The organism is Streptomyces sp. NPDC088197 (genome assembly GCF_044741185.1).
Classification (GTDB): Bacteria; Actinomycetota; Actinomycetes; order Streptomycetales; family Streptomycetaceae; genus Actinacidiphila.
This window is the reverse complement of record NZ_JBIUSD010000012.1, coordinates 1-57,485: the sequence shown is the minus strand read 5'-3', so window position 1 is coordinate 57,485 and position 57,485 is coordinate 1. Positions and strand designations below refer to the sequence as shown.

At 72.0% G+C, this 57,485-nt stretch carries 49 protein-coding genes (1 of these 49 running past the window's edge); 30 read left to right on the top strand and 19 right to left on the bottom strand.

Annotated features, from left to right (window positions below):
* A protein-coding gene (locus tag ACIOC1_RS25890; protein WP_401308232.1) for a hypothetical protein crosses the window boundary here: on the top strand, positions 1-479 show its 3' portion. It extends 22 nt beyond the left edge of the window; the window shows 479 of its 501 coding nt (coding positions 23-501); its start codon lies off the left edge, out of view; its stop codon occupies positions 477-479.
* Entirely contained in the window at positions 476-757 is a 282-nt protein-coding gene (locus tag ACIOC1_RS25885; protein ID WP_401856500.1) for a hypothetical protein, read from the top strand. Before ACIOC1_RS25890 ends, ACIOC1_RS25885 begins: the two co-directional genes overlap by 4 nt.
* Before the next feature lie 13 nt (positions 758-770).
* Here ACIOC1_RS25885 and ACIOC1_RS25880 read toward each other — a convergent pair whose 3' ends face one another.
* The gene (locus ACIOC1_RS25880) at positions 771-2,468 is read right to left on the bottom strand and encodes a bifunctional 3'-5' exonuclease/DNA polymerase (RefSeq protein WP_401856499.1); all 1,698 of its coding nucleotides are present in this window, start codon (positions 2,466-2,468) and stop codon (positions 771-773) included.
* 206 nt (positions 2,469-2,674) lie between these two features.
* Positions 2,675-3,043 (bottom strand): thioredoxin, encoded by a 369-nt coding sequence (gene trxA, locus ACIOC1_RS25875; protein ID WP_355346728.1) that lies wholly within the window; start codon positions 3,041-3,043, stop codon positions 2,675-2,677.
* Positions 3,044-3,180: 137 nt separating this feature from the next.
* On the opposite strand from trxA, the gene ACIOC1_RS25870 reads away from it, so the two are divergent.
* Positions 3,181-3,408, top strand: a complete 228-nt coding sequence (locus tag ACIOC1_RS25870) for a hypothetical protein (protein ID WP_355346725.1) — start codon at positions 3,181-3,183, stop codon at positions 3,406-3,408.
* Between the two features lie 135 nt (positions 3,409-3,543).
* On the opposite strand, the gene ACIOC1_RS25865 is transcribed toward ACIOC1_RS25870, so the two are convergent.
* Entirely contained in the window at positions 3,544-4,809 is a 1,266-nt protein-coding gene (locus ACIOC1_RS25865) for a citrate/2-methylcitrate synthase (protein ID WP_391045739.1), read from the bottom strand.
* A gap of 106 nt (positions 4,810-4,915) precedes the next feature.
* Here ACIOC1_RS25865 and ACIOC1_RS25860 point away from each other — a divergent pair, with 106 nt between their 5' ends.
* The 5 genes from ACIOC1_RS25860 (at position 4,916) to ACIOC1_RS25840 (ending at position 9,318) form a co-directional block, all read left to right on the top strand.
* Positions 4,916-6,076, top strand: coding sequence for a citrate synthase/methylcitrate synthase (locus tag ACIOC1_RS25860; RefSeq protein WP_401856498.1), 1,161 nt, complete (start codon positions 4,916-4,918; stop codon positions 6,074-6,076).
* Positions 6,077-6,281: 205 nt separating this feature from the next.
* Positions 6,282-7,235 carry a zinc-binding alcohol dehydrogenase family protein gene (locus tag ACIOC1_RS25855; RefSeq protein ID WP_401856497.1) on the top strand — a complete coding sequence of 318 codons (954 nt, stop codon included), beginning with the start codon at positions 6,282-6,284 and terminating at the stop codon, positions 7,233-7,235.
* Between the two features lie 106 nt (positions 7,236-7,341).
* Entirely contained in the window at positions 7,342-8,250 is a 909-nt protein-coding gene (htpX, locus tag ACIOC1_RS25850; RefSeq protein WP_355346713.1) for a zinc metalloprotease HtpX, read from the top strand.
* Positions 8,250-8,801, top strand: a complete 552-nt coding sequence (locus tag ACIOC1_RS25845) for a hypothetical protein (RefSeq protein WP_355346710.1) — start codon at positions 8,250-8,252, stop codon at positions 8,799-8,801. Before htpX ends, ACIOC1_RS25845 begins: the two co-directional genes overlap by 1 nt.
* Before the next feature lie 76 nt (positions 8,802-8,877).
* Complete coding sequence (locus ACIOC1_RS25840; RefSeq protein ID WP_355346707.1) at positions 8,878-9,318, top strand: nitroreductase family deazaflavin-dependent oxidoreductase; 441 nt, start codon at positions 8,878-8,880, stop codon at positions 9,316-9,318.
* An 86-nt stretch (positions 9,319-9,404) separates the two neighbouring features.
* Here ACIOC1_RS25840 and ACIOC1_RS25835 read toward each other — a convergent pair whose 3' ends face one another.
* The 3 genes from ACIOC1_RS25835 to ACIOC1_RS25825 all read right to left on the bottom strand — a co-directional run bounded on the left by ACIOC1_RS25835 (position 9,405) and on the right by ACIOC1_RS25825 (position 13,248).
* Complete coding sequence (locus tag ACIOC1_RS25835) at positions 9,405-10,856, bottom strand: MFS transporter (protein WP_391045728.1); 1,452 nt, start codon at positions 10,854-10,856, stop codon at positions 9,405-9,407.
* 131 nt (positions 10,857-10,987) lie between these two features.
* A complete protein-coding gene (locus tag ACIOC1_RS25830) occupies positions 10,988-11,353 on the bottom strand; it encodes a nuclear transport factor 2 family protein (protein ID WP_355346701.1) in 366 nt (121 codons plus the stop codon).
* A 350-nt stretch (positions 11,354-11,703) separates the two neighbouring features.
* The gene (locus ACIOC1_RS25825) at positions 11,704-13,248 is read right to left on the bottom strand and encodes a hypothetical protein (RefSeq protein ID WP_401856496.1); all 1,545 of its coding nucleotides are present in this window, start codon (positions 13,246-13,248) and stop codon (positions 11,704-11,706) included.
* Positions 13,249-13,498: 250 nt separating this feature from the next.
* Here ACIOC1_RS25825 and ACIOC1_RS25820 point away from each other — a divergent pair, with 250 nt between their 5' ends.
* From ACIOC1_RS25820 to ACIOC1_RS25795, 6 genes are all read left to right on the top strand, one after another.
* The gene (locus ACIOC1_RS25820; protein ID WP_355346695.1) at positions 13,499-14,455 is read left to right on the top strand and encodes a hypothetical protein; all 957 of its coding nucleotides are present in this window, start codon (positions 13,499-13,501) and stop codon (positions 14,453-14,455) included.
* Between the two features lie 117 nt (positions 14,456-14,572).
* A complete protein-coding gene (locus tag ACIOC1_RS25815; protein ID WP_355346692.1) occupies positions 14,573-16,111 on the top strand; it encodes an APC family permease in 1,539 nt (512 codons plus the stop codon).
* A 130-nt stretch (positions 16,112-16,241) separates the two neighbouring features.
* Positions 16,242-18,182: a primary-amine oxidase gene (locus ACIOC1_RS25810; RefSeq protein ID WP_401856495.1), complete on the top strand. Its 1,941-nt coding sequence runs from the start codon at positions 16,242-16,244 to the stop codon at positions 18,180-18,182.
* 171 nt (positions 18,183-18,353) lie between these two features.
* Positions 18,354-19,484 (top strand): CaiB/BaiF CoA transferase family protein, encoded by a 1,131-nt coding sequence (locus tag ACIOC1_RS25805; protein ID WP_401856569.1) that lies wholly within the window; start codon positions 18,354-18,356, stop codon positions 19,482-19,484.
* Between the two features lie 75 nt (positions 19,485-19,559).
* A complete protein-coding gene (locus tag ACIOC1_RS25800; protein ID WP_355346683.1) occupies positions 19,560-20,774 on the top strand; it encodes an acetyl-CoA C-acetyltransferase in 1,215 nt (404 codons plus the stop codon).
* A gap of 50 nt (positions 20,775-20,824) precedes the next feature.
* Complete coding sequence (locus tag ACIOC1_RS25795) at positions 20,825-22,999, top strand: 3-hydroxyacyl-CoA dehydrogenase NAD-binding domain-containing protein (protein WP_401856494.1); 2,175 nt, start codon at positions 20,825-20,827, stop codon at positions 22,997-22,999.
* 18 nt (positions 23,000-23,017) lie between these two features.
* On the opposite strand, the gene ACIOC1_RS25790 is transcribed toward ACIOC1_RS25795, so the two are convergent.
* Entirely contained in the window at positions 23,018-23,749 is a 732-nt protein-coding gene (locus ACIOC1_RS25790; RefSeq protein ID WP_401856493.1) for a MerR family transcriptional regulator, read from the bottom strand.
* Positions 23,750-23,845: 96 nt separating this feature from the next.
* On the opposite strand from ACIOC1_RS25790, the gene ACIOC1_RS25785 reads away from it, so the two are divergent.
* Complete coding sequence (locus ACIOC1_RS25785) at positions 23,846-25,312, top strand: M1 family metallopeptidase (protein WP_401856492.1); 1,467 nt, start codon at positions 23,846-23,848, stop codon at positions 25,310-25,312.
* 40 nt (positions 25,313-25,352) lie between these two features.
* Entirely contained in the window at positions 25,353-25,832 is a 480-nt protein-coding gene (locus tag ACIOC1_RS25780; protein ID WP_391045717.1) for a macro domain-containing protein, read from the top strand.
* A 38-nt stretch (positions 25,833-25,870) separates the two neighbouring features.
* Here the strand turns inward: ACIOC1_RS25780 and ACIOC1_RS25775 are convergent, their stop codons facing one another.
* The gene (locus tag ACIOC1_RS25775; RefSeq protein WP_401856491.1) at positions 25,871-27,025 is read right to left on the bottom strand and encodes a fatty acid desaturase family protein; all 1,155 of its coding nucleotides are present in this window, start codon (positions 27,023-27,025) and stop codon (positions 25,871-25,873) included.
* A gap of 183 nt (positions 27,026-27,208) precedes the next feature.
* On the opposite strand from ACIOC1_RS25775, the gene ACIOC1_RS25770 reads away from it, so the two are divergent.
* The 5 genes from ACIOC1_RS25770 (at position 27,209) to ACIOC1_RS25750 (ending at position 33,425) form a co-directional block, all read left to right on the top strand.
* Positions 27,209-27,730 (top strand): GNAT family N-acetyltransferase, encoded by a 522-nt coding sequence (locus tag ACIOC1_RS25770; protein WP_391045712.1) that lies wholly within the window; start codon positions 27,209-27,211, stop codon positions 27,728-27,730.
* Positions 27,731-27,894: 164 nt separating this feature from the next.
* The gene (locus ACIOC1_RS25765) at positions 27,895-30,321 is read left to right on the top strand and encodes a Tex family protein (RefSeq protein ID WP_401856568.1); all 2,427 of its coding nucleotides are present in this window, start codon (positions 27,895-27,897) and stop codon (positions 30,319-30,321) included.
* Positions 30,322-30,447: 126 nt separating this feature from the next.
* Positions 30,448-32,430 (top strand): Xaa-Pro dipeptidyl-peptidase, encoded by a 1,983-nt coding sequence (locus tag ACIOC1_RS25760; protein WP_401856490.1) that lies wholly within the window; start codon positions 30,448-30,450, stop codon positions 32,428-32,430.
* Between the two features lie 150 nt (positions 32,431-32,580).
* Complete coding sequence (locus ACIOC1_RS25755; RefSeq protein WP_188284361.1) at positions 32,581-32,763, top strand: hypothetical protein; 183 nt, start codon at positions 32,581-32,583, stop codon at positions 32,761-32,763.
* 104 nt (positions 32,764-32,867) lie between these two features.
* Entirely contained in the window at positions 32,868-33,425 is a 558-nt protein-coding gene (locus ACIOC1_RS25750) for an NADAR family protein (protein WP_401856489.1), read from the top strand.
* Between the two features lie 57 nt (positions 33,426-33,482).
* On the opposite strand, the gene ACIOC1_RS25745 is transcribed toward ACIOC1_RS25750, so the two are convergent.
* A complete protein-coding gene (locus ACIOC1_RS25745) occupies positions 33,483-36,473 on the bottom strand; it encodes a carbohydrate binding domain-containing protein (protein WP_391163276.1) in 2,991 nt (996 codons plus the stop codon).
* A gap of 359 nt (positions 36,474-36,832) precedes the next feature.
* On the opposite strand from ACIOC1_RS25745, the gene ACIOC1_RS25740 reads away from it, so the two are divergent.
* Complete coding sequence (locus ACIOC1_RS25740) at positions 36,833-38,212, top strand: FAD-dependent oxidoreductase (RefSeq protein ID WP_391045704.1); 1,380 nt, start codon at positions 36,833-36,835, stop codon at positions 38,210-38,212.
* Between the two features lie 141 nt (positions 38,213-38,353).
* Here the strand turns inward: ACIOC1_RS25740 and ACIOC1_RS25735 are convergent, their stop codons facing one another.
* From ACIOC1_RS25735 to ACIOC1_RS25725, 3 genes are all read right to left on the bottom strand, one after another.
* Positions 38,354-39,259: a hypothetical protein gene (locus ACIOC1_RS25735; protein WP_401856488.1), complete on the bottom strand. Its 906-nt coding sequence runs from the start codon at positions 39,257-39,259 to the stop codon at positions 38,354-38,356.
* A gap of 182 nt (positions 39,260-39,441) precedes the next feature.
* Positions 39,442-39,609 carry a hypothetical protein gene (locus tag ACIOC1_RS25730; RefSeq protein ID WP_401856487.1) on the bottom strand — a complete coding sequence of 56 codons (168 nt, stop codon included), beginning with the start codon at positions 39,607-39,609 and terminating at the stop codon, positions 39,442-39,444.
* 241 nt (positions 39,610-39,850) lie between these two features.
* The gene (locus ACIOC1_RS25725; RefSeq protein WP_401718602.1) at positions 39,851-40,459 is read right to left on the bottom strand and encodes a class I SAM-dependent methyltransferase; all 609 of its coding nucleotides are present in this window, start codon (positions 40,457-40,459) and stop codon (positions 39,851-39,853) included.
* 13 nt (positions 40,460-40,472) lie between these two features.
* Here ACIOC1_RS25725 and ACIOC1_RS25720 point away from each other — a divergent pair, with 13 nt between their 5' ends.
* The 3 genes from ACIOC1_RS25720 (at position 40,473) to ACIOC1_RS25710 (ending at position 42,864) form a co-directional block, all read left to right on the top strand.
* Positions 40,473-40,808: a YnfA family protein gene (locus tag ACIOC1_RS25720; RefSeq protein ID WP_355346642.1), complete on the top strand. Its 336-nt coding sequence runs from the start codon at positions 40,473-40,475 to the stop codon at positions 40,806-40,808.
* A gap of 117 nt (positions 40,809-40,925) precedes the next feature.
* Positions 40,926-41,330 carry a roadblock/LC7 domain-containing protein gene (locus ACIOC1_RS25715; RefSeq protein ID WP_401856486.1) on the top strand — a complete coding sequence of 135 codons (405 nt, stop codon included), beginning with the start codon at positions 40,926-40,928 and terminating at the stop codon, positions 41,328-41,330.
* 103 nt (positions 41,331-41,433) lie between these two features.
* A complete protein-coding gene (locus ACIOC1_RS25710) occupies positions 41,434-42,864 on the top strand; it encodes a DUF6397 family protein (RefSeq protein ID WP_401856485.1) in 1,431 nt (476 codons plus the stop codon).
* Here the strand turns inward: ACIOC1_RS25710 and ACIOC1_RS25705 are convergent.
* The gene (locus tag ACIOC1_RS25705; RefSeq protein ID WP_355346636.1) at positions 42,751-43,617 is read right to left on the bottom strand and encodes an acyl-CoA thioesterase II; all 867 of its coding nucleotides are present in this window, start codon (positions 43,615-43,617) and stop codon (positions 42,751-42,753) included. The genes ACIOC1_RS25710 and ACIOC1_RS25705 overlap by 114 nt on opposite strands.
* A 25-nt stretch (positions 43,618-43,642) precedes the next feature.
* Positions 43,643-46,156 (bottom strand): DUF3516 domain-containing protein, encoded by a 2,514-nt coding sequence (locus ACIOC1_RS25700; RefSeq protein ID WP_391045692.1) that lies wholly within the window; start codon positions 46,154-46,156, stop codon positions 43,643-43,645.
* 133 nt (positions 46,157-46,289) lie between these two features.
* On the opposite strand from ACIOC1_RS25700, the gene ACIOC1_RS25695 reads away from it, so the two are divergent.
* On the top strand, positions 46,290-47,084 hold the full coding sequence (locus tag ACIOC1_RS25695; protein ID WP_355346630.1) for a metal-dependent hydrolase: 795 nt from the start codon (positions 46,290-46,292) through the stop codon (positions 47,082-47,084).
* Positions 47,085-47,153: 69 nt separating this feature from the next.
* On the opposite strand, the gene ACIOC1_RS25690 is transcribed toward ACIOC1_RS25695, so the two are convergent.
* Positions 47,154-48,935, bottom strand: coding sequence for an ABC transporter ATP-binding protein (locus ACIOC1_RS25690; RefSeq protein WP_401856484.1), 1,782 nt, complete (start codon positions 48,933-48,935; stop codon positions 47,154-47,156).
* Positions 48,932-50,806 (bottom strand): ABC transporter transmembrane domain-containing protein, encoded by a 1,875-nt coding sequence (locus ACIOC1_RS25685; RefSeq protein WP_391045687.1) that lies wholly within the window; start codon positions 50,804-50,806, stop codon positions 48,932-48,934. Before ACIOC1_RS25685 ends, ACIOC1_RS25690 begins: the two co-directional genes overlap by 4 nt.
* A 440-nt stretch (positions 50,807-51,246) precedes the next feature.
* Here ACIOC1_RS25685 and ACIOC1_RS25680 point away from each other — a divergent pair, with 440 nt between their 5' ends.
* Positions 51,247-53,016, top strand: a complete 1,770-nt coding sequence (locus tag ACIOC1_RS25680; RefSeq protein WP_355346622.1) for a carbohydrate-binding module family 20 domain-containing protein — start codon at positions 51,247-51,249, stop codon at positions 53,014-53,016.
* An 87-nt stretch (positions 53,017-53,103) separates the two neighbouring features.
* Complete coding sequence (gene mscL, locus ACIOC1_RS25675; RefSeq protein WP_355346619.1) at positions 53,104-53,544, top strand: large conductance mechanosensitive channel protein MscL; 441 nt, start codon at positions 53,104-53,106, stop codon at positions 53,542-53,544.
* Between the two features lie 15 nt (positions 53,545-53,559).
* Here mscL and ACIOC1_RS25670 read toward each other — a convergent pair whose 3' ends face one another.
* Positions 53,560-54,075 carry a MarR family winged helix-turn-helix transcriptional regulator gene (locus ACIOC1_RS25670; RefSeq protein ID WP_401314608.1) on the bottom strand — a complete coding sequence of 172 codons (516 nt, stop codon included), beginning with the start codon at positions 54,073-54,075 and terminating at the stop codon, positions 53,560-53,562.
* A gap of 95 nt (positions 54,076-54,170) precedes the next feature.
* Here ACIOC1_RS25670 and ACIOC1_RS25665 point away from each other — a divergent pair, with 95 nt between their 5' ends.
* Both ACIOC1_RS25665 and ACIOC1_RS25660 read left to right on the top strand, forming a co-directional pair.
* Entirely contained in the window at positions 54,171-55,991 is a 1,821-nt protein-coding gene (locus tag ACIOC1_RS25665; RefSeq protein ID WP_391045677.1) for an ABC transporter transmembrane domain-containing protein, read from the top strand.
* 84 nt (positions 55,992-56,075) lie between these two features.
* Positions 56,076-56,453 carry a hypothetical protein gene (locus ACIOC1_RS25660; RefSeq protein WP_355346613.1) on the top strand — a complete coding sequence of 126 codons (378 nt, stop codon included), beginning with the start codon at positions 56,076-56,078 and terminating at the stop codon, positions 56,451-56,453.
* Here the strand turns inward: ACIOC1_RS25660 and ACIOC1_RS25655 are convergent.
* Both ACIOC1_RS25655 and ACIOC1_RS25650 read right to left on the bottom strand, forming a co-directional pair.
* Positions 56,422-57,081, bottom strand: a complete 660-nt coding sequence (locus ACIOC1_RS25655; protein ID WP_401856483.1) for a lactate utilization protein C — start codon at positions 57,079-57,081, stop codon at positions 56,422-56,424. The two genes, ACIOC1_RS25660 and ACIOC1_RS25655, sit on opposite strands and share 32 nt — an antisense overlap.
* Positions 57,078-57,485, bottom strand: a 408-nt coding sequence (locus ACIOC1_RS25650; protein ID WP_401856482.1) for a lactate utilisation protein LutB domain-containing protein, incomplete at its 5' end; no start/stop codon positions are given. The genes ACIOC1_RS25655 and ACIOC1_RS25650, both read right to left, overlap by 4 nt.

The window sequence follows — 57,485 nt, the reverse complement described above, 5'->3', positions numbered from 1 at the left end:
TGGCGACAGCCGCCGCGCTCGCCGCCCTGCTCGCCGCGGCCGGCACCGCCGTCGCGGACGCCACGAGCCCGTCGGCCGCACCGTCTGCCGACCCGTCCTCGGCACCCGCGGCCGACCCGTCCGCCGCACCGTCGACGGACCCGTCCGCCGGGTCCAGGACACCGAAGGTCCACAAGGCCCCGACCGGGGACGGCGCCCGCGCCCTGTGCAAGCGGGTGCCGAAGATCGACGCCCGTATCGACCGCGCGCTCGCCCGGCTCAACGGCCCTGCCACGGAACGCGGTTCCGTCGCCCGGCTCCAGAAGCGGGTCGACAACGCGAACACGGCCGGTGACACGGCGGTGGCCACGTATCTCAAGGACAAGCTGACCTTCCGCAAGTCGCTGGTGCCGACCCTCAACCGGCGCAGCACGGACCTGGACGCCGTCCGCACCTGGTGCGGGACACAGGACTTCACGGCGAAGGGCGCCACGAAGTGAGCGGCGCCGCTTCGCGAAAGGGCGGCCGTACGCGGGCCGGTGCCGTGCTGGCCGCCTGCGCGATCGCCGGGGCACTGGTGACCGGCTGCGGACACTCCGGCCGTACGTCCGCACCGGCGTCGTCGGCGGACACCTCGGCCGCCGTGTCGGCGGGCGCATCCGCGGGCAGCCACTCCTCCGCGCCCTCGGACTCCGAAATCACCCGTATGCGCAAGCTGGTGGACGACGCGGATTCCGCCGCCGCGATGGCGGAATCCGACGCGGCGGCCGACAAGTGACCCTGCCGCCGGGCTACTTGGCGTCCGCGTAGCACGCCACCGCGTGCGTCTCCAGCGGGAACGGCACCGGGGCGGAGCCGAAGACCAGGAGGCGGGCCTCGTCACCGGCCGCCGTCACCGCCGCCTCGACGGCGGGCGCGAGCTCGGTCGGGGCGTGCACGATCACCTCGTCGTGCTGGAAGAAGACCAGTTGGGGCTCCGGCCCGATCGCGGTCAGCCGGCGGCGCAGCGAGGCCAGCATGGCCAAGGCCCAGTCGGAGGCGCTGGCCTGGATGAGGAAATTGCGCGTGAAGCGGCCCCAGGACCGGGCCGCGCGGCGGTCGGGGGACGCGCCGTCGCCGGGGTCGGCGCTCTCGTCGAGGAACCGGTCGGCGGACGGCGCGGGCGACGTACGGCCCAGCCGCGACCGTACGATCCCGCCCGCCTCGCCCGTTCTGGCCGCGGCCTCCACCAGGGCGAGGGCGGCGGGGAAGCGACGGCGCATCACCGCGAGAAGCTGACCCGCCTCGCCGCTGGTCTGCCCGTACATCGCCGCGAGCAGCGCAATCTTGGCGCGCGGCCGGTCGCCGCCGAAGGCGTTCCGCGCCAGCGCCGCGTACAGATCGCCCTCCGCGGCAGCCGCCGCGAGCCCGGCGTCACCGGACATCGCGGCCAGCACCCGCGGCTCCAGCTGCCCGGCGTCGGCGACCACCAGTCGGTGCCCGGGGTCGGCGACGACGGCGGAGCGCAGCAGCCGCGGGATCTGAAGGGCGCCGCCGCCACGCGTCGCCCACCGGCCCGACACCACGCCGCCCACCACGTATTCGGCGCGGAAGCGGCCGTCGCGCACCCAGCTCTCGCGCCAGGCCCAGCCGTGCGCGGCGTGGATCCGGGACAGTTCCTTGTAGCGCAGCAGCAGCCCGGCCGCCGGATGCCCGACCTCGCGCAGCTCGTGCGAGCGGGTCGACGTCAGATGCACGCCGACGCGGGCGAAGGCGGGCAGCATCTGGGCAGGGGAGTCGGGGTTGACCGGACGTCCGAGCGCGTCCTGGATACGGGCGGCCAACTCGCCCAGCAGCGCGGGCCGTGCGCCACCCGCGGGGCGCGGGCCGAGCAGTCCGGTCAGCAGCTCGTCGTGCACCTCGGCGCTCCACGGCAGCCCGTCCCGGCCCATCTCGACCGCGGCGAGCGCGCCCGCGGACTCCGCCGCGCACAACAGCCGGATCCGGTCGGGGTGCTCGCTCGCGGCGATCCGCCGCTGCTGCGCCGCGTGCACCTCGACCAGCGCGGCCAACGGATCGAGATCCCGCGGGAGATGACGCCGGTCGGCGGCGAACAGCACCGGCTGGTCGTCCGCGCCGGGCTCCGGGGCGTCCTCGGGCTCGGGCAGCCCGTGCAGCCGCGCCCACGCCGCCCCCAGAGACCGGGGCCTGCGGTGCCTGCCCTCCTGCCCGAGCAGCAGCGACTCGACGAGCTTCACGTCATGGCAGCGCGCGGTGCGCACCGACCCCCGGTCGAGCAGCCACGGATACACCTCGTCGGTCGCCGCCCAGACCCAGCGCGGTGCCTGCTCGGCCTCCCGCCGCGCGACCTCAGCGGCCAGGTCCCGTACGACATCGACCTTCCCGACCGCCGTCCCGTCCTCCCCGAGCGCGCACAGCCGCCCGCCCGACCCCACCGGGTCGGGCACGGCGGCGATCCGCGCGACGGCGGCGATGGCTGTACCCACCATCGGAGCCTAGACGCGACCACTGACAATGCCCTGGAGGGCGGGCCCGCGGACGGTGTCGCGCACGGGCCCGGCCGCGTTACCCCGGCGGGCCGACGACACGGCAGCGCAAGGGCCGCGCTCCGGCCCGGCGGCGAATCCTGCTCGCCGCGGGCCGGGGGCGCGGCCCCGGATGTCCCTCGCTGTCGCGTCGGTGGCGGGCGGGCCCGTCAGGAGCTCTGCTGGGCCTCCTCGACCGACTTGCGCACCTCGTCCATGTCGAGGGCGCGGGCCTGCGCGATGACGTCCTCCAGGGCGGGCTCGGGCAGCGCTCCCGGCTGCGCGAAGACCGCGACCTTGTCACGGACGATCATCAGGGTCGGGATCGACTGGATCTGGAAGGCCGCGGCCAGCTCGGGCTGCGCCTCCGTGTCGACCTTCGCGAAGACCAGGTCCTGGTGCTTCTCGGACGACTTGTCGTAGACCGGTGCGAACATCCGGCACGGCCCGCACCAGGCGGCCCAGAAGTCGATGAGGACGAAATCGTGCGACGACACGACCTCGTCGAAATTCTCCTTGGTCAGCTCCACAGTGCTCATGCCCCCACAACGGGCGGCGCCCGCCGGAAATTCCTGCCGTCGCCGCGGGTGCCGCGGACCCCGGAGAGTTCACTCATACGAGTGGTGCGGGCGGGGTGTGCAGTGGCGTCCGACCCGTCGGAGTCGTTGGTCGGGCTATGGCAGCAACGCAGTGGATTCCGCAGGACGACGGCGCCGACGGCGCGGGCGACGGTCACCAGCCATGGCGCTATTCCCGTGCCGGAACGGTTCTGCAGAGCACGGAGGCACCGGTCTTCGCGGAACTCGCCGACCAGTGGCGGTCCGCGGGCCGCATGGTGCCGGGCCAGAAGGACACGGAGTGGGCCGAACTGGTCGGCCGCATCCCCCGTCTGACCGGCGTCTGACGACGGTTCCCGGCCCCGGCCCGGACTCCGGCTCCGGCCCGGACTCCGGCTCCGGCCCAGGCTCCGGCCGAGGCCCGGGTCTCCGCTGAGGGCGGCGTCGGCGGTCATCCGCCCGTGGGAGGCGACCGCGCGCCGTCACGGCAGCGGCTGGGGCGGCGGTGGTCCCTGGTAGGTGCCGCTGGGGCGCATCCGCAGCGGGCGCTCCTGGTACTCCTCCAGGGCGTGCGCGATCCAGCCCGCCGTGCGCGCCACGGAGAAGACCGTCTCGCCCGCCTCCGCGGGCATCGCGGCGGAGACCGAGAGCACCGCGAGGGCCAGGTCGACGTTGGGGTGCAGCGGGGTGTGGCGAGCGGCCGTCGCCGCCAGGTCGCGGGCCGCGGCCAGGGCGTCGGAGGCGGCGGGCACCTGCCCGAGCAGGTGGAAGAGCAGCCGGGCGCGCGGGTCCTCGCCCTGGTAGAGGCGGTGCCCGAGGCCGGGGATCCGCTGACCGGCGCGCAGTTGCTCGGCGACGACGGGACCCGCGCCGCCGCGCTCCAGCACCTCGGCGAGCGTCCGGTGGGCCAGGGCGCTGGCCTGTCCGTGCAGCGGCCCGTCCAGCGCGCCGAGTCCGGCGGACACCACCGCGTAGGGGTGCGCGCGGGCCGAGGCGGCGACCCGCGCGGCCAGCGTCGAGGCGGCAAGGTCGTGGTCGACGAGCAGCGCGAGCGCCGCGTCCAGCACCCGCAGCGACGCCTCGTCGGCGGGCCGCTCGGTCAGCCGCGACCACAGGCGCCAGGCCAGCCCGCCCTCTCCCGAATGCGGCCGGCCGAGCGGCGGCAGCGCGCCGACCAGGGTCGGGATCAGGCTGCGCGCCGTGCCCAGCACGGCCTCCTCCGACAGGTCGAAGCGCAGCGGATCCGCGGTGGCCGCCGCGATGACCGCGACCCGCAGCCGGTCCATCGGACCGCAGCCCGCGGGCAGCGCGTCGCCCGCGCTGCGGGCGGCCTTCAACAGCGGCTCGGGCGCGGTGAAGCGGACCCCGCGCCGCAGCACCCCGGTCCACAGCCACTCGGCGACCTCCTCGAAGCCGTACGCCGTGGCCAGCCCGGTCGCGTCGACCCCGCGGAAGTAGAGGCCGTCGTCCTCGATCAAGGTGACGCCGGTACGGATACGGACCCAGGCGCCGTTTCCGCCCCCGCCGCCCCCGCTGTCCGAGGGCCCGTCGGCACCGGCCGCCGCGGGCCGTGCGCGCCGGGCCAGGGCCTCGACCTCGTCCGGGTCGAAGGTGCTGCCCCTACCGCCCTCGGCCCGTCGGCTGGCGAGCAGGCCGCGGCTGACATACGCGTACAGCGTCTCCGGCTTCACGCCGAGCCGCCGGGCGGCCTCCCGGGTGCTGATCCGGTCCGCCGGTTGATCCGTCATGGGCTCACCGTATCCATAGTGCTCAGCTCATTTACATTGATTCAATCAACATTGACAGAGTTTAAATCAATCATGGAGAGTCGAGTCAATACCCAAGGAGGACACGATGCCGACCACCGAGCAGAACGCCCCGATCGACGTACCCCGCGGTCTCAAGGGCGTGATCGTCACCGACACATCCGTCGGCGACGTCCGCGGGCTCGAAGGCTTCTACCACTACCGCGAGTACTCCGCCGTGGACCTGGCCGAGAGCCGCGGCTTCGAGGACGTCTGGCACCTGATGTTCCACGGCGCGCTGCCCGACGCGGCCGAGCGCGCCGCGTTCACCGCGCGGACCGCCGCCCTGCGGCACCTGCCCGCCGACGTGGCGGACGCGCTCCCGGCCATCGCCCGCGCCAGCGCGCTGTCGGGACCGCTGGCGGGGCTGCGCACCGCGCTGTCGCTGACCGGCGCCTCGGCCGGATTCCGCCCGCTGTACGACCTCACGCCCGACCGCCGCCGCGCCGACGCGCTGGCCGCCTGCGCGGTGGTGCCCACCCTGCTCACCGCGCTGCACCGGCTCGCCCAGGGCCTGGAGCCGGTCGAGCCGCGCGACGACCTGCCGTACGCGGCGAATTACCTCTACATGCTGACCGGCGAGGAGCCGGAGCCCGTACGAGCCCGCGCCGTCGAGCGCTATCTGATCTCGACCGTCGACCACGGCTTCAACGCCTCGACGTTCACCGCCCGCGTGATCGCCTCGACGGGGGCGGACCTGGCCGCTTGTCTGGTGGGCGCGATCGGCGCGCTGTCCGGGCCGCTGCACGGCGGCGCGCCCAGCCGCGCGCTCGACACACTCGACGCGATCGGCACGCCCGACCGGATCGACGGCTGGCTGCGGGAGCACATCGGTGCGGGCGAGCGGATCATGGGCTTCGGCCACCCCGTGTACCGCACCGAGGACCCGCGCTCGCGGATGCTCAAGGGCATCGCGCAGAGCTTCGGCGGCGACCTGGTGGACTTCGCGGTGCAGGTGGAGGCCCGCGCGGAGGCGCTGCTCGCCGAGCTGAAGCCCGGCCGCGAGCTGCACATCAACGTCGAGTTCTTCGCGGGCGTCGTGATGGAGCTCTGCGGGCTGCCGCGCGAGATGTTCACACCCACCTTCGCCGCCGCCCGCGTCGTCGGCTGGAGCACCAACATCCTGGAGCAGGCCGAGGACAGCAAGATCATCCGGCCGTCCGCGCGGTACGTCGGCCCGCCGCCGCCCGTGCCGGTGCCCGCCGCCTGAGTGGACCGGCGGGGGCGGCGGTGCCGTGGTGGAGTGCGCGACGGAACGCGTTGCGGCGTGCCCAAGCGGCGTGCTCAAGCGGTGTGCCCAAGCGGTGTGCGACATACCAACCAGTCGGTAATATCGGCGGAGCGGACACCGGGACACACCGGCGGACGCCAGGAAAGCACCCGCAGGGTGCGCCCCACCACGCTGAGGAGCCGACGTGCGCGCGATCCAGATCACCGAATTCGGCGGTCCCGAGGTGCTGCGGGAGACCGAGCTGCCCGACCCCGTGGCAGGCCCGGGCCAGCTCCTCGTGGACGTCGACTCCGCCGGGATCAACTACGCCGACACGCACACCGTCGAGGACTCCTACCTCTCGCGCTCCACGCTCCCGATGGTCCCCGGCGCCGAGGTGGTCGGCCGCACCGCGGAGGGCCGCCGGGTCGTCGCCCTCACCGACAACGGCGGCTACGCCCAGAAGGCCGTCGTCCAGGAGTACCTGGCCCACGACGTGCCCGACGAGGTCACCGACGGGCAGGCGCTCGCCCTGGTCGTCCAGGGCCTCACCGCCTGGCACCTGCTGCGCACCTCCGGACGCCTGGCCGAGGGCGAGAGCGTCGTGGTGCACGCGGCGGCCGGCGGTACGGGCTCGCTCGCCGTCCAGCTCGCCAAGACCTTCGGCGCGGGCCGGGTGATCGCCACCGCCTCGTCCGAGGACAAGCGGGACCTCGCCCTTGAACTCGGCGCCGACGTCGCCGTCGACTCCGGCCCCGAGGACCTGAAGGACCGTCTCGTCGAGGCGAACGGCGGCAAGAAGGTCGACATCGTGCTGGAGATGACCGGGGGCCCGGTCTTCGACGCCTCGCTCGCCGCGCTCGCGCCGTTCGGCCGCCTCGTCACGTACGGTCTGGCCTCCAGGACGCCCCCGACACCGGTCCAGGCCGCACAGCTCATGGCCCGCTCCCGCGCGGTCGTCGGCTTCTGGCTGACGCACTGCCTCGGACGTCCGGGGATGTACCGCGAGCCGATGGCCGAGCTGCTGGAGATGACCGCGGCGGGCCGCCTCGTGCCCCGGCTCGGCGGGGTCTATCCGCTGTCCGAGGCGGTCAGGGCCCATGAGGAGCTGCGGGCCCGGCAAACCTTCGGCAAATTGGTGCTCGATGTGAGGGCCTGAGCGGAACCGACGGGCTCGTCGTAGTCGTTGAACAGGTGCACACTCGACAACGAGGTACGACGGACCGCCGCCAGTGGTCCGCGCCCCGCATGTCTCGGGAGGGGCTATGGACCGCAACCGCTTCGCGCCCGACCGGGGGCTGACCACGCGCATGGTGGTCACGATGTTCCTGATCGGTCTGCTCTATGTCGTCTTCGTCGGCGCGCTGCTGGCGCTGCTGCGCGGATCCTGGCCGCTGATCCTCGTGATCGCCGGAGTTCTCTTCATCGCGCAGTTCTGGTTCAGCGACCGCATCGCCGCCTTCAGCATGGGCGCCAAGGAGGTCACGCCCGAACAGGCGCCGGAGCTGCACGGCGTCGTGGACCGCATCTGCGCGCTCGCCGACATGCCCAAGCCCAAGGTCGCCATCGCCGATTCCGACGTGCCGAACGCGTTCGCCACCGGTCGCAACAAGAAGAACACCACGGTGTGCGCCACGACCGGGCTGCTGCGCCGCCTGGAGCCGGACGAGCTGGAGGGCGTCATCGCCCACGAGTTGTCCCACGTCGCCCACAAGGACGTCGCGGTCATGACGATCGCCTCCTTCCTCGGCATCCTCGCCGGTGTCATCACCCGGATCGGCCTCTACGGCGGCTTCCGCCGGGCGCGCGACCCCGGGACCGCCGTGCTCGCCGTGGCGATCCCGCTGGTCAGCGCGGTCGTCTACGCCATCAGCTTCCTGCTCACCCGGATGCTGTCGCGCTACCGCGAGCTGTCCGCCGACCGCAGCGCCGCGCTGCTCACCGGCCGCCCCTCCTCGCTGGCCTCCGCACTGACCAAGGTCACCGGGCAGATCGGCGCGATCCCCACCAAGGACCTCCGCAAGGCGGAGCCCTTCAACGCCTTCTACTTCGCGCCCGCGCTGAGCGCGAAGGGCGGAGGCTCCGCCTTCTCGAAGCTGCTGTCCACCCACCCCTCCCTTGAGCAGCGGCTGGAGCAGCTCAGCCGCATCACTCTCGAACTGGACCGCCACTGATGGGTCTGCTGGACGTCATCCTCGGCCGCAGCAAGCCGGTCAAGCCCGACCTCGATCAGCTCTTCGGCCTCACCTCGGCCGCCATCACCCTCGAAGCGGCGAGCGAGCTGCGGCCCACCGGCCTCGGCTCGGTCTGCTTCGCGGCCGTCGAGGGCGGCGCCTTCGCCGAGATCCAGCAGGACCTGCGGGCCCTGGTCGGCGCGGAGGCCAGCCAGGACTCGTACGGCTACACCTGGCTGCTGGCCCGTAAGGACCCCGCCGAGATGACCGACCTCGTCACCGATCTGCACGCGATCAACTCCGCCCTGGAGGAACGCGGCTTCGGCCCGCAACTGCTCTGCTCGCTGCTCGGTTTCAAGGACCCCGCGGGCCGCTCGGTGGCGCTGGTCTACCTCTACAAGCGCGGCTCCTTCTACCCCTTCGCCCCGCTGCCCGGCGAGAAGCGGGACAACGCGCTGGAACTCCAGGTCAGAGCCCTGGTCACCAATGACCTCCGGCTGGAGGACGACCTGTCGCGCTGGTTCCCCGTCTGGGGCGCGCCGGGCCTGTGACCGCTCCGTACGCCCTGTTTGCGGCGCGCCCGCCCTACGCTGGGTGCTACTCGAACCCTCTGGAAGGCACACACGCATGACGTCTTACGACCCCGCCGCGGTGAAGGTCAGCCCCGAGAAGTGGGTGGCCGACCAGGCCCGCCGCTACGAGGAGTCCAACGGCACCGAGGGCACCGACCTCAACGGCTCGCCCTGCCTGCTCCTCGACTACCAGGGCCGTCGCAGCGGCGCGTGGCTGCGTACCGTACTGATCTACGGCCGGGACGGCGACGACTACCTGATCGTCGCCTCCAAGGGCGGCGCCCCCGAGCACCCCCTGTGGTACCTGAGCGTCCGCGACAACCCCGAGGTCCACCTGCGGGTGCTCGGCGAGCGCTTCGCCGCCCGCGCCGAGACGCTGTCGCCGCAGGACAAGGCCCGGGTGTGGCCGCACCTGCTCGATGTGTACGCGCCGTACGCCGACTACCAGGAGAAGACCGACCGGGACATTCCCGTGGTGCGGCTCCGCCGGATCTGACGACATGTCGATCTGACGATCTGACGACGGGTAAGGGGCGACCACCCAGGTGGTCGCCCCTTACCCGTGCCGCCCGAGGGCTCGGCTCACCGAGCCGCCTCGCGCCGCCGGACGGCGAAGCTCAGGACCGCCAGCGCCAGTTCGAGGCCGAGCAGGAACACCAGCCCCATCCGGAAGGCGTGCGGGTAACCGCCGGGCGCGCCGTCGCCGACCGCGCCGTAGAAGATGATGCCGATCAGGGCGATGCCGAGCGCGCCGCCGATCTGCTGCGTGGTGGCCACCACGCCGGAGGCCGAGCCGACGAGCCGGGGCGGGACGGTGGCCAGCGCGTCGTGGGTGAGCGGGGCGATCACCATGCCCATCCCGACGCCGTCCATGATGAGCCCCGGCACCAGCTCCCACAGGCTGCCGGTGGTCCCGGAGCGGTGCGCCGCCTCCCACAGCAGACCGAGCCCCGCGGCCATCGCCAGCGCTCCGGCCGGGACCGTACGGCCGCCGAGCCTGGCCGCGATGCGGTGCGCGTTCGTCGAGGTCAGCAGGTAGCCGCCGCCGATCGCCAGGAAGACCGTGCCCGAGTGCAGGGCGTTCAGGCCGCGGCCCGCCTGGAGGTACAGGGCGAGGATCAGGAAGAACGAGCCCTGCCCGCTCCAGAAGACGAACTGCGCGAGGGAGCCGGGACCGAAACCGCGCTGCCGGAACAGGTCCGTGTTCAGCACCGGGTCGCCGCCGCGGCGGCCGAGCCGGTCCTGGTGGCGGACGAAGACGGTGACGAGCACGGCGGACGCGGCCAGGCACAGCCAGGTCCACAGCGGCCAGCCCGCCGCACGCCCCTGGATCAGCGGCAGCACGAGCGCGACGACAGCGGCGGTGGACAGCGCCACGCCGGTGAGGTCCAGCCGGGGCCGTTGCGGCGCCCTCGACTCGGCCAGGGCGCGCGGCACCAGCGCCAGGGCGAGCAGCCCGACCGGGAGGTTGATCAGGAAGCAGGCCCGCCAGCCGAGGCCGAGCACGTCGGCCTTGATCAGCAGACCGCCGATGAGCTGCCCGAAGACCGCGCCGACGCCCATCGTCAGCCCGTACATGCTGAAGGCGCGGGCCTGCGCCTTGCCAGTGTAGGCGGTCTGGAGAATCGACAGCACCTGCGGGCTCATCAGCGCGGCCGACAGGCCCTGGAGGACCCGCGCCGCCACCAGCGTCCCTGCGGTGGGGGCGAATCCGCACGCCGCCGAGGTGGCGGTGAACAGCGCGAGCCCGACGGTGAACATCCGTCTGCGGCCGAAGACGTCACCGAGCCGGCCCGCCGTGATCAGCCCGGTGGCCACGGCCAGGCCGAAGCCCGCCACCACCCACTGGATCGACGCGGTGCCCGCGTGCAGGTCGTTCTGGACGGAGGGGATCGCCACATTCACGATGAAGATGTCGAGCGCGATCATGAAGGTCGCGGCCAGCAGGAGCAGCAGGCCGAGGTCTGGCCGCTTGCTGACCGGCGAGCCGTCGCGGCTCGCGGGCGGGGACGCGGCGGTGGTGGCCGAGGCCATGACGGAACTCCTGTCGCAGGGGGGACGGATGTCCGGGGCGATGACGGGGTACGGGTGCGGCTCGGTGGTGACGGGGTACGGGGTACGGGCGGGGCCCTGCGCGGGCCGCACCCGTACCCGTGGAGCGGTGCTCAGGCGCCGGCCGGGACCTTGTCGAGGAAGCCCTGGACGCTGTGCACCAGGCCGTCCTCGCCGATCGCGGCCACGTCGAAGCCGACCACCAGCGACTCGCCGCCCGCCGGGCCCAGCTCCCACGTGAAGCGGGCGATGTGGTGGTGCGCGTCGACCGGGCCCAGGGTGAACACGAAGCCGGGGAACTGCGCCTGCACGGCGCCGACCACCGCGTCGAAGGCGTCCCGCCCGGTGACGTCGGCCAGCGGGTCGGTGTAGCGGCCGTCGGCGGCGAATACCTCGTCGATCAGGCGGCGCCGGGCGGCCGGGTCGGTCTCGTTCCAGGCGGCGATGTAGCGCTGGACCAGGTACAGGGTGTCGCTCATGGCTGGTGTCTCCCTACGTTGTCCGGCGCCGGGTGGCGCCGTGTTCTCGCAGGTCAAGACGGTACGGACGGGACCGCGTCCGCGAATCGGTCATCGTTGGGTACTTGTGCGGCCGGTTGTACGTCACGACCGGTCGCCATGACGTACACGCCCCGCGGGCCGGGGTCCGAACCGGCGTCTCGCACCGCCTCCCGTAGGCGTCTCGGCCAATCCGTGGTGGCGTTGCGCACCGGCCGTGAGCGCCGGGAGTGCCGGGAGCACCGGCCCGCGGCACCGTCCCCCGGAGCAGCCCGCACGTTCGGCCCCGGTGCGCGGTCCGCGAAGGCGGGACCGCGCACCGGGGGAAGAGGTCACCTCGTGGCGTCGAGCCGGACCTTCAGCGCGTCCAGCGTGTCCGCGATGCGCGGGGAGCCGCAGTGCCGGGACAGCCGGGCGGCCTCGCGGCCCAGCGTGCGCGCGCCCTCCAGGTCACCGGTCAGGGCGCGGGCGGTGGCGGCGCGCGCCGAGTACAGGCAGCGGTCGCGTACGTACGAGGCGTCCTGCATCGCCAGCGCCTGCTCCAACAGGGGCCTGGCCTCGTGCGCGTGGCCCAGGTCGAGCAGCGACTGACCGGTCTGCGCGGCCAGTTCTGCCGCGTCGAACCAGTAGAGCCACGACGGCCCCGACTCCCGCTCCGCCAGGTCCAGTTGGCGCTCCGCCTCGGAGACCGCGCGCCGTGAGGCGCCGTCGGCGCCGACCGCGGCGTGCGCCCGGCTCAGCCTGCTGGCGGCCAGCGCCCGGACGGCCGGGGGAGTGCCGCCCGCCGCCCGTACCCCCGCCTCCGCCGCGGCCACCGCGTCCCGCGGCTGACCCGCGATCACCGCGTGCAGTGCGAGGCCGCCCCACAGCGCGACGGCCAGCGGGCGGTCACCCGCGCTGTGGGCGAGCCGCAGACCGGTCAGATAGTGCCGCTGCGCCGCCCCGAGCCGGCCGGTGTCGGTCGCCGCCCAGCCGCCGAGCTGCGCCAGGTCGGCGGCGACCCGCAACAGCCTTGCCCCGTGGGCCCGTTCGTGCTGCCCCCGGTGCAACAGGCCGCGCACCATGCGCAGATCGGCCTCGACGCGGTGCCGTACGGCCGCGCCGCCGAGCCGGTCGTCGAGCTTGCGCAGCCCCAGCACCCCGGCTTCGAGCCAGTCGATCACCGGGCCGTCCACGACGGCCGCGGCCACCGCTTTGTCGACGGCGTCGTCGCGGAACGCGGCCGCGGCGCTCGCCTGTCGCGGCACACGTCCCGAGCGGGTGCCGGGCACCGGTTCGTCCCACCGCTCGGCCATGGCGGCCGACGCCGACCCGCGTCCCGCCGCGGCCGAGGGCGAACCCGCCTTCTTGTCCACGGCACGTGAACCCATGGAACCCATCGCGCCCGCCGCGCCGCCCGAGCCCGCGGAACCGGCGGCGCCCGTCGTGCCCTCCGCGCCCGCCGCGTCCCAGTCCGCGATGGCGTCGAGCAGCGCCTGCTCGTCCGCGATGGGGAAGCCGCGCGGGTCGCTCGCGCCGTTGTCGAGCAGCGCGGTGAGCGCGGTGAAACTGCCCTCGACCGTCCACGGCAGCCCGTCCGGCATGCCGCCGTGCGCCGGGAGCCAGCGCGGCCAGGGCCTCAACTCCAGTTCCCTGGAGGGGATTCCGAGCGCGCGGGCCAGCGCGCGCTGGCTGTCGGCCTCCGGCACGACCCCCCAGTGCTCCCAGCGCCAGACCTTCTCGCGGCGGGCCGCCATCGGCACCCCGAGGATCCGCGCGTTGTCGGCTATGACCCGTGCCAGGTCCTGGTAGCTCCACCCGTGTCTTCGCCGTACATAGGCGAGCGGGTGGGTGGAGGCTGCCGCACTCTGTCGTTCCCCCGCGTCCGCACCGCTCACGCTCCCGCCGTCCATGTCACCTGGTCCCCACCGCGCGATGCCGACACACCTTGATCGGCCTCTCGAATATCAGGTGTCCGGCCGATCGCGCAGCCGAACCAGCGCATCCATCCCGATCCGTGTCCCAAACCCCCGTCACCATACGGGACTACAGCGAGACAACAGGTCCGGGCTTGATGCCACCCCGTGCCGACCGGTTGGCTGTGCGTGATCACATGACGTTACGCACGCCGTGGAGGGCTGCCCGCGGATGACCCCACCGCCGCCACCCTTCCGCTTCTCGCGTGGCAAGGACGACGTGGCTTTCGACCCGGCTCTCGGTGACGAGGAGCTGGTCGCGGCTCGTGCTGCCCTGGCCCATGGCCGCTGGGCGGAGACCCGTGACCTGCTGAGCCGTACCGGGGACAACTGGGACCGCCGAGGACATCGGCTGGTCGTCCTCGGCGAGGGCAAGAGCGCCGCCGCCTGGGCGGGCGAGTGGCAACTCGCCGAGCCCGAGAGTACGGACGCCGCCGCGCTGGCCGCGTTCGCGGCCGTCTTCCGCGCGGTCGCGGGCAAGCAGAGCGCCGAGTCGGCGCGCGAACTCTGCCTGCGCGCGGCCCGGATGACCCCGCGCGACCCGTCGCCGTGGCTCGCCCTGCTGGTGCTCGCGCGCCGCACCGGCACCGACGACGAGCAGGTGCGCGCCTTCGACCAGGCGCGCGGCCGGCACCGCGGCCACCACCACGCCCACCACCTGATGACGCAGTGCCTGGCGGAGCGTCAGAAGACCGACGGCGAGGACCCGTTCCACGAGGTGTACGAATTCGCCGAGTGGGCCGCGGACGAGGCGGGACGCGGATCACCGCTGGCCGTACTGCCGTTGGTCGCGCTGGTGGAGCGCTACCGGGTGCTCGCGTCGGCCGACGTCCTGCCCGACGTCCCCAACGGCCTCCCGTACTGGGTCAGTCCGCGCGCCCGGCAGAGCGTGCGCATGGCCTTCGACTGGTGGCTCGAATGGCAGGGCTACGACCACTCGCGGTTGCTGCTCGACCTGAACTACCTTGCGTACGGCAAATTCCACGCGGGCGACACGGTGGAAGCCGCCGCCCTGTTCAACCGGATCGGGTCGGAGGCGACACGCACCCCGTGGTCGTATCCCGACCGCGACCCGAAGAAGGCGTTCCGCGCGGCGCGCAACTACGCGCTCGGCTTCGGTTCCGCCTAGGCCCCCACGGTCGTACTCACCCAGCAGGACACGCAGTTGGAACCACGCACGAAGAACCATGTTCGAAGACCGATCCAGTAAGACCCGAACCACGGACCACCGGAAGGACACCGCAGCATGCTGACGGGCAGTACAAGCGAGATCAGCACGTTCAAGGGCGAGCAACGCGCACTGCGCGCGGACCGGATCGGCGCACCGGCCCTCCTGCTCTCGGTCCTCGCCGCGACCGCGCCCCTGATGGTGGTGGCCGGTGTGGTGCCGACCACCTTCGCCACCATGGGTGTCGTCGGGGTGCCGCTGCTGTTCGTCATCGTCGGCCTCGTGCTGATCCTCTTCAGCTTCGGCTACGCCGAGATGAGCCGCCATGTGCACAACGCGGGCGCGCTGTACGCGTACATATCCAGGGGCCTGGGCGGCACCATGGGCGCCTGCGCCTCGTACGTCGCCCTGTTCGCGTACAGCATCATGCAGGTCGGTCTCTACGGGATCTTCGGCTACGAGATCTCCAGCCAGATCGCCCAGCACTGGAACCACAACGTGGCCTGGTGGATCCCGGCGCTCGGCGGAGTCGCGATCACCGCGATCTTCGGCGCGCTGAAGATCGACCTGAACGCCAAGACGCTCGGTGTGCTGCTGCTGGTCGAGACGCTGCTGACCGTCGTCTTCGACATCAGCTTCCTGTCCGACCCCGGCCCGCAGGGCGTCTCGGTGCACGCCTTCGACCCCAGCACGCTCAGCGGCGCGGGTCTGGGCACCGCCCTGTGCTTCACCATCGCCGGGTTCGTCGGCTTCGAACAGGCCCCGGTCTACGCCGAGGAGACCAGCGACGCCCAACGCGTCGTGTCCAAGGTGATGTTCACCGCGATCGGCTTCGCCACCCTCTTCTTCGCCTTCAGCGCCTGGGCGATCACCGTCGGCACCGGCCCCGACCACGTCGTGGGCGCCGCTCAGGAGCAGGGTCCGAACCTGATCTTCTCGCTGAACCAGGCCCGGCTGGGCACCGCGTTCACCGACACCCTGAACATCTTCTTCATCACCGGCATCTTCGCCTCGATGCTGAGCTTCCACAACGTCGTCGCCCGCTACGCGTTCGCGATGGGCCGCGACGGTCTGCTGCCCTCGGCGGTCGGCCGTACCTCGAAGTCCAGCGGCGCCCCCGCCGTCGGCTCCTTCCTCCAGTCGATCGTCGCGCTGGCCGTCGTCGTGGCCTTCGCCGCCACCGACAACGGGAAGTTCGACCCGAAGTTCGGCCCGGACCCGACGGCCCCCGTGCTGCGCATGTTCACCTGGGCGGGCAACGTCGGCGCGCTCGGCATCGTGCTGCTGATGGCCACCGCGGCCATCGCCGTCATCGCCTTCTTCGTCAAGCGCGGCGCCGCCGGTGTGCAGGCATGGCGGCTGGTCACCTCGGCCGTCGCCGCTCTCGGGCTGCTGACCATCGCCGTCTACTCGGTGAAGGACTTCTCGGTGCTGCTGGGCGCCAACCCCGGCCACGGGCTGCGCTGGCTGCTGCCCGGCATCATCGCTCTGGCCGCCGCCATCGGACTGGTCTACGGTCTGATACTGCGCGCCAAGCGGCCCGAGGTGCACGCCAGGATCGGCCAGGGCAACGAGGCGTTCCAACTGGAGAAGGCCGCCGCGCAAGCGTCCTCCTGACCATCTCGCCAGGTCTCACCGCGACGGCCCGCCACACCCCACAGGGTGCGGCGGGCCGCCCGTTTTTTCCGGACCCATGTCCCGAACTCCCCGTCCCCGCAGCGTTCCTGTTCCGCCGTCAGGAGGCCCCATGTCCGCGTCGGCCGCCACCACCACTCCGCATCCGCTCGACCCGCTGACCGCCGACGAGATCGACACGGCCCGCGCCGTACTGGAGGCGGAGGGCCTGGTGTCCGACGCCACCCGCTTCCCGCTCGTCCTGCCCGACGAGCCCGACCGGCACGCCGCGCTCGCCCACCGCGACGGCGACGCCTTCACCCGCCGGGTACGTGTCACGCTGCTCGACTCCGCCACCGGCCGCGCCGCCGAGGCCCTGGTCGACGTCACCTCGCGCCTGCTGCTCGCCCACCGCGACCTGGACCCGGCCGCCGACGGCCAACCGCCGCTGCTGTTCGAGGAGTACGAGACCTGCGACGAGATCGTCAAGGCCGACCCCGCCTGGCGCGCGGCGATGGCCGAGCGCGGCGTCACCGACACCTCGCTGGTGATCGCGGCGCCGCTGGCCGCGGGCAACTTCGGCATCGCCTCCGAGACCGGCCGCCGCATGCTGCGCTCGCTGACCTTCCTGCGCTGCGACGAGAGCGACAACCCGTTCGCCCACCCGGTCGGCGGCCTGGTCGCGGAGGTCGACCTGATCGAGCGGCGCGTCGTACGCCTCATCGACACCGGCGCCGTCCCCACGCCCACCCAATGCGGGCGCTACGAGGCCGAGTTCAACGGACCGGCCCGCACCGACCTGCGCCCGCTGGAGATCGGCCAGCCGGAGGGGCCGTCCTTCACGCTCGAAGGCCCGGTGCTGAGCTGGCAGAACTGGCGGCTGCGGCTGGACTTCAACGCCCGCGAGGGCCTGGTGCTGCACCGGATCACCCACCGCGACGGCGACCGCGACCGGCTCGTCCTGCACCGCGCCTCGATCGCCGAGATGGCCGTGCCGTACGCGGAGCCCGACGCGGCCCGCAACTGGGTCTGCTACCTGGACGCGGGCGAGTACCTGCTCGGCCGCAACGCCAACGCGCTGCGCCTGGGCTGCGACTGCCTCGGCGAGATCGCGTACGTGGACGCCGTGCTGGCCGACGACCTCGGCCGCCCGGAGACGCTGAGCAACGCGATCTGCGTCCACGAGGAGGACGCGGGGCTGCTGTGGAAGCACACCAACATCTTCGACAACTTCGCGGTGGACAGCCGCCGTTCGCGCCGCCTGGTGATCTCGTACATCGCCACCCTCGGCAACTACGACTACGGCTTCTACTGGTATCTCCACCAGGACGGCACGATCGCCTTCGAGGCCAAGGCCACCGGGCTCGTGCAGACGTCGGCCGCCGTGCCGGGGGAGAGCTCGCAGCACGCCACCGAGATCGCGCCGGGGCTGCTCGCGCCGTACCACCAGCATCTGTTCTGCGCCCGGCTCGACGTGGCGGTGGACGGCCCGGCCAACACGGTCGAGGAAGTGGACGTCGTACGGCTGCCGATGGGCCCGGACAATCCGAACGGCAACGCCTTCACCACGCGCGCCACCGTGGTGGCCGACAGCGGTGACGCGGGCCGGGTCGCCGACCCGGCGGCCGGGCGGCGCTGGCGGATCAGCAACCCCGGCTCGCTCAACCGGATGGGCCGCCCGGTCGCGTACACCCTGCTGCCCGACGCGGGACCGACGCTGCTCGCGCAGCCCGGCTCACCGGTCGCGGAGCGCGTCACGTACGCGACCAAGCACCTGTGGGTGACCCGCTACCGCCCCGAGCGGCACTATCCGGACGGCGACTACCCCAACCAGCACCGGGGCGGGGCCGGTGTCGGTCAGTGGTCGCGGCCGGGCGAGGCGCTGGAGGACACCGACCTCACGCTGTGGCACTCCTTCGGGCCGACGCATCTGCCGCGCCTGGAGGACTGGCCGGTGATGCCGGTGGACACCTGCGGTTTCACGCTGAGACCGACCGGCTTCTTCGACCGCAACCCCACGCTCGACCTGCCCCGGGAGAGCGGACGCGGCTCCGGCGGCCACTGCCACCTGTGACGCCGCACGCGACGGCGACCGCCGACGGCGGGACCAGCGGCGGGACCGGAGACGGAACCGAAGGCGGGACCGGAGACGGAACCGAAGGCGAGAGAACCGGCTGAGCGAGCGCTCAGTCAGCTCTTGCCAAGACTGGAACACGTTCCTAGCATCATTGATGTGACATCAGAATTGTCAAACCGGGGTGCGGCGCCCGACGGCCCGCTGGCGGGCGTGCGTGTCGTCGAACTGGCCGGGATCGGTCCGGGACCGTTCGCCGCGATGCTCCTCGCCGACCTCGGCGCCGATGTCGTACGGGTGGACCGGCCGGGCGGCGCGGGCCTCGGCGTCGCGCCCGAGCACGACCTCACCAACCGCAACAAGCGCTCGGTGCTGGTCGACCTCAAGGCGGACCGGGGACCCGCGACCGTGCTCGACCTGGCCGAGCGCGCCGACATCCTCATCGAGGGCTACCGGCCCGGCGTCGCCGAGCGGCTGGGCGTCGGCCCCGACGCGTGCCTGGCCCGCAATCCGCGGCTCGTCTACGGCCGGATGACCGGCTGGGGCCAGAGCGGCCCGCTCGCCGACACCGCGGGACACGACATCGCCTACCTCGCCGTGACCGGCGCGCTCGGCATGACGGGACCGGCCGACGGACTGCCGGTCGCGCCTGCCAACCTCCTCGGCGACTACGCGGGCGGCTCCCTCTACCTGGTCACCGGCGTCCTCGCCGCCCTCCACCACGCCCGCGCGCACGGCGAGGGACAGGTCGTGGACGCCGCGATCGTCGACGGCGTCGCGCACCTCACCACGATGATCCACGCCATCCTCGCCACCGGCCGCTGGCAGGACAGGCGCGGCGCCAACCTCCTGGACGGCGGCACCCCCTTCTACGGCGTCTACGAGACCTCCGACGGCCGGTACATGGCGGTCGGCGCCCTGGAACAGCGCTTCTACGACGAATTCGTCCGGCTGCTGGAACTTGCGCCGCGGGACGCGGCCCTGCGCACGGAACCCGGCCGCTGGCACGACCTGCGCGCCGCCCTCGCGGCCCGCTTCCGCACCCGCACCCGCGACGAGTGGACACGCGTCTTCGACGGGACGGACGCGTGCGTGGCGCCCGTACTCTCGTTGGGTGAGGCCCCGCACCACCCGCACCTGGCCGCCCGCGGCACCTTCACCGAGGCGGCCGGGACCGTGCAGCCCGCGCCCGCGCCGCGCCTGTCCGCGACACCGGGCACCCTGCGCCGGCCGCCCGCGCCGCCCGGCGCGCACACCGCGGAGGTCGCCCGCGACTGGGACGCCCCCGCACTGCTGGACTGAGACCCGTACGGCAGCACCTCCCGGACACCGCGCCGGACCAGGACACCCCGCCCCACCCTCCAGAAAGGCACGACGTTGAGCACCGAGGCCTACGTCTACGACGCCGTACGCACCCCGCGCGGGCGCGGAAAGGCGAACGGATCCCTGCACGGCACCAAGCCGATCGACCTCGTCGTCGGCCTCATCCACGAACTGCGGCGCCGCTTCCCGACCCTGGACCCGGCCGCCGTCGACGACATCGTGCTCGGCGTCGTCAGCCCGATCGGCGACCAGGGCTCGGACATCGCGCGGATCGCGGCCATCGCCGCGGGCCTGCCCGACACCGTCGCGGGCGTCCAGGAGAACCGCTTCTGCGCCTCCGGGCTCGAAGCGGTCAACCTGGCGGCGGCCAAGGTGCGTTCCGGCTGGGAGGACCTGATCCTCGCGGGCGGCGTCGAGTCCATGTCGCGCGTCGCGATGGGCTCGGACGGCGGCGCCTGGGCCATGGACCCCATGACCTCGTACGAGACCGGCTTCGTGCCGCAGGGCGTCGGCGCCGACCTGATCGCCACCCTCGGCGGCTGGACCAGGCACGACGTGGACTCCTTCGCCGCGCTCTCCCAGGAACGCGCCGCGGAGGCGTGGAAGCAGGGCTACTTCGCCCGCTCCGTCGTGCCCGTGCTCGACCGCAACGGCCTCACCGTTCTGGACCACGACGAGTTCATCCGCCCCGGCACCACCCCCGAGACGCTCGCCAAGCTCAAGCCGTCCTTCGCCGACATCGGCGACCTGGGCGGCTTCGACGCCGTCGCGCTCCAGAAGTACCACTGGGTCGAGGCCATCGACCACGTCCACCACGCGGGCAACTCCTCCGGCATCGTGGACGGCGCCGCGCTCGTCGCCATCGGCAACCGCGAGATCGGCGAGCGCTACGGCCTCACCCCCCGCGCCCGGATCGTCTCGGCCGCCGTCTCCGGCTCCGAGCCGACCATCATGCTGACCGGCCCCGCCCCCGCCTCCCGCAAGGCCCTCGCCAAGGCCGGGCTGACCATCGACGACATCGACCTGATCGAGATGAACGAGGCGTTCGCCGCCGTCGTGCTGCGCTTCGCCTCCGACATGGGCGTCAGCATCGACAAGGTCAACGTCAACGGCGGCGCCATCGCGCTCGGCCACCCGCTCGGCGCGACCGGCGCGATGATCCTCGGCACCCTCATCGACGAACTGGAGCGCCGCGACCAGCGGTACGGGCTCGCCACCCTCTGCGTCGGCGGCGGCATGGGCGTCGCCACCGTCGTCGAACGTCTCTGACCCCTGCCCCCTCACGTGCCCCCTCACGGATCCAACGGAGCCCGAAGACCATGAGCGAGTCCACCACCATCCGCTGGGAGCAGGACACCGACGGCATCGTCACCCTGGTCCTGGACGACCCCGCGCAGTCCGCGAACACCATGAACGCGGCCTTCGCCGATTCCCTCGACGCCACCCTCGACCGCCTCGAAGCCGAACTCGACGGCGTGCGCGGCATCATCGTCACCTCCGCGAAGAAGACCTTCTTCGCGGGCGGCGACCTGCGCGACCTGATCCGCGCCACCCCGGAGAACGCGGCCGACGTCCTCGCCGGATCGCTGCGCATCAAGCGCCGCCTGCGCCGCCTGGAAACCCTCGGCAAGCCGGTCGTCGCGGCCATCAACGGAGCGGCGCTCGGCGGCGGTTACGAGATCGCGCTGGCCTGCCACCACCGCATCGCGCTCGACACGCCCGGCACCAAGATCGGCCTGCCCGAGGTGACGCTCGGCCTGCTGCCCGGCGGCGGCGGAGTCGTCCGCACCGTCCGGCTGCTCGGCATCGCCGACGCGCTGCTGAAGGTCCTGCTCCAGGGCCGGCAGTACGCGCCGCAGCGCGCTTTGGAGGCCGGTCTCATCCACGAGGTCGCCACCGACCGGGACGCCATGCTGGCGAGCGCGCGGGCGTACGTCCTGGCCCACCCCGACGCCCGGCAGCCCTGGGACACCCCCGGCTACAAGATCCCCGGCGGCACCCCGAAGAGTCCCGCCTTCGCGGCGAATCTGCCGGCCTTCCCCGCCAATCTGCGCAAGCAGCTCGCGGGCGCGCCCTACCCGGCGCCGCTGGCGATCCTGTCCGCCGCCGTCGAGGGCTCGCAGGTCGACATCGACACCGCCACCCTCATCGAGGCCCGCTACTTCACCGAGCTGGCCTGCGGCCGGACCTCGAAGAACATGATCCAGGCGTTCTTCTTCGACATGCAGGCCGTCAACTCCGGCGCCAGCCGTCCCGAGGGCTTCCCGGCCCGGCCGGTCACCAAGGTCGCGGTCCTCGGCGCGGGCATGATGGGCGCGGGCATCGCGTACTCCTGCGCGCGCGCCGGAATCGACGTCGTCCTCAAGGACGTCACCGCGGAGGCCGCGGAGCGTGGCAAGGCGTACTCCGTGACGCTGCTCGACAAGGCGCTGGCCAAGGGCCGCACCACCCCGCAAAAGCGGGACGCGCTGCTCGCCCGGATCACCCCGACCGCCGACCCGGCGGACCTGGCGGGCTGTGACGCCGTCATCGAGGCGGTCTTCGAGGACGCCACGCTCAAGCACAAGGTCTTCCAGGAGATCGAGCACATCGTGGCGCCCGACGCGCTGCTCTGCTCCAACACCTCCACGCTGCCCATCTCGGCGCTCGCCGAAGGCGTGCGGCGGCAGGACGACTTCATCGGCCTGCACTTCTTCTCACCGGTCGACAAGATGCCGCTGGTGGAGATCATCAAGGGCGAGCGGACCGGCGACGAGGCGCTGGCCCGCGCCTTCGACCTGGTGCGGCAGATCCGCAAGACGCCGATCGTCGTCAACGACTCGCGCGGCTTCTTCACCTCCCGCGTCATCGGCCACTTCATCAACGAGGGCGTCGCCATGGTCGGCGAGGGCGTCGCGGCGGCCTCCGTCGAACAGGCCGCGGCCCAGGCGGGTTACCCCGCCAAGGTGCTGTCGCTCCTCGACGAGCTGACGCTCACCCTGCCGCGCAAGATCCGCCGCGAGACGCGTACCGCGATCGAGGCGGAGGGCGGCCAGTGGCAGGAGCACCCGGCCGAGCGGGTCATCGACCGCATGGTGGACGAGTTCGAGCGGACCGGGCGCAGCGGCGGCGCGGGCTTCTACGACTACGCGGACGGCCGCCGTACCCGGCTGTGGCCCGGTCTTGCGGAGCATTTCGGTAAACCCGGCATCGAGATCCCGATGCGCGACATGCAGGAGCGGATGCTCTTCGCGGAGTCGCTGGACACGGTCCGGCTGCTCGAAGAAGGCGTCCTCACCTCGGTCGCCGACGCCAACATCGGCTCCATCCTCGGCATCGGCTTCCCCGCCTGGACCGGCGGCGTCCTTCAGTACATCAACGGCTACGAGGGCGGCGTCGCGGGCTTCACCGCCCGCGCGCGCGAACTGGCCGACACCTATGGCGAGCGTTTCGCACCGCCCGCGCTGCTGGTGGCGAAGGCCGAGAGCGGGGAGACGTTCACGGACGGGCGCTGAGGTGCAGGCGCTCAGGTGCTACGGGGAACGCTGCGGGTTCTGCTCGGGGTCCGGCTTCGGCGAGGGCACCGGCCAGGCCCGCAGCTCCTCCTTCAGCGACCGCTGAAAGGCGGTGACCAGCGCCTGTACGACCAGCGGCTGCATCTGGGCCGACAGTGACCGCATCCGCTCCGGGCGGTCCGGCTCCCCCACCTCGTCCAGGAAGATCCGGCCCAGCTCGTGGGCGGCGGCCCGCGCGTGCTCCAGCATCACCTCGCGCGCGGCCAGGACCGTCTCCACGGGGAAGGGCACGTCCAGCAGCCGCACCCCCAGGTGCAGGATGCCCGGATCCACCCGGAAGGCGTCGGGGTCGTCGGTCCGCTCCAGCACGTTCATGGCCGCGAGCCGGTCCAGGTCCGCGTCGTCCAGCGGGCGCCCCGCGCGGCGTTCGAGCCGCTCCCGGTCGATCTCCTGGCTGCCCTCCGGCAGCCAGGACGCCACCAGGGCGCGGTGGATCGCCAGGTCGTGGGCGCTGATGTCGGCGGGGAGCTGCTGGAGATAGCGCTCGATCGCCGCCAGGGTGAGGCCCTGGTGCTGCAACTCCTCGATCAGCGCCAGCCGGGACAGGTGCGCGGCGCCGTATCGGCCCACCCGGCGCGGACCGATGTCGGGCGGCGGGAGCAGGCCGCGGGCGCTGTAGAAGCGGACGGTGCGCACCGTCACCCCGGCGCGGGCGGCCAGCTCGTCGATGGTGAGAGCGGTCTGGGGCACCTGGACAGTATCGCTGTCGCACCAGCGCTGTGAAAGTCCTCGCACGCCGTACGGCGGACGCCTCCGCCCGGCCCCGAGCCTCGTACGCTGGCCCGCGTGCGCCTGTTCCCGCCGCCGCGCGCGGCCCTGCCGATCCTGCTCGCGTGCTCCTTGGCGTGCTGCCTGTCGTGCTCCGGCGACGGCACGGCGGCCCCCGACCGTACGGCCCCCGACCGTACGGGCCACGCCTCGGGCTCCGCCGACGTCGGGGCGCCCGGCGTCGGCGACCGGCTCTTCCCGCGGGCGGGCAACGGCGGATACGACGTCACGCACTACGGCCTCGACCTCGCGTACGACCCCGGCTCAGGAAAGCTGCGCGGCACGGCGGTCGTCACCGCCACCGCCACCCAGCCGCTCGCGCGCTTCGACCTCGACCTGTCGGGGCTCACCGTCACCCGCGTGACCGTCGACGGGCGGAGCGCCGCCGTGGACCGCGCGGACAGCGAGCTGAGGGTCACGCCCGCGACGCCGCTGCGCGACGGCGCGCGCTTCGAGACGACCGTGACGTACGAAGGCGTCCCGCCGACCCTCACCGACCCGGACGGCTCGCACGAGGGCTGGTTCCGTACCGACGACGGCGCGCTCGCCCTGGGCGAACCGGTCGGCGCCATGGCCTGGTTCCCTTCGAACAACCACCCCTCGGACAAGGCCGCCTACGACATCACCGTCACCGTCCCCCACGGTCTCACCGCCGTGTCCAACGGCGAATTGGTCGACAGCGCCGACCACGGCGGCGAGACCGCGTTCCACTGGCGCGCCGAGGAGCCGATGGCGACGTATCTGGCCACCGTCGCCATCGGGCACTTCGACATCACGCGGTCCCGTACCGGTGGCGGGGTGCCGGTCTACGTGGCGGTCGACCCGCGCTCCGACGACCCGACGACGGCGGCGGCGCTGCGCCGTATCCCGGAGATCGTGGACTGGGAGAGCGGGCTGTTCGGGCCCTATCCCTTCTCGTCCGTCGGCGCGATCGTCGACCACCTGCCGAGCGGGCGGGTCGGGTACGCGCTGGAGGCCCAGACGAAGCCGGTCTTCCCCGGCGACGGCGAGCCGGGCGACCCCGCCGTGCCGCTGGACACCCTCGTCCACGAACTGTCCCACCAGTGGTTCGGCGACTCCGTCACGCCCGCCGCCTGGCAGGACATGTGGCTCAACGAGGGCTTCGCGACCTACGCCGAGTGGCTGTGGCAGGAGCACGAAGGCGGGCGCACCGTCGAGCGGAGCGCCGCAGCGGCCCTGGCCGACCCCGCCAACAGCGCCTTCCCGCCCGCCGCGCCGCCCGGCCCCGACCGCATCTCCGACGCCCCCGTGTACGGCGGCGGCGCCCTCGTCCTCTACCAACTCCGCGAAGCCCTCGGCCCGACCGCCTTCGCCACCCTCCTCCGCACCTGGCCCGCCGCCCGCCGCCACGGCAACGCCACCACCGCCGACTTCACCGCCTTCTGCCAACGCCTCACCCCCCACGACCTCACCCCGCTGTTCACCGCCTGGCTCCACACCACCCACCACCCGTCGTCGCTTTAAGCGCGGGCGCGTTGTCAGTGGTCGCGCTTACCGTGGCGGCATGGGGGAGATCACGTATGTGCGGGGAGACGCCACCGCACCACAGGGCAAGGGCGTCAAAGTCATCGCGCATGTCTGCAACGACCTGGGCGGCTGGGGCAAGGGCTTCGTCGTCGCCGTGTCGCGCCGCTGGCCGGAGCCCGAGGCCGCCTACCGGCGCTGGCACCGCGAGCGGGCGCGCAACGACTTCGGCCTCGGCGCACTCCAGTTGGTGCGGGTCGGCAGCTATGTGTGGGTGGCCAACCTGATCGGCCAGCGCGGCATGCGCACCGGCAGCAAGGGTGTGCCGGTGCGGTACGAGGCGATCGACGCCGCCCTCGCGGCGCTCGGCGACCGGGCGTTGGAATTGGGCGCCTCCGTGCACATGCCGAGGATCGGCTGCGGTCTGGCAGGCGGGCGGTGGGCGCGGGTCGAGCCGCTGGTGACCGCGCGGCTCGTGGAACGCGGGGTGGCCGTCACGGTCTACGACCGTGACGGCTGAGCCGCCGGGGGTGCGGAAGGGGGGCGGCGGTGGGGAGTTCAGACGGCGGGGGAGCGCAGGGGGGCGCCCACGGAGTGCATGTGGGACAGGGCCTGGACGTAGGAGTCGATCAGGCCGGTCTCGGTGTAGGGGATGGACAGACGGCGGCAGTGGGCGCGCACCAGCGGCTGGGCGAGGCGCAGGTGCGGGCGGGGGAGGCTGGGGAAGAGGTGGTGTTCGACCTGGTAGTTGAGGCCGCCGAGGAACCAGTCGGTGAGCGGATTGCCGCGCACATTGCGGGAGGTGAGCACCTGACGGCGCAGATGACCCCAGCGCGAGCCCTCCTCGGGCATCTCCATGCCCTTGTGGTTGGGCGCGAAGGCACAGCCCAGGTGCAGCCCGAACAGCGCGTGGTGCACGAGGGCGAACACGACCGCCTGCCACACCGGCATCGCGAACAGCAGCAGCGCCGCGTAACCCGCCAGGTGGGCCACCAGCAGCGAGCCCTCGACCAGCCGTTGCCGCGGCTCCTGCCGCTTCAGCTCCTGGAGACTCGCCACCTTCAGGGCCAGCCCCTCCAGCAGCAGCATCGGGAAGAACAGCCGCGCCTGATGACGGGTCAGGAAGCGCGCGAAGCCCTCCCGCTCGACCGCCTGCGCCTGCGTCCACACCAGCGCGCCGACCTCGACGTCCGGATCCTTGCCCACATGGTTCGGATTGGCGTGGTGCCGATTGTGCTTGTCGGTCCACCAGCCCGCGCCCATGCCCAGCAGCAGATTGCCGTGGACGAGCCCGATCAGCCGGTTCGTCCGACGGCTCTCGGCGATCTGGTGGTGCCCGGCGTCGTGCCCGATGAACGCGGTACGCGCCCCCAGCACCGCCGCGGGCAGCGCGAGCGCCACCACCCACCACGAACCCGTCCCGCCGACCAGCACCACCGCCGACCACACCGCGGCGACGGCCACGAGATTCAGCGCGATCGACTTCGCGTAGTGGTCCACGCGCCGCCGCAGCAGCCCGGCCGCCTTGACCTCGCGCAACAGCGGCGCGAAATCACTGCCCGATCCCGATCCCGATCCCGATCCTGGTCCCGTACCGGAGTCCGCCCCCGTACCGGCGTCCGCCCCCGTACCGGCGGAGTCCGCGTCCGGGCCCGCCGTCCCGTCGGACCGCCGTCCCGGCGCGTCGATGATCGTGCTGGTCGCTGTAGCCATGGGCGCTCCTCGGGGTCCGGCGATGGCCGGTTCGACGTCCGGTGTCTGGCCTGACCGGCCACACCTCGACGCTATGGACTGCCACTGATCCCCGACCATGGCGCCATCACCCGGTTCCCCGGGGTGGCAGACCCCGGAAAAACCTGGGGATAACCCCACCTACGCGCTGCCAGGATGTCCGGCGTGACGACGAACAACACGCACGCGACCGACTGGGCGGTCGCGCCTGTACCCATCACCGGCCCCGAGGCGGCGACGCTGCTGCGCCGCTACTACACCGAGCTGGTCAGCCGCTTTTACGGCCGTCCGACGGACGACGCCGAGGTCTCCGCCGTGCTCGCGGAGGAGCCCAGCGACGATCTCGTGCCACCCACCGGAGAATTCCTCGCCGTCCGGCTCGCCGGCGCTCCTGCCCGCGGCGTACCGGTCGGCTGTGTGGGCCTGCGCGTCCTCGACGCGCACACCATGGAGCTGACCCGGATGTATGTCGGCCCCGAAGCCCGCGGCCAGGGCGTCGCGGGCCTGCTCATCGGCGCCGCGGAAACCCTCGCCCGCGACACCTTCCACGCGGACACGATCCGCCTGGACACGCGCAAGGACCTGGTGGAGGCCCGTGCGCTGTACGCCAAGCACGGCTACAGGGAGATCGCCCGCTACAACACGAGCCCATACGCGGACCACTGGTTCGAAAAGCGGCTGCGGTGAGCTGATTCGGCGGGGACAGGGCCTGGTGCGGGGGCCACTGTCAACAGCCTCACCGCACCCGCACAACGAGCCGGAACCGCGCATCGTTCCCGCCGCCCGCGGCCGGTCGCGGGCGGGTGACGTCTAACATGCAGTGAACAGCCGAGCACACGAGGAGCGAGATCATCAGCGGTAACGGATCGGTCGAGCGCAGGATCGCCGAGGAACTGGGCGTACGCGAAGGGCAGGTGCGCTCCGCCGTCGAACTGCTCGACGGCGGAGCGACCGTGCCGTTCATCGCGCGGTACCGCAAGGAAGCCACCGGCACCCTGGACGACGCGCAACTGCGCGCTCTCGAGGAGCGGTTGCGCTACCTGCGCGAGCTGGACGAACGGCGCGCGGCCGTCCTGGAGTCCATCGAGTCCCAGGGCAAGCTGGACGACGCGCTGAAGGCGCAGATCATGGCCGCCGACTCCAAGGCGCGCCTGGAGGACATCTACCTGCCCTTCAAGCCCAAGCGCCGCACCAAGGCCCAGATCGCCCGCGAGGCGGGTCTGGAACCGCTGGCCGACCTGCTGCTGGCCGATCCGGAGACCGACCCGCAGGCCGAGGCCGCGAAGTACGTCTCCTCAGACAAGGGCGTTGAGGACCCGGCGGCGGCGCTCGAGGGCGCGCGCTCCATCCTCACCGAGCGCTTCTCCGAGGACGCCGACCTGGTCGGCGAGCTGCGCACCCGGATGTGGACGCGCGGCAGGCTCGTCGCGAAGGTGCGCGAGGGCAAGGAGGAGCCGGGCGCCAAATTCTCCGACTACTTCGACTTCGCCGAGCCCTTCACCAAGCTCCCCTCGCACCGCGTGCTGGCCATGCTCCGCGGCGAGAAGGAGGAGATCCTCGACCTCACCCTGGAGCCGGAGGAGCCCACCGAGGGACCGTCCAGCTTCGAGCGGCGGATCGCGCAGAACTTCGACATCGCCGACCGCGGACGCCCCGCCGACAAATGGCTCGGCGACACCGTGCGCTGGGCCTGGCGCACCCGCTTCCTGGTCCGCCTCGGGATCGACCTGCGCGTCCAGCTCCGCCAGGAGGCCGAGGACGAGGCGGTACGGGTCTTCGCCGCGAATCTCCGCGACCTGCTCCTCGCCGCGCCCGCGGGCACCCGCGCCACCATGGGCCTGGACCCCGGCCTGCGCACGGGCGTCAAGGTCGCCGTGGTCGACGACACCGGCAAGGTGGTCGCCACCGACACGATCTACCCGCACGTGCCGCGCAACAAGTGGGACGAGTCGCTGGCCACCCTCGCCCGGCTCGCGAAGGCCCACCGCGTCGACCTGATTGCCATCGGCAACGGCACGGCCTCCCGCGAGACCGACAAGCTCGCCGCCGACCTGATCAAGCTGCACCCCGATCTGAAGCTCACCAAGGCCGTCGTCTCCGAGGCGGGCGCCTCGGTCTACTCCGCCTCGGCCTACGCCTCCGCCGAACTCCCCGAGCTCGACGTGTCCCTGCGCGGCGCCGTCTCCATCGCCCGCCGCCTCCAGGACCCGCTCGCCGAACTGGTGAAGATCGACCCGCGCTCGATCGGCGTCGGCCAGTACCAGCACGACCTGTCGGAGCTGAAGCTCTCCCGCTCCCTGGACGCGGTCGTCGAGGACTGCGTCAACGGCGTCGGCGTGGACGTCAACACCGCGTCCGTACCGCTGCTGCGCCGCGTCTCGGGCATCACCGAGGGCCTGGCGGGCAACATCGTCGCCCACCGCGACGCCAACGGACCCTTCCGTACCCGCAAGGACCTCAAGGAGGTCGCGCGGCTCGGCCCTAAGGCGTACGAGCAGTGCGCGGGCTTCCTGCGGATCGTGGACGGCGACGACCCGCTGGACGCCTCCAGCGTGCACCCCGAGTCGTATCCGGTGGTGCGGCGGATCAGCGGCACCGCGAAGACCGACATCAAGTCGCTGATCGGCAACGGCCCGGTGCTGCGGACGCTGCGCCCGCAGGACTTCGTGGACGACTCCTTCGGTCTGCCGACCGTCACCGACATCCTCGCCGAGCTGGAGAAGCCGGGCCGCGACCCGCGTCCGGCCTTCAAGACCGCCACCTTCAAGGACGGCGTCGAGGAGATGAAGGACCTCAGGCCGGGGATGATCCTCGAAGGCGTCGTCACCAATGTCGCCGCCTTCGGCGCCTTCGTGGACGTCGGCGTCCACCAGGACGGCCTGGTCCATGTCTCCGCGCTCTCCGACACCTTCGTGTCCGACCCGCGCGAGGTCGTCAAGCCCGGTGACATCGTCCGCGTGAAGGTGCTGGACGTCGACCTGCCGCGCAAGCGGATCTCGCTGACGCTGCGCCTGGACGACGAGCCGGGCGCAGGGCGCCAACAGGGCGGCGGCGGGGCCGGTGGCGGCGGCGAGCGCCGCAGCGGACCGCCCCGGCAGGGCGGCGGCCAGGGCCAGAACCGACAGGGCGGCCAGGGCCAGAACCGGCAAGGCGGCAGGCAGGGCCAGGGCGGCGGCCAGGGCCAGGGCGGCGGACGCCGCGGCGGCGGTCAACAGCCCGCGCCCGGCGGCGCGATGGCCGACGCCCTGCGCAGGGCGGGCCTGACCGGCAACAAGTAGCCGACGACGTACGACCGTTGAGGCGGCGGGGCCAGCACCTCCGCACACCCCCCTGCCGCCTCAGCCGTCCCAGGACCTTGCGTACGCCCCCTGTTGACGTGGCCTGGTCAGGCGCTAGCCTCTGGCGTGCTCTCCCTCACGCGGGCTGCCCGCTTCCAGTGGATATCCGTGGTGGTGGCGGTACTCGCCGCCCTGGCCGCCGTACTCACCGCTCCGTCCTCCGCGTACGCCGGTACCCCCGGCGGCGCAGGAGGCGGAACCGTACGGCACGGTCTCAGCCAACCCGACTACTCCTACGCCAACGCGATCCGCGAGGCCGTCTGGGTGGACACCGGTCTCGACGGTGACGGCGACGGCCGCACCGACCGGGTCGCGGTGGACATCGTCCGCCCCTCGGAGCCCGCCGCCGCCGGGCGCAAGGTCCCCGTGATCATGGACGCGAGCCCGTACTACTCCTGCTGCGGACGCGGCAACGAGAGCCAGCTCAAGACCTATGACGCCAACGGGAACATCGTCCAGGCCCCGCTGTTCTACGACAACTACTTCGTGCCCCGCGGCTACGCGACCGTCCTGGTCGACCTCGCGGGCACCGACCGCTCAGACGGCTGCGTGGACGTCGGCGGCCCCTCCGACGTGCGGTCCGCGAAGGCCGTCGTCGACTGGCTCAACGGCCGCGCCCGCGGCTACAGCGCCCGCTCCGGCGGCCACGCGGTCTCGGCGGGCTGGACCAATGGCAATGTCGGCATGATCGGCAAGAGCTGGGACGGCACCATCGCCAACGGCGTCGCCGCCACCGGGGTGCGCGGCCTGAAGACCATCGTGCCGATCAGCTCCATCTCCTCCTGGTACGACTACTACTTCCACCAGGGCGCGGCGCTCCAGGACGGCCCCGAGTGGCTGTCGGACTACGTCGAGAGCGACAGCGCGCACGCCAACTGCGCCGCCGCCCAGCAGAAGATCATCGGCGGCTCGCCGCGCAGCGGGGACTGGACGCCGTTCTGGACCGCGCGGGACTACGTGAAGGACGCGGGCAAGGTACGGGCCAGCGTCTTCGCCGTGCAGGGCATGCAGGACCTCAACGTCCGCACCAAGCACTTCGGCCAGTGGTGGCAGGCGCTCGCCGCGCACGGCGTCGAGCGCAAGGTGTGGCTGTCGCAGACCGGCCACGTCGACCCCTTCGACTACCGGCGCACCGACTGGGTCCCCACCCTCCAGCGCTGGTTCGACCACTATCTGCTGGGCGTCGACAACGGCATCCAGCGGCAGCCGATGGCCGACATCGAGCGCACCGTCGACCACTGGACCACCGACCGCGTGTGGCCGCCCGCCACGACCCGCACCACCTCGCTCAGCCTGAGCCCGACGGCCACCGACGGCCTGGGCACGCTCGGCACCCGGCACGCCGGGCCCGGCAGCACCGAGTCGTTCACCGACGACCCGAATCTGTGGGAGGAGGACTGGGCGGCGGCGGCCGACACCGCGACCGCGGCCAAGACCGTCTTCACCACCGGGACGCTCGCCAAGGACCTGCGGCTGTCCGGCGGCGGCACCTTCACCGTGACCGCCACCTCGTCCACCACCAGCGCGCACCTGTCGGCGGTCCTGGTCGACCTCGGGCCGGCCACCATCCGTGACTTCCTCGGCAACGGCGAGGGCATCACCACCCTGGCCACCCGCTCCTGCTACGGGGAGAGCACCGCGGGCGACAGCGCCTGCTACCTCGACACCGCCGCCGACACCACGACCGTCGACCACACGGTCTTCAGCCGCGGCTGGGCCGACCTCGGGCACTACGCGTCGCTCTCCCACGGCGTGCCGCTCACCCCGGGCAAGCCGTACACGATGACCGTCCAGCTCGCGGCCACCGACCACGTCGTACCGGCGGGGCACCGGCTCGCGCTGATCGTCGCGGGCACCGACGGCGGCCTCATCCTGCCGCCCGACACGACCCCCAAGGTCACCGTCGACCTGTCGCACTCCGTGCTGAGGCTGCCGCTGGTCGGCGGTTCCGGCGCGCTGTCGACCCGTGCGGGCGCGGCGCCCCGCGGCAAGGCCGCGCTGACCCCCGCTCCGGCGCCCTCCGTGGCCCCGGCCGCCCGGCTGGGCTGACGCCCGGCCTGGTTCCCCCCGCGTCCCGGCGTTACGGTTACAGGGATACGGCCCTCGGGACGCGGGGGGAACCACGGTTGTCCGCGGCGCGTTCTCCTGGGTAGAAGCGGTGAGGGCGCGGCGCTTGCCGCCGTGAACGGAGGCGGGGAAATGTCGAATCGCGCGAAGATCGTCATCGGTGGCGTGGCGTTGGGTCTGTTCCTGTGGATCTGGATCCCCTTCTGGGCTGTCGTCCTGGTCATCGTGGGCGTGCCCGCGATCGCCTACTTCTCCCTCGACTCCTCGCAGCGGCGTCGGCTGCGGCGCGTGAGCCGTCGGCAAATAGGTCGCTGACCTGGTACGACCCCCGATAGTGTGCCGCTGCGACCAGGGCACCGAAGCCGGGCGAACACGTCCCGTTCCCGTGTCGCCGCGGCACGAGAGGGCCTGATCAGACGATGGCGACGGACATCCGGTCCACCCAGGACCTGCTCGACCACACCGGGGACCGGCTGAAGTATCTGTACTTCTGGGGCCACCGCCCGCAGCGCGACGGAAGCGTCGGTGCCGGCTGCCTCAGCCAGTGGTGGCCCGCGCCCTTCACCGTCGACGGCGTCACCTACGCGACCGCCGAGCACTGGATGATGGCGGGCAAGGCCCGGCTCTTCGACGACCCCGACGCCGAGCGGCGGGCTGTCGCGGCGGGCCACCCGAAGACCGCCAAGAGCGTCGGCCGCACCGTCCGCGGCTTCGACCAGGCCGTGTGGGAAGCGGAGCGCTTCGGCCTGGTCATCGAAGGCAATGTCCAGAAATTCCGGCAGCACCCCGACCTGCTGGCCTACCTGCTCGGCACCGGGGGCCGCGTCCTGGTCGAGGCCAGTCCGATGGACCGGGTCTGGGGCATCGGACTGGCCGCCGACGACGAGCGCGCCGCGGACCCGGCCACCTGGCGCGGGCTGAATCTGCTGGGCTTCGCCTTGATGGAGGCGAGGGCCCGGCTGGCCTCGGAGGGCTGATCCCGTGAGCCCGGCCGGCGGCGGAGGGACCCTCCGCCGCCGGTCGGGCCGGTCGGGCTACTTCAGGTACGGGCCGTCCGTACCGATCTTGCCGGGCGCCGCGTTCTTGCCGCCCAGGTCGAGCACGTACACCCGCATGTCGCCCTTGCCGGGCGCCGCGACGGCCAGCGTCCCGTCCGTCACGGTCCGCACGTCACCCGAGACGGCGTCCACGTAACGGCCGTTGGGGACGCCGCTGAAGGACGCCGCGTCCGTCACCGTCACCAGCGCGAAGCTGTCGACGCCCGACGCGGTGTCGGTGTAACGGCGCTTGAACGACATGCCGCCGCCGTTCACCCCCTCGGTGCTGTACTGGCCCATCTGCAACGCCGGAATGGCGCGCCGGATCAGATTCAGCCGTTGGAGGTGTTTGACCAGAGGCTGCGCCAAGGTGGTGGCCACCGCCCCCGAGGCACTGTCGACCTTCCCGAACTCCGAGGCCGTCACCGTGCCCGCCACATGGTCGCCGTAGTACGCGCGCCCCGTCGTCGCCAGCGGGCAGCTCGGCCCGCAGTCGATCGTCTTCCCGGCCTGGAACTGGATCTCCGACCCGTAGTAGAGCGTCGGAATGCCGCGGAAGGTCCACATCAGCGCCATGTTCTCGGCCCACGCGTCCTGTCCGCCGGTGTAGCGCACCGACGACTTGTTGGGACCGTAGTCGTGGCTGTCGACATAGACGACGTTGTACGTGGCGTCGTTCGTCGAGTCGTCCGAGTCCTTGCCGTTGTTGAAGGCGTTGTGCGCGTCACCGAAATTCATGTGCATGCGCATGTCGATGATGTTCATCCCGGAGAATTTGCTGTGGTCCGGGGTGTGATACGCGTTCCCTTCCAGGAAGGCGTTCGCGGACGTCGGCTGGTTTCCGGTGCCGAGCTGCTCCTCGTAGTTGTACTGCTCGATCGACGCGGTGGCGTCGTCCGCGCTGTACTCCTTGCGCTCCTTCCAGGTGTAGAACTGCGCCGAGTGGTTGACCGATCCGCGGTTCCACTTGTCGTTGACGAAAGCGCCGACCTCACCGAAGACGAAGAAGTTCCGCGCCTTGTCGGGACCCCAGTCCTGGACCTCGCGCTGCTGGATCGCGGGCAGGAAACGCCGGTTCCAGGTGACGCGCGGAATGTGCACGGCGGTGTCCACGCGGAAGCCGTCCACCCCCATGTCGATGTACTTGTTGTACGCGCCGATCAGATAGTTCTGCACCTGCGCGTTCTCGGTGTTGAAGTCCGCGAGGTCGTCGGCGAGCCAGCAGGAACGCGAGTCCTCGCCCTCCCAGTTGCCGATCCAGCACTGGTGGTAGAGCGACGCGGGGAACATCTTCGACGTGGGGTTCGGCCACTGGCAGTTGTAGATCGTGTAGCCCTCGGGGCTCTTCTGCCCCGTTGGCTTGCCCCAGTTCAGGCACGTATTGCCGGACGGCTCGGCCGTGGACCACAGATCGCCGTTGTAGTACGACTTGCCGGTCTTGGGATCGATCGTCAGACCGTCGTACTCGAAGCCCTGCTCCTTCTCGTCGTAGTACCACGACCACTGCGAGTCCCTGACGCCGTAGACCGTCGGCACGAACAGCCCCTTGGCGCCCCACCGGGAACTGTGGTTGTAGACCACGTCCTGGTAGATCTTGATCCCCTTGGCGTGAGCCGCGTTGATCAGATCCTGATACGACGCCCCGGCCGATTCCAGGCGCGGGTCGACCCGGTAGAAGTCCCAGCCGTGGTAACCGTGGTAGTCGTAGTCGCTGCGGTTGAGCACCACGGGCGTGATCCAGATCGCCGAGAAACCGAGCGCCTTGATGTAGTCGAGCTTCTGCACCAGGCCCTTGAAGTCACCTCGGAACATCGGGTCGTTGTTGGCCGCGTTCCCCGACGCCACGTGCTGGTTGCCGCCGCGGTCGTTGCTCGTGTCGCCGTCGTAGAAGCGTGCGGTGAGCACGAAGTAGATCGGGTCCTTGCGCGGGTCGGTGCCGATCGGTGTGCCCGGAGTCGCGGGCGGCGGCGCGTGGCCGGTGGTCGCCCGAGCCGGAGCGGAGGCGGCGGAGATGTTGCCCGCCGCGTCCAGCGCCTGGACGGTGTACGTGTAGGCGGTGTCCGCCTCCAGGCCGGATTCGGAGAAGACGGTCGAGCCGACACTGGTGACGATCGTGCCCTTGGTGCCGCCGGTCCTGGTGACCCGGTAGCCCGTGACCCCGGTGTCGTCGGTCGACGGATTCCAGGTCACCACGATCGAGGTGTCGGTCGCGGTCGCCTTCACCGTGCCGGGGACGGTCGGCGGCGTCGTGTCGGGGACGACGGCCGCGCAGGGATCGGCCGCGTTGGCCGTGACCTTGGTGTCCTTGACGGTGCTGACGCCCTTGGACAGCGCGTAGTTGGCGCCGTTGTTGTTGTCCCAGGTGCCGTTGCCGTTGTTGAAGGTGGCGGCGAGCCCCGCGGCCGTGCCGAGGTCGACGGTCTTCTTCACCCAGCCGGTGCAGGCCGCCTCCATGCCGATGCCCGGCACGGTCGTCCACGCGCCGCCGGTCGGCGCGTAGTGCAGATTGACGGTGGTCCAGCCGACGGTCGCGGTGGAGTAGAAGACGGTGGCCGAGGTGCCGGACGGGCTGCCCGTCTCGCCGCCGCCCGGGTCCCCGCCGCTCGCGCACGGGTCGCTGTGGGCGATGGCGCCGTTGTTGACGGTGATGGTGCCGGTGCCCAGGGCGTAGTTCTTGCCGCCGTTGTTGTCCCAGGTGCCCTGGCCGTTGTTGAAGGTCGCCTGCCAGCCGGTGGCCGCGCCGAGGTCGACGGTCTTCTTCACCCAGCCGGTGCAGGCGCTCTGCATGGCGACGCCGGGCACAGTCGTCCAGGTCCCGCCGTCGGGCGCCCAGTGCAGGTTGTACGACGACCAGTTGGTCGTCGCGGTGGAGTAGTAGACGGTTGCGGTGTTCGAGCCCGCCGCCGAGGCGGCGTGCGCGGAACCGGTGGACAGGGAGGGGAGCAGGGTCGCCAGGAGTCCCAAGACGACAGCCACCACGGCTGTCAGCGGACCTGGTCGATATCTGTGGCGCGAAGCGACGGTCACGTCGTGCTCCTCGGACGGGGCCGCGAGGGCGGCCGGTGGAGGAAGCCGTACGTCCGCGCGCCACGGAACGAACGGCCGGATAAATTGCGCAAGTTGCTGCAACAAGTTGCTGCGAGAACGGTCGTGAGATTACTGGGACATGTCATGGACGTAAAGAGGTCTGACGGGGTTGCGTTCCCGGGTCCCGCCGCGCCGCCGCGTAGGGTTCCCGAGACGGGCGGGTGACGTACCCGGCCGACCGGTCGTAGAACCGTACGGATCGGACCCGGACCCCGGCCTCGGACTCCGGCGGACCGTAAGCGGAAGGGGACCCACGGAAGATGACGGAGCGTCTGGTGGTCATCGGCGGTGACGCCGCCGGGATGTCGGCCGCGTCCCAGGCCCGCCGCCGCAGAGCGGCGGACGACCTGGAGATCGTCGCGTTCGAACGCGGACGGCACACCTCGTACTCCGCCTGCGGCATCCCGTACTGGATCGGCGGCGACACCGCCGGCCCCGACGCGCTGGTCGCGCGTACCGCCGAGGAGCACCGCGAGCGCGACATCGACCTGCGGATGGGCACCGAGGTGGTCGACATCGACCTCGCCGCCGGCCGGGTGCGGGCGCGGGACGCCGACGGCCGCGAGGAGTGGACCGGCTACGACCACCTCGTCGTCGCCACCGGCGCGGAACCCGTACGGCCGCCCGTCCCCGGCATCGACGCGCCGGGCGTGCACGGCGTGCAGACCCTGGACGACGGCGAGCGCGTCCTGGCCAGCCTCGACGGGGTCGGCGTACGCCGCGCCGTGGTGGTCGGCGGCGGCTACATCGGCGTCGAGATGGCCGAGGCCCTGCTGAAGCACGGCCTCGACGTGACCCTCGTCGACCGCGCCGAGCAGCCGATGAGCACCCTCGACCCCGACATGGGACGCCTGGTGCGCGACGCGATGGAGGGACTCGGCGTCCGTGTCGTCTCCGGCGCGGCCGTCCGCGCGGTGCTCACCGGCGCCGACGGCCGGGCCCGCGCGGTCGCCACCGACGACGCCGAATACCCCGCCGACATCGTGATCCTGGGCATCGGCGTACGCCCCGGCACCGCGCTCGCCCGTGACGCGGGCCTGCCGCTGGGCGCGCACGGCGGCCTGCTGACCGACCTGGCCATGCGGGTACGCGGCCAGGAGCGGGTCTGGGCGGGCGGCGACTGCGTGGAAGTCCTCAACCTCGTCTCCGGCGACCTCCAGCACATCGCCCTCGGCACCCACGCCAACAAGCACGGCCGCATCATCGGCACCAACATCGGCGGCGGCTACGCCACCTTCCCCGGGGTCGTCGGCACCGCCGTCAGCAAGGTCTGCGACGTCGAGATCGCCCGCACCGGCCTCAAGGAGTCCCAGGCGCGCCGCGCCGGACTCCGCTACGTGACCGCCGTCATCGAGTCCACCAGCAGGGCCGGCTACTACCCGGACGCCGACCCGATGACCGTCAAGATGCTCGCGGAACGCGGCACAGGGCGGCTGCTCGGCCTCCAGATCGTCGGCCGCGAAGGCGCCGCCAAGCGGGTCGACGTCGGGGCCGTCGCGCTCACCGCGCGGATGACGGTCGAGGACATGGTCGCGCTGGACCTCGGCTACGCGCCGCCGTTCTCACCCGTGTGGGACCCGGTGCTGGTCGCCGCGCGCAAGGCGGCGGACGCGGTGGTGGCGGACGTCAGAGCGGGCTGACGGCGGTTTTCGGCAGCAATATGCGGCGGTTTGCGCTTCCGGGCCCCTGGGGTGCCTTGCGGGGCTTTGCAGAGCTTGCGCGTCCTTGCGGGTTCCCGCGTGTCCTGATGGGTGTTCGCGGCTCTTCGTGCGGCTTCGCGGTCAGGACGGGGCCGCAGCCAGCTTGCTGAGAGCTTCCAGCAACGGCGGCAGGGCGGCGCCGCGGCCGACCGGCAGCACCTCGCCGGGCGCGTCGTCCAACAGCACGAAGGCGATGTCGTCGGTCCTGCCCACCAGACTCCAGCCGGGTCCGTCCGCCCGCACCGCACCATATGCGGCCCGTACGCGGCCGGGCGGCGGCGGATTGCGTACGTACTCCTCCGCGCTTTCGAGGACGCGGCGGATGCCGGTGTGCGAGATGGCCGGCGCGGCGGGCGGGGGGCCGGCCGGGTTGTGAGGCTCGGCTTCCGTCCCGGTGCCGACGGCTGTTCCTGCGTCGGTGACCGTGCATGCGTTCGTATCCGTAGCCGTGCTGGCGTCCGCCGCCGCGTCCTCGGCCGCCTCCTGAGCCGCTTCCGCCGGTACGTCGAGTTGGTCGCGCCACTCGAACCAGCGGACCGCGATCTCGTCGGCCCCGAGGCGCCGTTGCGGCGGACCCCAGACGGAGGTGTCGGGCGGGGAGAGCGGGACACGCCCGCCCTCCTCGTCCGGCGGGTCGTGCGGGGCGGGGATGCCGGGTACGGCGACGGCGACCGGCAGCGGCCAGCCCGGCAGCGAGGCGGCCAGGCTGTTCTCGTCGGGCGCCAGGTCGTACTCGAGTCCGCAGTCCCAGGCCGCCAGCGCGCAGGCCACCGTGGCGGTGTCCGTCGTCGCCACGGTCCAGCGCGCCCCGCCGCCGTCCTGCCCGAAGACCAGGCCGTAGCCGTCGGCCAGCGGTTCGAGCCCCAACTCGGCGCAAGCGGCCGGATAGTCGTCCCCCAGGACGCCCGGGAACTGCCCCGGCGTCAGCATCGCGGCCGTCAGCACGAACAGCGCGTCGTCGTCCTCCGGGTTCTCGGCCGCGGTCATCCGTCGTTCCCTCTCGCCTCGCCCGCCGTCTCTCGTCCGCGCACCTTAACCAGCGAGTAACCTCCGCGTCGAGAGGTCGCGATGGCCGGAAATCCGCTCGGACGGTACGGCGCCGGACGGCCGGTTTCCCGACGGTCCGCACCTGGTGATCGCCCGGAGTCGGCCCGTTCCCGGCCGAGCGGTCAGCTCTTCGCGTCGTGCGCGGTCAACGTCGTTCGCAGCCAGGCCGGTTCGGTGCGGCTGGTGGCGCGGGCGATGGTGAGCCAGCGGTGCGAAGAGCGGAATTCGGACCGCAGGGTGCGTACGTGCGGTGGACGGAGGCGGCGGGCGACGGACCGGCCCGCGTCCACGTGCCCAGGCTGGGAGCGGCGTCGGGCGCGTACACCGCGCACATATCCGCGCATCCCGCGCTCGTGAACCGCCGTACGCTCTTCGTCGACCTGCCCGGCTTCGGCGTCAGCGACCGCCCCGCGGACTTCGGCTACTCGCTGGCGGAGCACGCCGACGCGCTGGCCGCGGTCCCGGACGCCGCCGATGTGCGCGGCGCCGATGTGCGCGCCGCCGATGTGTGCGGGGCCGCCCCGAGCAGGGTCAGGCGTGTCGGACGGCCACCGCCAGGTACCGCTCCGCGGAGTCGTCCAGCGATGCCAGTTCCCAGCCGGTCGCGGCCAGCAGAGGACGCAGTTGCGGCTCGGCGCGTACGTCGTCGGCGCGCAGTTCGTGCCCGCGGCGGGCGGCGAGGGCGGCGCGGCCGATCGGATGGAAGAGCGCCAACCGGCCGCCGGACCTGGTCACCCGGGCCAATTCGCGCAGTCCGGCCGCCGGGTCCGGCAGATGGTGCACGAGTCCGGCGGCGAAGACGGCGTCGAAAGCCGCGTCCCGCAACGGAAGCTCTTCGCCGGCCGCCTCGATCAGCGCTCCGTCCCGGTCCCGGCCGAGGGCGACGGCCTCCCGCAGCATCTCCGGGGTCAGATCGACACCGACCACCGTGCCCGCCGCACCGACGACGGCCCGCAGCAGCGGCAGCGCCCGCGCCGTACCGCAGCCCGCGTCCAGTGCCCGGCCGCCCGGCCGCAGCCCCAACTCGCCGACCGCCGCCGCGTAGACGGGAGTGTCGTCGGGGAACCGCTTCTCCCACCCCACGGCCTTCGCGGCGAAGAACTCCCTGACCTGGCGGCGCCCGCTCTCGAAACTGGCCATGCATCATGGTCGCATGATCACGTTCCGCTCCATCGGGCTCTTCTTGCTCGCCGCCGTCCTGGAGATCGGCGGTGCCTGGTTGATCTGGCAGGCGGTGCGCGAACACCGCGGCGTCGGCTGGGCGGGGGCCGGAATCGTCGCGCTCGGCCTCTACGGCTTCGTCGCCACACTCCAGCCCAACGCCGACTTCGGCCGGATCCTGGCGGCCTACGGCGGGGTCTTCGTGGCCGGATCTCTCCTCTGGGCGATGGCTCTAGACGGCTACCGCCCCGACCGATTCGACATCGTCGGAGCGGTCATCTGCCTGGTCGGAGTGGGTGTCATCATGTACGCGCCACGCGGCGGCTGATTTCCGCCGGTTGCCTCCTTTCACGGCTCCGGTCGGGCGCCGCCCGTCCCGAGAGGGGGTTGCCGAAGCGGGCCCGGCAGGACAGGCTCGTACCGCAGCGGAGACGGGAGGTAGGCAATGACGGTGGGCAAACCGCTCGCATGGCTGCTCGACGACCTGACGAAGCGGGTGCCGCACGTGAAGCACGCGCTCGTGCTCTCCAACGACGGGTTGGTCACGGGCGCCAGCGGCGATCTCGACCGGCCGACCGCGGAACACCTGGCCGCCGTGTCCTCGGGCTTCCACAGCCTGGCCAAGGGCGCGGGGCGGCAGTTCGCCGTCGGCGGCGTCCGTCAGACGATGGTCGAATTCGACGACGGCTTCCTCTTCGTCACCGCGGCGGGCGACGGCAGTTGCCTGTCCGTGCTCAGCGGCATGGAGGCCGATGTCGGCCAGGTCGCCTACGAGATGACGCTGCTCGTCCACCGCGTCGGCGAACACCTCGGCGTGGCTCCCCGGCAATCGGGCGCGGCACCTTCCTGAGCCGGGGCGTCCCGAAGTTATCCACAGGCTTCGAACGGGCTGTCGTCCGTACGCGATAGATTCGTCACTGTCAGTGATTGAAGTTCGCGGGGGAGTGACGACAGTGAAGACGACGAAGACGGCCAAGACAACGACGACAACGACGACAACGACGACAGCGACGACAACGCCGAAGAAGAACGCGAAGGCGACGACGGGGACGGTGCCCGCCTCGATGCCGGGGACGGGTGCCTCGGCGGCTTCCGGGGCGAGAGCCGGAGCGGCCGGGACAAGGGCCGGAGCGAGGGCCGGGACGGCAGCGGCGACGAGCGCGGGTACGGCGACCGTCGAGACGCGGCAGGTGGCGTGGACGCCCGGCGGCGGGGCGGGACAAGGGCCGGGAGGCGGGCGGGCGGCGCCGGAGACGCTGACGCTGAACCGGGCGCGGGAGGAGCTGGGCCTGGACTTCACGCTCTTCGAGCTGGCGCTCCAACTCGGCGAGATCCGCACGGTCTCGCGCGGCAGCGGCCAGTGGCGGGTGCCCGTGGACGAGGTGACCCGGCTGCGGGACGCGGAAGGCCATCCACAGGCGCTGCTCGACCGGCTCCGACTGGTGACCAGCACCGAGGGCGCGGCGATGATCGGGATCAGCCGGGACCGCCTCGTACGGCTGGCGAGGCTCGGGCTGATCCGCCCGGTGCGCTGGTACGTCAACCGGTACCGGGCGCTGGTGTGGGTGTATCTCGGCCATGAGCTGAGGGAGTTCGCCGCCGGGAGCCCCGCGATGCTGAAGGGGCGGCTGCCTGCGGGACTGCGTGACGCGCTGGACGCCGGGCAGGATCAGCGGGCCCTCGGCTGGCGGTCCCGCCGGGTCGCCCAGCTCGTACGGGACTGCCATGACGCCTGGGACGAGGCCGCCGTCTGGGCCGCGCTGCTCGGTCCCGAGGTGACCGACGACGCCGTGCCCGACCCCTTCGACCGGGCCCGGCTGCGCGGAATCCGTGTGGCGCTGCCACCGGGCCGCCCGGGACCGCTCGCCTCACCCGAGCTGACGAGAAGCCTCACGACCGCCGACCATCCGGACGAGATCGCGCTGGCCCTGGTCGCCCTCGCGGACGCGCTGGGCCGCGCCCGGACCGAACAGCCCGCACCGCACCCGGCGTTCGCCCCAGCCGACCGTCCGTCGCTCGCGCTCCCGCCTGTGGAGCGGGTGCCGCGGCAGCCTGAACGACTTCCGGAGCCGGAGCCGGAGCCGGAGCTGGAGTCGGAGCCGGAGCCGAGTGAGCCAGGCGGGCCGCACACGGGAGGGCGGCCCGCGCCCGAGCGGGCCCGGCACGCGGCGCCGCACCGGAAGCGGGGCGCCGCCCGGCCGCCGGGCAGGCCGGTGGGGGAGGGCAGGCGCCCGCGACGCGGGCTGCTGGGACTGCTGCGCGGACGGGGGTCAGCCGCCGATCTTGCGGAACAGCCCTTCCTGCATCACCGAGACCAGCAGACGTCCCCGCCGGTCGAAGATCTGCCCCCGCGCCAGACCGCGGGCACCCGTCGCGACAGGTGACTCCTGCTGGTACAGGAACCACTCGTCGGCGCGGAACGGCCGGTGGAACCACATGGCGTGGTCGAGGGACGCCATGTCGAACCCCCGCGGTCCCCACAGCGGTTCGATCGGCACACGTACGGCGTCCAGCAGCATCATGTCGCTGGCGTAGGTGAGAGCGCAGGTGTGCACGAGCGGGTCGTCGCCGAGCTGCCCGACCGCGCGCATCCACACCGCGCTGCGCGGCTCGGCGCCCTCGATCTCCTCGGGCGTCCAGCGCAGCCGCTCCACATAGCGGATCTCGAAGGGCTGGCGGCGGGTCATCCGCTCCAGTGCCTCGGGGAGCACGTCCAGATGCGCACGCAGCTCTTCGCCGAGTCCCGGCAGGTCGTCGGGCTCGGGCACCTCGGGCATCGGCAGTTGGTGCTCGAATCCCGGTTCCGGCTGATGGAAGGAGGCGGTCAGGTTGAAGATCGTCCGGCCCTGTTGGATCGCCACCACCCGCCGGGTGGTGAAGGAACGGCCGTCACGGACCCGTTCGACCTGGTACACGATGGGCACGCCGGGCCGGCCCGGCCGCAGGAAGTACGCGTGCAGCGAGTGCACCGGCCGCCCGCCGTCGGTGGTGCGGCCCGCGGCGACCAGCGCCTGCCCGGCGACCTGGCCGCCGAAAACCCGCTGCAACCGCTCCTGCGGACTCTGCCCGCGGAAGATGTCCTGCTCGATCCGCTCCAGGTCGAGCAGATCCACCAGCCTCTCGGCCGGGTTCGTCATCGCGTCCCCTTCGTCGTGCACCGGATCACAGCTCGCCGACGTCGGTCAGCCGGATCACCGCGCGGCCCTCTTCGTCGGAGGCCGCGAGGTCGACCTCGGCGGAGATCCCCCAGCCGTGGTCACCGTTGGGGTCGGCGAAGGTCTGCCGGACCCGCCACAAGCCGTGCTCCGGCTGCTCCTCGATCTGCAACAGCTTCGGGCCGCGCGCGTCGGGACCGGTGCCGAGGTCGTCGTACTCGTCCCAGTACGCGTCCATCGCCTCCGCCCAGGTGTCGGCGTCCCACCCGGCCTCGGCGTCCAACTCGCCGAGCTGGTGGTACTTCTCCAGCGCCGCCAGCTCGACCCGGCGGAACATCGCGTTGCGCACCAGCACCCGGAAGGCGCGGGAGTTGGCGGTGACCGGCTTGACCTGGTCGGCCCGCTCCGCCGCCTGCTCGGCCGTCTCCACCTCCGGATTGGCGAGCTGCTCCCACTCGTCCAGCAGGCTGGAGTCGACCTGGCGCACCAACTCGCCCAGCCACGCCGTCAGATCCTGGAAGTCCTCCGACTTCAGGTCGTCGGGCACCGTGTGCTCCAGCGCCTTGTACGCGCCGGCCAGGTAGCGCAGCACGATGCCCTCGGTGCGGGCCAGCTCGTAGTAGGAGGTGAACTCGCCGAAGGTCATGGCGCGTTCGTACATGTCACGGACGATGGACTTGGGCGACAGCGGGTGGTCGCCGACCCACGGGTGGCTCTGGCGGTAGATGCCGTAGGCGTGCGACAGCAGCTCTTCGAGGGGCTTGGGATAGGAGACGTCCTGAAGACGCTCCATCCGCTCCTCGTACTCGACACCGTCCATCTTCATCTCGGCGACGGCCTCGCCACGGGCCTTGTTCTGCTGGGCCGCCAGGATCTGCCGCGGGTCGTCGAGGGTGGACTCCACCACCGAGACCATGTCCAGGGCGTAGGAGGGGGAGTCCTTGTCGAGCAGTTCGAAGGAGGCCAGGGCGAAGGTGGACAGCGGCTGGTTGAGGGCGAAGTCCTGCTGGAGTTCGACGGTCAGCCGGATGATGCGGCCCTCGGCGTCCGGCTCGGGGAGGCGTTCGACCACACCGCCGTCGACCAGCGAGCGGTAGATGGCGATGGCCCGGCGGATGTGCCGCAACTGGTGGCGGCGGTCCTCGTGGTTGTCCTCCAGCAGGTGCCGCATCGCGTCGAAGGCGTTGCCGGGCCGGGCGATCACCGACAGCAGCATGGTGTGGGTGACGCGGAAGCGGGAGGTCAGCGGCTCCGGCTCGGCGGCGATCAGCTTCTCGAAGGTGAGATCCGACCAGTTGACGAAGCCCTCGGGCGGCTTCTTGCGGACCACCTTGCGGATCTTCTTCGGGTCGTCCCCGGCCTTGGCGAGCGCCTTCTTGTTCTCGATGACGTGCTCGGGCGCCTGCGCCACCACGAACCCGGCGGTGTCGAAACCGGCCCTCCCGGCGCGCCCCGCGATCTGGTGGAACTCCCGCGCCCGCAGCGTCCGCACCCGCGTGCCGTCGTACTTGGTGAGCGCGGTGAACAGCACGGTGCGAATCGGCACGTTGACGCCGACCCCGAGGGTGTCGGTGCCGCAGATGACCTTCAGCAGACCCGCCTGGGCGAGCTTTTCCACCAGCCGCCGGTACTTGGGCAGCATCCCCGCGTGGTGGACGCCGATGCCGTGCTTGGCGAAGCGCGCGAGGTTGCGGCCGAAGGTCGTGGTGAAGCGGAAGTGCCCGATCAGATCGGAGATGGCGTCCTTCTCCGCCTTGGTGCACATGTTGATGCTCATCAGCGCCTGGGCCCGCTCGACGGCCGCCGCCTGCGTGAAGTGCACGATGTAGACCGGGGACTGCCGGGTCTCCAGCAGTTCGGTCAGCGTCTCCGTCAAAGGCGTCGTCACATACTCGTACGACAGCGGCACCGGCCGGGTCGCCGAGCGCACGACCGCCGTGGGGCGGCCGGTCCGGCGGGTCAGGTCCTCCTCGAAGCGGGAGACGTCACCCAGCGTCGCCGACATGAGCAGGAACTGCGCCTGGGGCAGTTCGAGGATCGGGATCTGCCAGGCCCAGCCCCGGTCCGGCTCCGCGTAGAAGTGGAACTCGTCCATCACGACCTGGCCGACGTCGGCGCTCTTGCCGTCGCGCAGCGCGATGGAGGCGAGGACCTCGGCGGTACAGCAGATCACCGGCGCGTCCGGGTTGACCGAGGCGTCGCCGGTCAGCATCCCGACGTTCTCGGTGCCGAACAGCTTGCACAGGTCGAAGAACTTCTCCGACACCAGCGCCTTGATCGGCGCGGTGTAGAAGGTGACCTCGTCCCGGGCCAGGGCGGCGAAGTGCGCACCGGCCGCCACCAGGCTCTTTCCCGATCCGGTGGGGGTGGAAAGGATCACGTTCGCACCAGAGACCACCTCGATGAGCGCCTCCTCCTGCGCCGGATAGAGAGTGATCCCCTGACCCTCGGCCCACGTCGAAAACGCTTCGAAGAGGGCATCGGGGTCCGGGGCGGGAGGCATCTGATCGATAAGGGTCACCCCACCATCTTGCCTGTACCGGCGGCGCGCGGCTGAACCGGAGCGGGCCACGGTGATCATCAACGATATGGTGTGCCGTCAACGATGCGTCAACTCCGCCTGCGGGCGGCCTTGTAGGGGGCTGAGCACCACCATGATGGGACCTGCGCACTCACTCTCGGGAGCGGCGGCCTGGCTGGCCGTCGGAGCGGTCGCGGCGGGTGTGGATCATGCCATGCCCTGGCCGACGCTCGTCGTCGGTGCGCTGATCTGTGCTGGTGCCGCGCTCGCCCCCGACCTGGACCATCAGGCGGCGACCATCTCGCGCGCGTTCGGTCCGATCTCCCGCGTGCTGTGCAAGATCATCGAGCACCTGGCGCACGCCGTCTACAAGGCGACGCGGATGCAGGGCGACCCGCGACGGGCGGGCGGCCACCGCACCCTCACCCACACCTGGCTCTGGGCGGTCCTGGTCGGCGGCGGCTTCTCGGCCGGCGCGGTCTACGGCGGGCGCTGGGTGGTGCTGGTCATCTTGTTCATACACATGGTGCTCGCCGTCGAGGGACTGCTGTGGCGGCAGGCCCGGATGTCCAGTGATGTGCTGGTGTGGCTGCTCGGCGCCACCAGCGCCTGGGTGCTCGCCGACGTGCTCGACAATCCGGGCAACGGCAAGGACTGGCTGTTCACCGACCCCGGCCAGCACTACCTGTGGATCGGGCTGCCCATCGTGCTCGGCTCGCTCGTGCACTGCGTCGGTGACGCGCTGACCGTCTCCGGCTGCCCGATCCTGTGGCCGATCCCGATCGGCCGCCGCCGCTGGTACCCGATGGGACCGCCGAAGTTCATGCGCTTCCGGGCCGGGAGCTGGGTGGAGCTGAAGGTGCTCACCCCGGTCTTCTTCCTGGCGGGCGGCGGCTGCGCGCTCGGCGCGCTGGGCGTCTTCGGCTGACGCGGGACCCCTCGCACGCGAGCGGGGCCCGGCGGCAGTGCCGCCGGGCCCCGCGCCACATCACCGCGGTCAGCTGTGCCAGGACCGCCACAGCGCCGCGTAGGCACCGTCGGCGTCCACCAACTGGTGATGGCTGCCCAGCTCGCTGATCCGGCCGTCCTCGACCACCGCGATCACATCCGCGTCGTGCGCGGTGTGCAGCCGGTGCGCGATGGCGATCACGGTACGGCCGTCCAGCACCCGGGACAGCGAGCGTTCCAGATGGCGGGCGGCGCGCGGGTCGAGCAGCGAGGTCGCCTCGTCCAGCACCAGGGTGTGCGGGTCGGCCAGCACCAGCCGGGCCAGCGCGAGCTGCTGCGCCTGCGCCGGGGTGAGCACCGCGCCGCCCGAGCCCACCTCGGTGTCGAGACCGTCCGCCAGATTGCGGCCCCAGTCCTCGGCGTCCACCGCCCCTAGCGCCGTCCACAGCTCGTCGTCGGTGGCACCGGTCCGCGCCAGCCGCAGATTGTCGCGGAGCGTGCCGACGAAGACGTGGTGCTCCTGATTGACCAGCGCCACATGCTCGCGCACCCGCTCGGCGGGCATCCGGGCCAGCTGGGCCCCGCCCAGCGTGACCTCGCCCGCACGCGGCGCGTAGATCCCCGCCAGCAGCCGCCCGAGCGTGGACTTGCCCGCGCCTGACGGGCCCACCAGCGCCACCCGGGTACCCGGCGGCACCGTCAGGCTCACGCCGTGCAGCACGTCGCTGCCCGCCCGGTAGCCGAACCGCACCTGGTCGGCGGCCATCTCGCGGCCGTCGGGCGAGACCGTGTGGTCCGGCTCGTCCTCGGCCACCTCGCGCACCCCGACCAGCCGGGCCAGCGACACCTGGGCGACCTGCAACTCGTCGTACCAGCGCAGGATCATGTTCACCGGGTCGACGAGCATCTGCGCGTACAGCGCGCCCGTGGTCAGCTCGCCGACCGTCATCCAGCCGTTGAGGGCGAAGCTGCCGCCGATCATCAGCACCGCGACCACGATCAGCGCGTGCGTCATGTTGATCACCGGGAACAGCACGCTGCGCAGCCACATCGTGTAGCGCTCCCACGCCACCCACTGCCCGATCCGCTGCCGCGACAGCTTCTCGCGCCGGTCGCCGAGACCGTGCGCCTCGATGGTGCGGCCGGCGTCCACGGACTCCGCCAGCGCCGCCGCCACCGCCGCGTACCCCGCCGCCTCCGAGCGGTAGGCCCCCGGGGCGCGCCGGAAGTACCAGCGGCAGCCGACCAGCAGCAGCGGCAGCGCGACCAGCACCGACAGGGCGAGCGGCGGCGAGGTCACGGTCAGCGCGCCGAGCAGCAGCCCGGCCCAGACCACGGCGATGGCCAGCTCGGGCACCGCCTCGCGCATCGCGTTCGACAGCCGGTCGATGTCCGTCGTGATCCGCGACAGCAGATCGCCCGTGCCCGCCCGCTCCAGCACACCCGGCGGCAGCGACACCGACCGTACGAGGAAGTCCTCGCGCAGATCGGCCAGCATCTCCTCGCCGAGGATCGCGCCGCGCAGCCGTACCAGCCGCACGAAGTACGCCTGCACCACGAGGGCGGCCAGGAACAGGCTGACGGCCCGCCCGAGATGGATGTCCCGGTCGCCCTTCGACAGGTCCTCGACCAGACCGCCGAGCAGGTAGGGCCCCACCATCGAGGCCAGCACCGACACGGTGTTGACGGTCACCAGCAGGGCGAAGGCACCGCGATGCCGCTTCGCCAGTTCGCGCACATAGCCGCGCACGGTCGCGGGGGAGCCCACCGGCAGCGTGGCGCTCTGCTGCGGCGCGGCCGGGTCGTACTCCGGCGGTCGCAGGCCGATCATGCGGATTCCTCCATCGATGTGTGGGGTACGGCCCCGGAGCCCGCGACGGCAGCGGTGACGGGGCTGTGGCCGGGATCGCGGTCGTCGGACGGCTCGCTCTCGCGGGTCACCACCGCCCGGTAGCGCGGGTCGGTGCGCAGCAGTTCGTGGTGGTCGCCGACCGACGTCGCCGTGCCCTCGTCCACGAAGACCACCAGGTCGGCGCGGTCCAGCACGAGCGGGCTCGACGTGAGCACCACCGTCGTGCGACCCGCGCGCAGTTCCTTGAGGCCGCGCGCGATCCTGGCCTCGGTGTGCGCGTCGACCGCCGAGGTCGGCTCGTCGAGCACCAGCACCTCGGGGTCGGCGATCAGCGACCTGGCCAGTGCCAGGCGCTGCCGTTGGCCGCCGGACAGCGACCGGCCGCGCTCGGTGATCCGCGCCGACATCGGGTCGCCCGCCACCCCCGCGGGGTCGGCGGCGGACTGCGCGAGCGCGTCCAGCACGTCCGCGCACTGCGCGGCGGTGAGGGCCTGCTCCGCCGTGACCCGGCCGGAGGACGGCACACCCAGCAGTTCCGTCAGCGTTCCCGACAGCAGCACCGGGTCCTTGTCCTGGACGAGCACGGCGGCGCGGGCCGCCGCGAGCGGCAGCGCGTCCAGTGCCCGCCCGCCCAGCAGCGCCGACGCCTCGCCCTCGGCGCGGACCGGGCTGTGCCCGCCGAGCCGGTCGGCCAGTACGCCCGCCGCGTCCGGGTCGCCGCACACCACGGCGGTCAGCAGCCCGGCCGGAGCGCGCAGCCCCGACTCCGGGTCGTACATCTCCCCGACCAGAGCGCCCGCCTCCTCGGGAGCGACGCTCCCCTCGGAGAAGACGGCCGCGCCCCCGGCGGTCTCCCGGGTCAGCGCCAGTACGCGCGCGGCCCGCTTCGCAGAGGGCCGCGAGAAGGACCAGGCCATGGCGATCTCCTCGAAATTCCGCAGTGGGAACATCAGGAAGGCCACCGAGCCGTAGACGGTCACCAGCGCGCCGACCGAGATCCGGCCGTCCATCGCCAGCCGGGCGCCGTCCCAGGCGACGGCCACCAGCAGCAGCCCCGGCAGCACCACCTGGACGGCACTGATCGCCGCCCACATCCGGGCGCTGTGCACGGCGGCGGTCCTGACCTGCTGGGACGCGCGACGGTAGCGGTCGAGGAACAGTTCCTCGCCGCCGATGCCGCGCAGCACCCGCAGTCCGGCGACGGTGTCGGAGGCCAGTTCCGTGGCCTTGCCCGCCTTCTCCCGCTGGAGGTCGGCCCGCTTGGTGGCGGCGGGAAGCAGCGGCAGTACGGCCAGCGCCAGCACCGGTACGGACGCGGCCACGATCACGCCGAGCGCGGGCTCGTAGACGACCAGCGCGACGGCCACGCCTACCGTGGCGACCAGGGCGGAGGTGAAGCGCGCCAGCGCCTCGACGAACCACCCGATCTTCTCCACGTCTCCGGTGCTGACCGCGACGACCTCGCCCGCAGCGACCCGGCGGGTGAGCACCGAGCCCAGCTCGACCGTCTTACCGGCGAGCAACTGCTGGACCCGCGCCGCGACGCTGATCCAGTTCGTGACGGCCGTACGGTGCAGCATCGTGTCGCCGAGCGCGGTGAGCACGCCGAGCAGCAGCATCAGCCCGCCCGACAAGGCCAGCCGTGACCCCGAGCGGTCCACGACCGACTGCACGGCCATTCCGACGGCCGCGGGGAACGACGCGACGGCCGCCATGTGCAGGATGCCCCACGCGGTGGCGGCTGCCAGGCCCTTCCCCTCGCGGAACGACAGCCAGAGCAGGAAGCGGAATCCCGTCCGGGCGTCGGGGACGCCCGGATCGGACAGGGGGAGCTTACGGAGGGACGGCATGGTGTCCTGAGTTCGGTGCGGGTGTGAGCGAGTGTCGGCGGACGAGGCTACGGCCGCGGGTTGCGGATACGGCCGCCGGAGGTTCGCGCGGGATGTCGGCGGGCAGCCGCGTACCTGACGACTCCGCCCGTGCGGACATCCCGCCGGAATCCGGTCGGAGAGGAGCAAGGCTCGTCTTGCGGCCCGTACCGGGTCAACAGGTTTTCCGGTGAGCGACGGGAACGAGCCGAGGTCCGCGGAGGAGTGTTTCGGCAACAACTTGCAGCAAAACAGCGAAAGTTCTTCCGCCGACATCTTGACGTGTACGCACACACGGCGGGAAGCTCCTGGGCGGAACCCGAGGACCCCGAGGACAACGGGGCCCGCACCCCCCACCCGGCGGCCAGGCGCGTGGCTGCCTTCGAGGGCAGAACTCTGCCCGTTCACCGAAGGAGCCGCCCATGAGATCCCGCGTCCTGAACGGCGCGCTGGCCGCGATCGTCGCCGCCGCCGGTCTGTTCGCCCTCTCCTCGCAACAGGCGGACGCCACGCCGCCCGGCAGCAAGGACGTCACCGCGACGCTCTTCCAGTGGAAGTTCGACTCCGTGGCGAAGGCCTGCACGGACACCCTCGGCCCCGCGGGCTACGGCTTCGTCGAGGTCTCCCCGGCCTCCGAGCAGATCCAGGGCGACCAGTGGTGGACCTCGTACCAGCCGGTCAGCTACAAGATCGCCGGGCGGCTCGGCAACGAGAGCTCGTTCCAGAACATGGTCAGCACCTGCCACAGCGCGGGCGTCAAGGTCGTCGCCGACGCGGTGATCAACCACATGACGTCGGGCTCCGGCACCGGCACGGGCGGTACGACGTACAGCAAGTACAACTACCCGGGCTACTACCAGAACCAGGACTTCCACACCTGCCGCAGTGACATCAACAACTACGGCGACCGCAACAACGTCCAGAACTGCGAGCTGGTCGGCCTCGCCGACCTCGACACCGGCAGCGACTACGTGCGCGGCACCATCGCCGCCTACCTCAACCACCTGATCGCGCTGGGCGTCGACGGCTTCCGGGTGGACGCCGCCAAGCACATGGCCGAGACCGACCTGGCCGCCATCAAGGCCAAGCTCAGCAATCCGGGCATCTACTGGGCCCAGGAGGCCATCTACGGCGCGGGCGAGGCCGTACAGCCGGGCGAGTACGTCAACACCGGTGACGTGGACGCCTTCCAGGGCGCCTTCGACCTCAAGCGCATCTTCACCGGTGACAAGCTGGCCTCCCTCAGCAACTGGGGCGCGTCGTGGGGCGCGGGCTACCTGTCGAGCGACAAGGCCCGCACCTTCGTGGACAACTGGGACACCGAGCGCAACGGCTCGACCCTCAGCTACAAGAACGGCGCCACGTACACCCTCGCCAACGTCTACCTGCTGGCCTGGCCGTACGGCTCGCCCAACGTCTACTCCGGCTACGAGTTCTCCAACAACGACGCCGGCGCGCCCAACGGCGGCACCGTCAACGCCTGCTACAGCGACGGCTGGAAGTGCCAGCACGCCTGGCCGCAGATCGCCAACATGGTCGGCTTCCGCAACGCGGTCTCCGGCACCGCCGTCACCAACTGGTGGTCCAACGGCAACAACGCCATCGCGTTCGGCCGCGGCAGCAAGGGCTATGTGGCGATCAACCACGAGGGCGGCTCGCTCACCCAGACCTTCACCACCTCACTGCCCGCCGGCTCCTACTGCGACGTCCAGCACAGCGGCACCAGCTACACCGTCGGCTCCGACGGCAAGTTCACCGCCACCATCGGCTCCAACGACGCGGTCGCGCTGTACGTCGGCGCGCCCTGCGGCAGCGGCACGACGAACGGGGGCACGACCAACGGCGGCACCACGAACGGCGGCACCACGAGCGGCAGCACCGGGGGCAGCACCAACCCGTCGTCCGCCGCGTCCTTCGCGGTGAACGCCACCACGGTCTTCGGCCAGAACATCTACGTCGTCGGCGACAACTCCACCCTCGGCAACTGGAACACCGGTAGCGCCCTGCTGCTGTCGTCGGCGAGCTACCCGGTCTGGAAGCTCAACGTGGCGATGCCCGCGGGCACCTCGTTCCAGTACAAGTACATACGGAAGGACGGAAGCGGCAACGTGACGTGGGAATCCGGCGCCAACCGAACGGCGACGGTCCCGTCGAGCGGGGCGGTCACACTCAACGACACCTGGCGTAATTGATCTGCTCATCGACCGATTACCCCTCTGTGGTGAGGACCGGCACACTGTGGTGTTCCAATTCCTGACTACAGAGGGGACCCCCCACCCATGAGAGGCTTCCGGACGTTCCTGCTCCGCGGCAACGTCGTCGACCTCGCGGTCGGCATCGTCATCGGCGCGGCCTTCACCGCTCTGGTGACCGCCTTCGTCAAGGCGTTCCTGACGCCGCTCATCGGCCTGGCCTCCGGCGCCACGGGCAACTTCGCCACTCAGAAGTTCACGGTCTCCAGCGTGACCTTCCCCTACGGCGCCTTCATCGACGCGGTGATCAGCTTCGTGATCGTCGCCGCGGTGATCTACTTCCTGGTCGTCCTGCCGATGAACCGCATGCAGGAGAGGTTCTTCCCCAAGGCGGCGGCGGCCCCGGTCCGCGAGTGCCCCGAGTGCCTGACCGCGATACCGACCGCCGCCCGCCGGTGCAGCGCCTGCACCGCCGAGGTCGGGCCGCAGATCGGCGGCCAGACCGCCCCGGCGGACCTGGCCGAGTGAGCCCGCGGGCGCCGCTCAGCGCGACGGCCGGTGGCCGCCGCCGTGCGGCGCCTCCTCGTCGAGTACGGCCAGCAGCGCGGTGAGTGCCGCGCGCTGGCCGTCGTCGAGCGGGGCCAGCAGTTCGGCGGCGGCCGTACGGCGGGCCCCGCGCAGCTCCAGCAGCGCGGTGCCGCCCGCCTCGGTCAGCTCGATCCTGATCACCCGGCGGTTGCTCGGATCGGGCACCCGCCGTACCAGCTCCAGCCCCTCCAGCGCGTCCACCAGGGTCGTCACGGCCCGCGGCACGACCTCCAGGCGCTGGGCGAGATCGGCCATCCGCGGCGGCTCGTCGCAGTGCGCGAGGGTGCGCAGCAGCCGCGCCTGGGCCGGGGTGATCCCCAGCGGCTCCATGAGGTGGCGCTGGGACTTGTGCAGGCGGCGGCTCAGCCGGATGAGCTGGTCGGCGAGCCGCCCGGTGATCTCGTCCGGCGCGGTCGTGGCGAGGCCGGCGGTCACCGGGCCCGGCGGCACGGCTGTCGTACGGGATTCCATGTGGCGAGCGTATCAGGACCATGTCCATTGTGAGCATAGGTAACAATGACCTATACTCCCAATGTCAGCATCTGCCTGAACTCTCAAGGAGTCCTTTGCGCCCCGATCACGAACGAGAACTCGCCTCCCGGTGGACACCACCGAAGAAGAAGCCCGACACCCCCGTCGACATGCGCCGCATCCTGCGGCTCTTCCGTCCCTACCGCGGCCGCCTCGCCGTCGTCGGCGCCCTGGTCGGCCTCTCCTCCCTCGTGTCGGTCGCCTCGCCGTTCCTGCTGCGGGCGATCCTCGACACCGCGATACCGCAGGGCCGCACCGGCCTGCTGAGCCTGCTCGCCCTCGGCATGATCGCCACCGCCGTCGCCACCGGCGTCTTCGGTGTGCTCCAGACCCTGATCTCCACCACCGTCGGCCAGCGCGTCATGCACGACCTGCGCACCGCCGTCTACGAACGCCTCCAGCGCATGTCGCTGGCCTTCTTCACCCGCACCCGCACCGGCGAGGTGCAGTCCAGGATCGCCAACGACATCGGCGGCATGCAGGCCACCGTCACCTCGACCGCGACCTCCCTGGTCTCCAACCTCACGGCGGTCATCGCCTCCGTCATCGCGATGCTCGCCCTCGACTGGCGGCTGACCGTCGTCTCGCTGCTGCTGCTCCCGCTCTTCGTCTGGATCGCCCGCCGGGTCGGCCGCGAACGCAAGCGGATCGCCACCAACCGGCAGCGGCAGATGGCCTCGATGTCCGCGATCGTCACCGAGTCGCTGTCCGTCAGCGGCATCCTGCTCGGCCGCACCATGGGCCGTTCCGACTCCCTGACCCGCGACTTCTCGACCGAGTCCGAGCGCCTGGTCGACCTCGAAGTGCGCTCCAGCATGTCCGGCCGCTGGCGGATGTCCACCATCGGCATCGTCATGTCGGCGATGCCCGCACTGCTCTACTGGGCCGCCGGTCTGACCATGTCCAACGGCGCGCCCGCCGTCTCCATCGGCACCCTCGTCGCCTTCGTCTCGCTCCAGCAGGGCCTCTTCCGCCCGTCCGTGTCGCTGCTGTCGACCGGCGTGGACGTCCAGACCTCGCTCGCGCTCTTCCAGCGCATCTTCGAATACCTCGACCTGCCCGTCGACATCACCGAGCGCCCCGACGCCCGGACCCTGGACCGGGTACGCGGCGACGTCCGCTTCGAGCACGTCGACTTCGCCTACGACCCCGAGTCCGGCGCGCCGACCCTGCGCGACATCGACATCACCGTCCCCGCGGGCAGCAGCCTCGCCGTCGTCGGCGCCACCGGCTCCGGCAAGAGCACCCTGAGCTACCTGGTGCCCCGGCTGTACGACGTGACCGGCGGCAAGGTGACGCTCGACGGCACCGACGTACGCGACCTCACCTTCGACACCCTCGCCGACGCGGTGGGCGTCGTCTCCCAGGAGACGTACCTCTTCCACGCCTCGGTCGCCGAGAACCTGCGCTTCGCCAAGCCCGAGGCCACCGACGACGAGATCCGCGCCGCCGCGAAGGCCGCCCAGATCCACGACCACATCTCCGGGCTGCCCGACGGCTACGACACCCTCGTCGGCGAACGCGGCTACCGCTTCTCCGGCGGCGAGAAGCAGCGCCTGGCCATCGCCCGCACCATCCTCCGCGACCCGCCCGTCCTCATCCTGGACGAGGCCACCAGCGCGCTCGACACCCGGACCGAACACGACGTCCAGGAAGCGATCGACTCGCTGTCCGCGGGACGCACCACCATCACGATCGCCCACCGGCTGTCCACCGTGCGCGACGCCGACCAGATCGTGGTCCTCGACGCGGGCCGGATCATGGAGCGCGGCACGCACGACGAACTGCTCGCCCAGGACGGCCGCTACGCCGCGCTCGTACGGCGCGACTCGCAGCTCGCCACCACCGCCTCGTAACGCGGAAGGGGCCGCCGCCCCGACCTTACTCATGGGTAAGGTGAGACTGCGGCGGGAATCGCCCGCCCGCTCAGGAGGTGCCCGGTGCCCGCACGTTCCACTCGACTGCTCGTCGGCCTGCTCGCCGGAGCCGGCGCCACCCACTTCCTCGCCCCCGGACCGTACGAGGCGATCGTGCCCGAGTCCCTTCCGGGCAGCCCCCGCGCCTGGACCCGCGCCAGCGGCGTCGCCGAACTCGCGCTGGCCGCCGCCGTCGCCCTCCCCGCGACCCGCCGCACCGGCGCCCTGGTCACCGCCGGATTCTTCGCCGCCGTCTTCCCCGCCAACGTCAAGATGGCCTACGACTGGCGGCACCGCCCCGCACCCCTGAAGGCCGCGGCCTACGCCCGGCTCCCTGTCCAGATTCCTCTGGTGGTGTGGGCGCTGAAGGTCAGCCGCTCGGCGGCGGACCCACGAGGATGACGTCCAGGGTGCGGGGGCCGTGGACGCCTTCGACGCGGTCGAGTTCGATGTCGCTGGTGGCGGAGGGGCCTGAGATCCAGGTCTGGGGCCGGGTGGCGTCCAGGCGAGGCAGAGCCAGGGGGACCGACGCGACCACCTGATCCGGTGCCCGCACGACGCAGATGTGGTGGTCGGGGACGAGCGTGAGAATCCGCCGCCCCTGGTCGTCGCCCGCGTCCAGCACGATGGTGCCGGTCTCGGCGACGGCCAGCGCGCAACCGGTGATCACACTGTCGACCTCGTCCAACTGCGCCGCGGTCAGCGGCGGTACGTCGTCCAGCAACCGTGCCCCGCCGATCCCGGCCAGCCACTCCCTCGGGACCCCCGCCGGGACGACCGCCGTCCGCGCACCCCGCTCGGCCAGCAGCCGCGCCACCGCGGGTGCCAGCCCCACCTGATCGGTGCGGTGCACCTTCGCCCGGTAGTCGGTGAGGTTCTCCGCGAGCAGATCGACGGTCTCGTCCGGGGTGCGGTCCGCGTGCACGGTGAGGTAGTCGCGTGCTGTGTACGTGGTGGCCGGTGCCGGGCTGTCCGACGTGGTGCCCAGGGCGTTGCGGATGCGGGTGAGGACGGTGTCGCGGGAGGTCACTGGCCGTTCTCCTTGGTCTGGGGGTGGTTGGCTGGTTGGTTTTTCTGCCACCAGTCGCGGAAGGTCTGTGGGGGGAGGGTGGGGAGGTCGCGGGTGGCGGTCCAGGCTTTGGCGGGTCCGGGGAGTCGTTGGGGGTGGAGGTGTCGGGTGCGGGTGGCGAGGCGCTGGCCCTGGCGCATGAGGGCGGGGTGGTCGAGTGTCCAGCGGGCGGCGCGCATGGTGGCGCGTTCGGCGGCGTGGCCTTTGGCGGGCTTGATGGTGACGCGTTGGCCGTTGTGGGTGGTGGTGGCGCCTTCGGCGACGCGTTCACGGAGGTGGACGAGGACTTCGGGGATGTTGATGGCGACGGGGCAGACGTCGTAGCAGGCGCCGCAGAGGGTGGAGGCGTAGGGGAGGGAGGCGTC

What these genes read in the sequence shown, in the direction of transcription:
- ACIOC1_RS25880 (WP_401856499.1), bottom strand. Translation starts at nt 2,468, where the DNA reads ATGGTGGGTACAGCCATCGCCGCCGTCGCGCGGATCGCCGCCGTGCCC.
- trxA (WP_355346728.1), bottom strand. Translation starts at nt 3,043, where the DNA reads ATGAGCACTGTGGAGCTGACCAAGGAGAATTTCGACGAGGTCGTGTCG.
- ACIOC1_RS25870 (WP_355346725.1), top strand. Translation starts at nt 3,181, where the DNA reads ATGGCAGCAACGCAGTGGATTCCGCAGGACGACGGCGCCGACGGCGCG.
- ACIOC1_RS25865 (WP_391045739.1), bottom strand. Translation starts at nt 4,809, where the DNA reads ATGACGGATCAACCGGCGGACCGGATCAGCACCCGGGAGGCCGCCCGG.
- ACIOC1_RS25860 (WP_401856498.1), top strand. Translation starts at nt 4,916, where the DNA reads ATGCCGACCACCGAGCAGAACGCCCCGATCGACGTACCCCGCGGTCTC.
- htpX (WP_355346713.1), top strand. Translation starts at nt 7,342, where the DNA reads ATGGACCGCAACCGCTTCGCGCCCGACCGGGGGCTGACCACGCGCATG.
- ACIOC1_RS25845 (WP_355346710.1), top strand. Translation starts at nt 8,250, where the DNA reads ATGGGTCTGCTGGACGTCATCCTCGGCCGCAGCAAGCCGGTCAAGCCC.
- ACIOC1_RS25840 (WP_355346707.1), top strand. Translation starts at nt 8,878, where the DNA reads ATGACGTCTTACGACCCCGCCGCGGTGAAGGTCAGCCCCGAGAAGTGG.
- ACIOC1_RS25835 (WP_391045728.1), bottom strand. Translation starts at nt 10,856, where the DNA reads ATGGCCTCGGCCACCACCGCCGCGTCCCCGCCCGCGAGCCGCGACGGC.
- ACIOC1_RS25830 (WP_355346701.1), bottom strand. Translation starts at nt 11,353, where the DNA reads ATGAGCGACACCCTGTACCTGGTCCAGCGCTACATCGCCGCCTGGAAC.
- ACIOC1_RS25820 (WP_355346695.1), top strand. Translation starts at nt 13,499, where the DNA reads ATGACCCCACCGCCGCCACCCTTCCGCTTCTCGCGTGGCAAGGACGAC.
- ACIOC1_RS25815 (WP_355346692.1), top strand. Translation starts at nt 14,573, where the DNA reads ATGCTGACGGGCAGTACAAGCGAGATCAGCACGTTCAAGGGCGAGCAA.
- ACIOC1_RS25810 (WP_401856495.1), top strand. Translation starts at nt 16,242, where the DNA reads ATGTCCGCGTCGGCCGCCACCACCACTCCGCATCCGCTCGACCCGCTG.
- ACIOC1_RS25795 (WP_401856494.1), top strand. Translation starts at nt 20,825, where the DNA reads ATGAGCGAGTCCACCACCATCCGCTGGGAGCAGGACACCGACGGCATC.
- ACIOC1_RS25780 (WP_391045717.1), top strand. Translation starts at nt 25,353, where the DNA reads ATGGGGGAGATCACGTATGTGCGGGGAGACGCCACCGCACCACAGGGC.
- ACIOC1_RS25775 (WP_401856491.1), bottom strand. Translation starts at nt 27,025, where the DNA reads ATGGCTACAGCGACCAGCACGATCATCGACGCGCCGGGACGGCGGTCC.
- ACIOC1_RS25755 (WP_188284361.1), top strand. Translation starts at nt 32,581, where the DNA reads ATGTCGAATCGCGCGAAGATCGTCATCGGTGGCGTGGCGTTGGGTCTG.
- ACIOC1_RS25750 (WP_401856489.1), top strand. Translation starts at nt 32,868, where the DNA reads ATGGCGACGGACATCCGGTCCACCCAGGACCTGCTCGACCACACCGGG.
- ACIOC1_RS25740 (WP_391045704.1), top strand. Translation starts at nt 36,833, where the DNA reads ATGACGGAGCGTCTGGTGGTCATCGGCGGTGACGCCGCCGGGATGTCG.
- ACIOC1_RS25735 (WP_401856488.1), bottom strand. Translation starts at nt 39,259, where the DNA reads ATGACCGCGGCCGAGAACCCGGAGGACGACGACGCGCTGTTCGTGCTG.
- ACIOC1_RS25725 (WP_401718602.1), bottom strand. Translation starts at nt 40,459, where the DNA reads ATGGCCAGTTTCGAGAGCGGGCGCCGCCAGGTCAGGGAGTTCTTCGCC.
- ACIOC1_RS25720 (WP_355346642.1), top strand. Translation starts at nt 40,473, where the DNA reads ATGATCACGTTCCGCTCCATCGGGCTCTTCTTGCTCGCCGCCGTCCTG.
- ACIOC1_RS25715 (WP_401856486.1), top strand. Translation starts at nt 40,926, where the DNA reads ATGACGGTGGGCAAACCGCTCGCATGGCTGCTCGACGACCTGACGAAG.
- ACIOC1_RS25705 (WP_355346636.1), bottom strand. Translation starts at nt 43,617, where the DNA reads ATGACGAACCCGGCCGAGAGGCTGGTGGATCTGCTCGACCTGGAGCGG.
- ACIOC1_RS25695 (WP_355346630.1), top strand. Translation starts at nt 46,290, where the DNA reads ATGATGGGACCTGCGCACTCACTCTCGGGAGCGGCGGCCTGGCTGGCC.
- ACIOC1_RS25690 (WP_401856484.1), bottom strand. Translation starts at nt 48,935, where the DNA reads ATGATCGGCCTGCGACCGCCGGAGTACGACCCGGCCGCGCCGCAGCAG.
- ACIOC1_RS25685 (WP_391045687.1), bottom strand. Translation starts at nt 50,806, where the DNA reads ATGCCGTCCCTCCGTAAGCTCCCCCTGTCCGATCCGGGCGTCCCCGAC.
- ACIOC1_RS25680 (WP_355346622.1), top strand. Translation starts at nt 51,247, where the DNA reads ATGAGATCCCGCGTCCTGAACGGCGCGCTGGCCGCGATCGTCGCCGCC.
- mscL (WP_355346619.1), top strand. Translation starts at nt 53,104, where the DNA reads ATGAGAGGCTTCCGGACGTTCCTGCTCCGCGGCAACGTCGTCGACCTC.
- ACIOC1_RS25670 (WP_401314608.1), bottom strand. Translation starts at nt 54,075, where the DNA reads ATGGAATCCCGTACGACAGCCGTGCCGCCGGGCCCGGTGACCGCCGGC.